The sequence below is a fragment of the Streptomyces sp. NPDC059002 genome, assembly GCF_042740435.1.
GTDB lineage: Bacteria > Actinomycetota > Actinomycetes > Streptomycetales > Streptomycetaceae > Streptomyces.
In genome coordinates, this window is record NZ_JBHYJI010000054.1 from 1 (window position 1) to 57,671 (window position 57,671).

Genomic DNA, 57,671 nt, shown 5'->3' on the forward strand with positions numbered 1-57,671 from the left:
CCTTGTTGTCGAGCTTGACCCAGGCGGAGACGGTGAACGACTTGGTGGTGTCCACGACCGGGTCGGTGGTCGCCGCGTACGCCGTCGTCCCGTTCAGCCGCAGCGCGCCGCCGGACTTGCCGGTGGCACCCAGCTTGGCGCCGCCGCCCAGCTCCGCGGAGGCCTCCTCGGCCGGGTGCCCCGACACCTGTCGTGCACCGGCGGCCTCGTCGAGGGTGAAGCGTTCCTTGCTGGTGGAGGAGCCGACGTCGAGCCAGTTCGTGATGTTGTCGACGCGGGCCGCGCCAGCGCTCTTGCCCTGACCGGAGTTGCCGAGGCAGGTGCCGTGATCGGAGCGGCTCTGCACGGCCGTGATGTTGCCGTCGGCGTCGAGCACCGGGCCACCCGCGTCACCCTTGCAGATCCGACCGCCGGTCAGTTCCGCCATGGTCCCGGTGGACTTGCCCAGGGTCGTCTTGCTGTGGTGCGGGCTGTTGGGCACCCACGCGGTGGCCGTACGGCCGTATCCGGCGGCGACCAGCGAGGCCCCCTCGGCGGGTGCGCCGCCTGCGAGCGTGGCCGGAGTGATCTTGGTGACCGGAGTGGCGAGACGGGCCAGCACCACGTCCCGGTCCTTGCGCGGCACGATGTGATCGATCTTCGTCGGGGCCTGCCCGGCGAAGGTGACCGTGGCGTTGCCTTGCGGCGCACCCTCGGCCGGTGCGGACTTGGCCGGGTCGTCCGTGAAGCAGCTGGCGGCCGTCAGCACCCAGCTCTTGTCGACGAGGGTGCCGGTGCAGGCACGCCCGCCCTTGAGGCCCGGCTGGTTCACGGTGACGCGGGCGAGCCATGGACGGGCGGGATCTCCGGACGGCGCCTTGACCGCCTTGCCCTGACCGACGCTCAGTTCGAGCAGCGTGGAGGAACGCTTCGGATCGGAACCCTCGCCCAGCTCCTGCCACTTGCCCGGTTCGAGGTCGACCTTCTCGACCTTCCCCTTGGTCTGGGGGCTCGCGCTGCGCACCGTCGCCGTGACGTCGTCGCGTCCCTCGGACTTGGCCAGGTAGGTCTGCTCGACCTCCATGGACAGATAGCCCACCGGGCCGGAGATGGCGAAGCACGTGTTCACGTCTTTGGTGACACGGCTGTTGATCCGGATCAGATCACCGCCGGACGTGCAGTCCGCCAAGGTGATGTGGCCGTCCCCCGAGATGAGCTTCAGCCCCTTCTCGGCCAGCACTGTGTCCCGGTCCGGGTACGAGAAGTCCTCGACAACCGAATCCGGTCCGGCACCGGGTGCGTCGGACGCGTTGGCGACACCGGTCAGCGGGCCGGTGCACCAGAGGGAGACACCGAACGCGGCCGTCAGCGTCATGGCCACTGGCCGCCCGAGCGTGCCGTGCCATCTCATACATGAACTCCTGAAAATCTCTGAACCACTGACAGAACGTCACGGCCCGAAGGGCCCCGTGACAGGTCTGGCCCTACCTCTGAGTCCGCTCATGGGCGTCAACTCGACTGCCTGCGGGGGCGGGTGGGCATCTGACGGCGGCTGCCGTCGGCCACAAGAGGCGTTACGTATGCGTACGCAGACGCCCTCTGCATGTCTCCACCCCAACAACTGGCAACTCGGAAAATCCCTCAAAAAGTATGAACCGCCTAAGAAACATATGAGGCGAACCTGGGGATATGCCAGGCGGCAAAAGGCGTTAACTACTCATATGGGACATGGTTGTTGTGGGGAGGCGCACGGTTGTACCGCTGAAGATCTCGATCATGCAACGAACGCAGTCGCAAACAGGCGGCGAGGGAAGGGGGCAAGGTGGACCGGAGCTGACGGTGACTCAGCCGTCCAGCTGTGCCCGCAGCCACTCCTCCACCTCGCCGACGTGCGCGGCCGCCGCCGCCCGTGCGGCCTCCGGGTCGCGGGCGACCAGGGCGCGGTGGATGCGGGCGTGCTCGCGGCGGGTGCGCTCGAAGGCGCCCTCTTCCTGGTAGCCGCGCCACACCCGGGCGCGGAACGTGCGCGAGGAGAGGCCCTCCAGGATCGCCGCCATCGTGTCGTTGCCCGCCGCGAAGGCGATCGTGCGGTGGAACGCCAGGTCGTGGGAGAGGATCTCCTCCGGGTCGTCGGTGGCGTTCATCGCCTCCAAGTGCTTCTCCACGTCGGCCAGTTGGTCGGGTGAGATGCGTGCCGCGGCGTTCGCCGTCGCCGTGGACTCCAGGACGCGCCGCACCTCGAGGAGCTCCACGAGCTGCGGTCCGCGGGAGAGGTCGGCGACCACTCCGAACGTCTCCAGGAGGTCCCCGGCCTCCAGCTGCGTGACGTAGATGCCGGAGCCGTGCCGCGCCTCCAGGACGCCGAGCACCGTCAGTGCGCGGATCGCCTCCCGCATCGAACTGCGCGAGATGCCCAGCTGGACCGCCAAGTCCCGTTCGGTGGGCAGGCGTTGGCCCGGTTCGAGGAGGCCGTCGCCGATCATCGCCTTGATCTGCTCGATGGCCCGCTGCGTCACGGTGCCCTTCTGCGGGGCGGACTGGTCTGGCTGGTCCACGTAACGCTCCTCCACTGGCCGAATGCGCGGAAGTCTAGCCAGAGATGTGGTCCGACCACTACGGCCGGAAAGCGCGAAAAGTTGGCGACGAGGGGTGTTGAGGGGGCCAAGTGGTCTGATAAATATTCGCGTCATCAGGGTCCTTGGATCGGTTCGAGCGCGTCTGATTCCCGCTCGGTCCCGCCCGATCCCCGTTCGATCTCGCCCGATGAGGAGCCGTCAGATGGCCGGCAGAACAGTGCGCAACAGGCCCAGCAGGATGGGGACTTCGCGGGCGGTGCGGATCGCCGCCGCGGCCGCCTGCGCGTCCCTCGCGCTCACCGCGTGCGGCAGCACGAAGGACAGCGCGTCCGGCGGCGGGGGCGGCGGCGAGGGCAAGGTCGGAGTGATCCTGCCCCTGCTGACCTCGCCGTTCTGGCAGTCGTACAACGACTACGTGCCGAAGATGGCGAAGTCCGAGGACGTCGACGCGATGAAGACCGTCAACTCCAACAGCGACCCCTCGCAGCAGATCACGGACATCAACAACCAGCTGAACCAGGGCGTGAAGGGCCTCGTCGTCGCCCCGCTCGACAGCGCAGCGATCTCCGCGGGACTCGACCAGGCCGAGCGCAAGGGCGTGCCCGTGGTCGCCGTCGACGTCGCGCCCGAGCAGGGCAAGGTCGCCATGGTCGTCCGCGCGAACAACGTCGCGTACGGCGAGAAGGCCTGCGACTACCTCGGCAAGCAGGTCAAGTCCGGCAAGGTCGTCCAGATCATGGGCGATCTGGCGTCCGTCAACGGCCGGGAGCGCTCCAAGGCGTTCCGGGACTGCGTGAAGAGGAGGTACCCGAAGGTGAAGGTCCTGGAGATCCCCGCCAAGTGGGAGTCGGACACGGCCGCGTCCAAGCTGGACACGCTGCTCAACTCCAACCCCGACCTCAAGGGCATCTACATGCAGGCGGGCGGCGTCTACCTCGCACCCACCCTGCAGACCCTCAAGTCCAAGGGAATGCTGAAGAAGACGGGCGAGAAGGGCCACATCACCGTCGTCTCGAACGACGGCATCCCGCAGGAGTTCGACGCGATCCGCAAGGGCCAGATCGACGCCACCGTCTCGCAGCCCGCCGACGCCTACGCCAAGTACGGCATGTACTACATCAAGGCCGCGATGAACGGGAAGAAGTTCAAGCCCGGGCCGACCGACCACGACTCCGAGATCGTCAAGCTGCCCAGCGGCATTCTCGAGGACCAGCTGCCCGCGCCGCTGGTCACCAAGGAGAACGTCGACGACTCCAAGCTGTGGGGCAACACGGTCAAATGACTGAGCCGATGACCAAGCCCCCCGCGGACCGGCCCGCCCCGACCCCCCTCGTCGAGGCGTCCGGCATCGTCAAGCGGTACGGACCCACCGTCGCGCTGCAGGACGGCCGTCTGACCGTCCTGCCCGGTGAGTCGCACGCCCTCGTCGGCCGCAACGGCGCGGGCAAGTCCACCCTCGTCACCCTCCTCACCGGACTCCAGGCGCCGGACGCGGGCACCGTCCTCTTCGACGGCGAGCCCGCGCCGCCCCTCACCGACCGCGACGCCTGGCGCCGCAAGGTGGCCTGCGTCTACCAGAAGCCCACCGTCGTCCCCGAACTCACCGTCGCCGAGAACCTGTTCATCAACCGGCAGCCCGAGGGCAGGGGCGGCTTCATCAGCTGGCGCAGACTGCGCACCGGGGCCGCGGAGCTCCTGGACACCTGGGACGTGCACGTCGACCCCGAGGCCCGCACCGCTGACCTCAAGGTCGAGGACCGCCAAATGGTGGAGATAGCCCGGGCGTTGAGCTTCGGCGCCCGCTTCATCGTCCTCGACGAGCCGACCGCGCAGCTCGACAACCGCGAGATCGAACGCCTCTTCACCCGCATGCGCGCCCTCCAGGAGTCCGGCGTCACCTTCCTGTTCATCTCGCACCACCTCCAGGAGGTGTACGAGGTGTGCCAGACCGTCACCGTGCTGCGCGACGCCCGCTGGATCACCAGCGCGCCCGTCGCCGAACTGCCGCGCGGCGCCCTGGTCGCGGCCATGGCGGGCGAGGTCATCGCGGAACAGGCCGAGGCCGAACGGGCCGTGGCCAGGACCGTGGTCCCCGCCGACGCCCCGGTCATGCTCGACGTCAAGGGCCTGACCAGTGCGTCGTACGCTGACATCGACCTGACTGTCCGCAAGGGCGAGGTCGTCGGGCTCGCCGGATCCAGCGGCAGCGGCAAGATCAACCTCGCGGAGAGCTTCGCGGGACTGCACGCGCCGACGTCAGGAATGGCCGAACTCGACGGCAAGCCACTGCCGTTCGGCGATGTGACCGCCGCCCTGCGCGCCGGAGTCGGCTGCGTACCGCGCGACCGGCACGGCCAGGGCCTGGTCTTCGGCATGTCCATCGGCGACAACGCCACGATGAGCGTCCTCGACCGGCTCGGCAGATACGGATTCGTCGCCACCGACGGCAAGCGCCGCTTCGCCGACGAGCTGATCGCACGCCTCGACATCCACGCCGAGGGCCCCGACCAGCCCGTGTCCGACCTCTCCGGCGGCAACGCCCAGAAGGTCGTCATGGCCCGCGCCCTGGCCTCCGACCCCCGCCTGCTGATCCTCATCAACCCCACCGCCGGGGTGGACGTGAAGTCCAAGGAGTCCCTGCTCGCCCGCGTCGACAACGCCCGCGAGGACGGCACCGCCGTGCTCGTCGTCTCCGACGAACTCGACGACCTGCGCCGCTGCGACCGCGTCCTGGTCCTCTTCCACGGCCGGATCGTCGCGGAACACGCGGCGGGTTTCACCGACCACGACCTGATCGCGTCGATTGAGGGGGTGGGCACCACGGGCCCCGAAAGGGGCGCGGGGAACTGCGCGAACAACCCCCACCGGCCCGCGGCCGACACTCAAGGAGACCACCATGGCTGACCTCAAGGCCGCGCCCACAGAAGCCGCCCCCGCGCCGAAGCACACCGCCGAAGCCCGCTCGGCGAAGGGCATGATCCTCCGCCGCGCACGTGAACTCGCCCTCGTACCCGCCTTGTTGCTCCTGATCCTCCTCGGGACACTGCTTAACGACTCCTTCCTGACGGAGCGAAACCTCGTTTCGATCCTCGGCGCCTCCGCCGCCCTCGCCATGGTCGTCCTCGCCGAGTCCCTCGTCCTGATCACCGGCAAGTTCGACCTGTCCCTGGAGTCCGTCGTCGGCATCGCGCCGGCCGTCGGCGCGCTCCTCGTGCTGCCCGCCGCCCAGGCCGGGTTCGGCACGGACCTGCCCGCCGCCGTCGGACTGCTCGCGATCCTGCTCGTGGGCGCGGTCATCGGCGCCTTCAACGGCGTGCTCGTCGTGAAGCTCAAGCTCAACGCGTTCATCGTGACGCTCGCCATGCTGATCGTGCTGCGCGGCCTGCTGGTCGGCGCGACCGAGGGCAAGACGCTCTTCGGGATGCCCGACTCCTTCTACACCCTGGCCACCTCCACCTTCCTGACCATCCCGCTCTCCGTGTGGCTCGCGGCGGTCGCCTTCGGGGTCGCGGGCTTCGTGCTCAAGTACCACCGCGTGGGACGCGCCCTGTACGCGATCGGCGGAAACCCGGAGGCGGCGCGCGCCGCGGGCATCCGCGTCGAGCGCGTGATGCTCGGGGTGTTCGTCGTCGCGGGCGCGCTCGCCGCCGTCGGCGGCCTGATGCAGACCGGCTACGTCGGCGCGATCAACGCCAACCAGGGCCAGAACATGATCTTCACGGTGTTCGCCGCCGCGGTCATCGGAGGCATCAGCCTCGACGGCGGCAAGGGCACCATGTTCGGCGCCCTCACCGGTGTGCTGCTGCTCGGCGTCGTACAGAACCTGCTCACCCTCGCCCAGGTGCCGTCCTTCTGGATCCAGGCCATCTACGGCGGAATCATCCTGGTCGCCCTGATGATCGCGCGCGTCACCACGGGCCGCGCGCAGGACTGACCCGCAGCTGGTTCCCCCGCGCCCCCGCCCCTTTCCGGAAAGGCCTCCTGTGTCCCCGACTCCCGCCCGCATCACCGCGGTTGACACCTACGACATACGGTTCCCGACCTCACGGGAACTGGACGGGTCCGACGCGATGAACCCGGACCCCGACTACTCCGCCGCCTATGTGGTGCTGCGCACCGACGCGGGCGAGGGCCTCGAGGGGCACGGCTTCACCTTCACCATCGGCCGCGGCAACGACGTCCAGGTCGCCGCGATCGAGTCCCTGCGCCATCACGTCGTCGGCCGCCAGGTCGACGAGGTCTGCGCCGACCCCGGCACCGTCAACCGCGACCTGATCGGCGACAGCCAGCTGCGCTGGCTCGGGCCCGAGAAGGGCGTGATGCACATGGCGATCGGCGCGGTCGTCAACGCCGTCTGGGACCTGGCGGCCAAGCGCGCCCGCAAGCCGCTGTGGCAGCTCCTCACGGACGCCACGCCCGAATGGCTCGTCTCCCAGGTCGACTTCCGCTACATCGCCGACGCCCTCACCCCCGACGAGGCCGTCGGACTGCTCAGGGCAGGACGCGAGGGGCGGGCCGACCGGCTTGCCGACCTGCGCGAGCGGGGCTTCCCCGGCTACACCACATCGCCCGGCTGGCTCGGCTACAGCGACGAGAAGCTCACCCGCCTCGCACGGCAGGCCGTCGCCGACGGATTCACCCAGATCAAGCTGAAGGTCGGCGCCGACCTCGACGACGACATCCGCCGCTGCCGCACCGCACGCCGCGCGATCGGCCCCGGCATCCGCATGGCGATCGACGCCAACCAGCGCTGGAACGTCGACGAGGCCGTCGAATGGACGCGCGCCCTCGCCGAGTTCGACCCCTACTGGGTCGAGGAGCCCACCAGCCCCGACGACGTCCTCGGCCACGCCGCGATCCGCACGGCCGTCGCCCCGGTCAAGGTCGCCACCGGCGAACACGTGCAGAACCGCATCGTCTTCAAGCAGCTCCTCCAGGCGAACGCCATCGACGTCCTCCAGATCGACGCGGCACGCGTCGGCGGCGTCAACGAGAACCTCGCCATCCTGCTGCTCGCCGCCAAGTTCGGCGTCCCCGTCTGTCCGCACGCGGGCGGCGTCGGCCTGTGCGAACTCGTCCAGCACCTGTCGATGTTCGACTACGTGGCGCTCTCCGGCACGACCGAGAACCGCGTCATCGAGTACGTCGACCACCTCCACGAGCACTTCATCGACCCCGTCGTGATGCGCGAGGGGCACTACACGGCCCCGACCGCACCGGGCTTCTCGGCGACCATGCGCCCGGAGTCCATCGCCGAATTCACCTATCCGGACGGCTCGTTCTGGGCCGCCGACCTCGCAGCGAACAAGGGAGCAGCCGCATGAGCGACTTCCAGGGGCTCAAGGCCCTGGTCACCGGCGGGGCATCCGGCATCGGCCGGGCCACCGCCGAGCTTCTCGCCGCCCGTGGCGCCGAGGTGGCCGTGCTCGACCTCGACCCGGGCGGTGTGGACAAGCCCCTTCGCGCGTACACCGCCGACGTCTCGGACGACTCCTCCCTGCGCGCGGCGGTCGCGGCGGCCGCAGCCGACCTCGGCGGCCTCGACGTCCTCGTCAACAACGCGGGCATCGGCGCCCAGGGCACCGTCGAGGACAACGACGACGCCCAGTGGCACACGGTCCTCGACGTCAACGTCCTCGGCATCGTCCGCACCACCCGCGCCGCCCTGCCCCACCTGCGCGCATCGTCGAGCGCGGCGATCGTCAACACCTGCTCCATCGCCGCGACCGCGGGCCTGCCGCAGCGCGCCCTGTACTCGGCGTCGAAGGGCGCGGTGCTCTCCCTGACGCTCGCGATGGCCGCCGATCACGTACGCGAAGGGGTGCGCGTCAACTGTGTGAACCCCGGCACCGTGGACACCCCGTGGATCGGCCGCCTCCTGGACGCGGCCCCCGACCCCGCCGCCGAACGGGCCGCGCTGCAGGCCCGCCAGCCCACCGGACGCCTCGTCTCGGCCGCCGAAGTCGCGGGCGCCATCGCCTACTTGGCGAGCCCGCTGTCCGGCGCCACCACCGGCACCGCGCTCGCCGTCGACGGCGGGATGCAGGGCCTGCGCCTGCGGCAGGCGGGCCGGTGAGCGCCCCGGCACGGCGCCCCCTGGGACCCGGCGGCGTCGAGGTGACCGAGCTGTCCTTCGGCGCCGCCGGCATCGGCAACCTCTACTCGCCGATCACCGACGCCCAGGCGGCCACCGCCCTCGACCATGCCTGGCACGCGGGCATCCGCTACTTCGACACGGCCCCGCACTACGGCCTCGGCCTGTCCGAGCGCAGACTGGGCGCCGCGCTGCGTGGCCGGGACCGGTCCTCGTACGTCATATCGACGAAGGTCGGCAGGATCCTCGAACCCCTCGACGAGGTCACGGGCGACGACCTCGCCGACGGCGGCTTCGCGGTGCCGCGCTCGCACCGCAGGATCTGGGACTTCAGCGCGGACGGCATCCGCCGCTCCATCGAGTCCAGCCTCATCCGCCTCGGCACCGACCGCGTCGACGCCGTCTTCCTGCACGACCCCGACCACCACGCCGAAGAGGCCTTCCGGGAGGGCTATCCGGCGCTGGAGAAGCTGCGCTCCGAAGGCGTCGTCGGCGCGATAGGCGCGGGCATGAACCAGGCGGAGATGCTCACCCGCTTCATCCGCGACACGGACGTCGACGCGGTGCTGTGCGCGGGCCGCTACACGCTCCTCGACCAGCAGGCCCTCGCGGAGCTGCTGCCCGCCGCGAGCGAGCGGGGCGCGTCGGTCGTCATCGGCGGCGTCTTCAACTCCGGGCTGCTCGCCGACCCGAAGCCGGGCGCGCGCTTCGACTATGTGACGGCGCCGGCCGAACTCCTCGGGCGGGCCCGCGCGTTGGGGGACCTCGCCGAGCGGCACGGCACCACCCTGCGGGCCGCCGCGCTCGCCTTCCCGTTCGGACATCCGGCCGTCGCCAGCGTCCTCGTCGGCATCCACGCGCCGGAGCAGGTCACCGACGCGGCACGGCAGTTCGCGACGCGGGTGCCGGACGACTTCTGGCGGGAGGCCCGCGCGGCAGGGCTGCTGCCCGCACACGTACCCGTGCCCGTCGCCGCGGAGGAGAGCCCGTGAGGATCGCCCTGCACACCAAGGTCCGCGCGGACCGGACCGAGGAGTACGACGCCGCCCACCGCGAGGTGCCCGCCGAACTCACCGCGGCGATCCGCGCGGCGGGCGCGACCTCCTGGACGATCTGGCGCAGCAGCACCGATCTCTTCCACGTCCTGGAGTGCGAGGACTACGCCCGTATGCTCGCCGAGCTGGAGAAACTGCCGGTCAACATCGCCTGGCAGGCCCGTATGGCCGAACTCCTCGACATCGTCCACGACTACTCCGCCGAGGGTTCGCGGGCCGGTCTTCCCGTCGTCTGGGAGCTGCCGTGACGGGACTGGTGGACGCCCACCACCATGTGTGGGACCTCTCCGTGCGCGACCAGGAGTGGATCACCGGCGAGGCGCTCGCGCCGATCCGCAGGAACTTCTCGCTCGCCGATCTCGCCCCCGAGGCGCGCGCAGCGGGCGTCACCGCCACGGTCCTCGTGCAGACGGTGACCGTGGCCGAGGAGACACCGGAGTTCCTGGCCGCCGCGGCCGACAGCGACCTCGTCGCGGGCGTCGTCGGCTGGACCGACCTCACCCGCCCGGACATGGCCGACACCCTGGCGCGGCTGCGTGAACTCCCGGGCGGGCGGCACCTGGTGGGCATCCGCCACCAGGTGCAGGGCGAGCCGGACCCCGAGTGGCTGCTGCGCCCCGACGTCCGCAGGGGCCTGGCCGCCGTCGCCGACGCGGGCCTCGCGTACGACCTGATCGTCCTGCCCCACCAGCTGCCCGCCTGCGCCAGGGCGGCCGCCGCACTGCCCGGACTCACCTTCGTCCTCGACCACGTGGGCAAGCCGCCCATTGCGACGGGGTCCCTCGAACCCTGGGCCTCGGCGCTCCGGACGCTCGCCGGGCGCCCCAACACCGTGTGCAAACTGTCCGGCATGGTGACCGAGGCCGACCACAGGGCGTGGACGGTGGACGACCTGCGCCCCTACGCGGACACCGTCCTCGAAGCCTTCGGGCCGCAGAGGCTGATGTTCGGCTCCGACTGGCCCGTCAGCACGCTCGCCGCCTCGTACGGCGAAGTCCTCGACGTGGCACGGCTGTTGACGCGCTCCCTGGACGCCGCCGAGCGGGGTGAGGTCTTCGGCGGTACGGCCCGCCGCGTCTACCGCCTCTGAGCCGGTGCGGAGAGCCGTGTCGGCGCCAGATACTCCCTGACGTACGTGCGTTCCCAGTGCGCGCCCGTCTCGCGCAGCTCGCGCCAGGTCGTGTACCGGTAGCGGTACAGCCGTGCCCGGATGTACGAGGGCGGCGCGCCGGGCGGGAACGGGGCGGAGCGCAGGAGTCGCAGCGTGTCCCTGTCGCCGTCCAGGAGCCGCTCCACCAGCGGGCCGAACCACGGCCGTGCGTACGCGGGGGAGAGCGCGGCGAACCACATCATCCAGTCGAGCCGCAGATGGTACGGCGCGAACTGGCGCGGCCACCGGCGTACGTCCCCGGGCTTCCCCTTGAACTCATAGGCGCGCCAGTCCGAGTCCTCGTGCGGCACCGGATCGGCCGTGCCCTCCAGGACGATCTCCTGGCGCACCCGGCTGACGCTGCCGAAGGCGCCGTACGCGTTGACGAGATGCAGCGGGTCGAAGGACGTGTTCATCACCTGCCGCCGGGACAGGAGATTGCGCACCGGACGGTAGCTCAGCGCGAGGAGCGGCACGGTGACGGCGATGACCACCACCTCGTACCACAGGGGAACGGGACCGAACTCGCGCGGCGCGTGCCAGGGGGAGAGGTCGAGGGCGGACACCGCGAGGACGATGGTGAGCCAGTTCAGCCAGGAGAAGTTGCCGGAGAGGACCAGCCACAGCTGGGTCGCGATCATCAGGCAGGCCGCGCCCGTCGCCACCGGCTGCGGGGTGAACAGGAGGACGGGTACGGCGAGTTGGGTGACGTGGTTGGCGGCGGCCTCGATCCGGTGCACGGGCCTGGGCAGCTGGTGGAAGAACCGGCTGAGCGGGCCGGGCATCGGCTGCGTCTCGTGGTGGAAGTACAGACAGGTGAGCCTGCGCCAGCACGCGTCGCCGCGCATCTTGATCAGACCGGCGCCGAACTCCACGCGGAAGAGCACCCAGCGCAGCAGGAAGAGCACGAGCACGGGCGGCGCGACCTCGTCGTTGCCGAGGAAGACCGCGAGGAAGCCCACCTCCAGGAGCAGGGACTCCCAGCCGAAGCCGTACCAGGTCTGCCCCACGTTCACGATGGACAGATAGAGCGCCCAGGGCACCAGCCACAGCACCATTCCGCCCCACAGCGGCAATGGGCCGTCCGCGCCCGCGAGCAGCGCCGCCGCGACCGCGCAGCCCGCCCACGCGCAGAGCGCGAAGAACCGGTCCGAGTAGTGGAGCTGGAACAGGCTGGGCGCCTGCCGGAACGGCACGCGCGCGACGTACCGAGGCACCGGCAGCATCCCGCGTTCCCCGATGAGCGCCCGGAACTGCAGGGCGGCCCCGAGGAACGCGACGAGGTACACCGCGGCGAGGGCCCGCTGGAAGATCAGCCGGCTCAGGTCGTACGCATCGGCCGTGAACCACTCCACCTCTCCATTGTGACGCTGGGTGAGGCCGGTCGGCCCGCGCTCGGGGTGTGCTCGCCCGCGCCGGGCTGCGTCCCGCCCGCGCTCGGCTTGCGAGGTGATCCGCCGCCCCGCAGACAATGAGGGACACATGCCCCGGCAACGGCGGGAGAACCCGGTGCGCGTCCCCACCAGGACCTACGCGATGACCTTCGCGATATCCACGGCCCTCGCGGTCGCGGGCGTCGCGGGCTGCTCCGGAGGCGGCGACGGGAACACCGCCGACAGCGGCCGCGAACTGTTCATGCAGCCCGTCGCCGCGCAGGGCCCCGATCCGTTCACCGACTCCACCGCGAAGTCCACCGCGACGTCCCCGCCCGTCACCCGTTCGCCGCAGCCCTCGCCCACCGGCTCCGCGACCCCGCAGGGAACCCGCTCCATCTCCGGCGGCACCCCCGGTCTCTACGGCGGCACGCACGCCATCGGCAGCTGCGACGTCGACCAGCAGATCCGCTTCCTCACCGCCGACCGGGCCAAGGCCCGCGCCTTCGCAGGGGTGTCCGGCATCGAGGCGGCCGCGATCCCCGGCTTCCTGCGGGGCCTCACGCCCGTCGTGCTGCGGGCCGACACCCGGGTCACCAACCACGGCTTCCGCGGCGGCTCCGCGACCAGCTTCCAGTCCGTCCTCCAGGCGGGCACGGCCGTCCTGGTCGACGAGCGGGGCCTGCCACGGGTCCGGTGCGCCTGCGGGAATCCGCTGAAGCCGCCGGTCGCGTTCCAGGGCGCACCCCGCCACAACGGCCAGGCGTGGCACGGCTATGAGCCCACGCGCGTCGTCGTGGTCACCCCGGCGCCGCAGCCGATCACCAACATCACCATCGTGAACATCGTCAACAACACCTGGATCGAGCGGAAGATCGGCGACGAGGACGCGAACGAGGACCGCAGGGCGAAGCCTCCGGTGAGCCCGACGCCCACTCCCACGCCGACGCCCACGCCCACCGACCCGGACGGCGATCAGGACCAGGACACGCCCGACGGGAGCGTCACACCGAGCGACCCGGACCAGGGCACGCCCGAGGACCGGGGCACGCCCGAAGACCAGGGCACGCCCGACGAGGACGTCGTGCCGAGCGCCCCCGACCCCGGCGACCCCACGGACCCCGACTCCTCGTCGACCGACTGCCCCACGCCCTCCCCGGTGACCGGTACCCCGGCGGAGCCCGCGCCCCCGCTGCCGCCCGGCTGCCCGACGCCCACGCCGCCGACCGACGTGCCGCCGCCTCCGGAGACCGTGCCCGACACCCCGGACCAGTCCGACGAGGGCCTGGTGCCGGACGATCCTTACCTGTCCGAGAACCCCCTGGACGACGACGATCCCGGCGTTTTCGCGAGCTGACCGGGCGCGGGGGCGTCGGCCGGAGCGGTGCGGGAGCGACGCGCGGGAACCAGTCAGACGGTCCGGCGCCGGGGCATGCCGATCGCGCCATTCGTGCACCCGGCGCTGGAGTCACTGATGTCCCTGTCGCCCCTGCCGTGAGTGTTCCGGCTTCTCCGCTGTCTTACGAATGGGCGTTGATTTCACTCATCAGGCAAATGCGCATGCGTTTTCGAGGGATGTGGAGCGGGTGAATCCGATTTCCCGCCGGATGGCGCGTTCCTGACGGTAATGAGATGGCATTGAGTCAAATAACGCTGGTAGTTGATTTTCAGATATGGCAGAGTCTTCGGACGAGCGGTCGGTCAAGTCGATGGAATTGATCCAGCTGTTCGACCGGGCGCTCAATGATCAGCCGTCTCGCGCGGGGGAGAAGTCGGCTCATGGACTTGGTGGAACGTGGTGAAGAATTCTCGATCATGCAAAACATGCTCGGTTCCTGCGAGGCCGGGCATGGCGGAGTCGTTCTGGTAAGCGGCGCGGTGGCCAGTGGCAAAACCGCGCTGCTGCGCGCCTTCGGCGAGCGGGCGACCGCCGCGGGCGCACTATATTTGCAGGCCACAGCCTCGGAGGCGGAGAGCGACCTGCCCCTCGGGGTGATGGGGCAGCTGCTGCTCGGCGCCGATCCGGTCGGTGCCGAGGCCCGGCGTGCGGCCCGGCTCGTGGACCTGATGGCGGAATCCGCGCAGCTTCGGCGCGCGCAGGGAGTGTTCCCCGCCGTGACGATGAGCGAGATTCCCGAACTCTGCGCGATTGTCCTTGAAAAAGCCAGAGAAAGGCCCGTGCTGCTCAGCATCGACGATGTCCATCATGCCGACAGCCACTCCCTCGAATGCCTCCTCTACCTGGCCCGCAGGCTCGACGTGAGTCGTATTCTGGTCGTCCTGAGTGAAAACAGCGGCTTCCTGGCCGGTAATACGCGATTGCGCGTCGATTTGATGCGCCTGCCCGGCTGTCGCAATATCAGGCTCGGCCCGCTCCAGCGGCAAGGAGTGGCAGAAATGATCTCAGGATTCGGTGCGCCGGGGTGGCGGACGCGCAAGCTCGTCTCGGACGTCCACCGCATCGGGGGCGGCAGCCCGCTGCTGACCCGAGCGCTGATCGAGGACCACCGCGCGACGGCCGCCGGAAGCACCTCCTCCGCCGATCTGGTACCCGGCGAGGCCTTCGTGCAGGCCGTCGCCACCGGTCTGTACCGCAGCGATCCCGCCACCCGGCGCACCACCTGGGCCCTGGCCGTCGCGGGACCCGAAGTGACGCTCGCCGAACTGGGGGAAGTCCTCGGCAGCAGCAGGGAGTCCCTCCATCGCAGTCTGCGCGCGTTGAACGAGTCGGGGCTGCTGGATGCCGGATGGTTCCGCCACGAGGCGGGGCGCGTCGCCGTGCTCGGGAGCATGGAACCCGCCGACCGCTCCCGCCTGGAGGCCCGGGTGGCCCGTGTCCTGCACGAGCACGGCGCGGCGGCGACCGTGGTGGTCCAGCATCTGATCGCGGCCGAGACCGTCGACGCCCCCTGGGCGCTGCGCACGCTCATCGAGGCCGCCGAGCGGGCCCTCGCCGACGACGAGGTCGAACTCGCCCTCACCTGTCTGCGCGTGGCCCGCGACACCTGCACCGACCCGCGCCAGTCCCTGGAGATCCGGGCCGCGCTGACCCGGGCGGGCTGGCGCGTCAACCCGTCCACCGTCGCCCAGCATCTGCCCGAACTCGGCGCCGCCGCCCTCGAAGGCCGCCTCGGCACCCGCGACACCGGCGAACTCGTCGGCCACCTCCTCTGGTTCGGCCAGGTGGAGCGCGCCCTCGACGTGCTCGGGGCGGCGGAGCGGAACGGCGCAGTGGCCTGCGGAAAGCTCGGGTCCGGCGGGCCGCAGGGACACGACTGCCCGCGCCGCTGGATGACGTACGCCTATCCGGGATTCCCCGCCTCCGCCCGGGCCTGCCAAGGCGCGACGCCCGAACACGCCCAGGTGCCCGAGCACGCACCGAGCCTGGCCCGCAGTCCCCACCAGCGGGCGGCGAGCCTGATGCGGGCCGTCCTCGACGGCGCGGGCGACGACGTGGTCGTCAGGGCCGAACAGATCCTGCAGAGCACCCGCCTCGACGACCGCACGCTGACCGCGCTCCTGGTCGCCCTGCACTCCCTCGTGCTCGCCGACCGCCTGGACACCGCGGCCTTCTGGTGCGAGACGCTGCTGGCCGAGGCCACCGAGCGGCGCGCGCCCATGTGGCAGGCGCTCCTCGCGTCGGCCAAGGCGCGCATCGAACTGCGGTCCGGGGCGCTCGTCGCCGCGGACGCGTCGGCGCGCTCGGCGCTGGACCTGGTGCCCGCCGAGGGCTGGGGGGTGGCCGTCGTCTCGCCGGTCGCCACGGCCGTGTTCGCGAGGACCGCTCTCGGCGGGCTCGACGAAGCGGCCGCCCAGCTCAGCGTGCCGGTCCCCGACGCGGCCTTCCAGACCCCCGACGGGCTGCTCTACCTGCGGGCCCGCGGCCACTACTACCTCGCGGCCGGCCGGCCCTATGCCGCGCTCGACGACTTCCTCACCTGCGGGGACCTCATGACCCGCTGGGAGTTCGACCTGCCCGCGCTCGTGCCGTGGCGGACGGACGCGGCGCAGGCCCACCTCGGGCTCGGCGACACCAGCCGTGCCCGCGCCCTCGCCGAGGAACAGCTGGCGCTCGTCGGTCCCGGCGCCACCGCGGCCCGGGCCGTCTCCCTGCGGGCACTCGCGAGGACGCTCGGCGCCGGGGGCCGCTGCGCGCTGCTCGGCGAGGCCATCGAGATCCTCAGGGAACGCGGGCACCGGCTCGAACTGGCGTATGCGACCGATGAGTTGGCGCGCGCCCAGCGCGAGCTCGGCAAGGTCGGCCAGGCGCGCACCCTGGCCCGCAAGGCGCAGCAGCTGGCGGCGGAGTGCGGCATCCAGGTGCCCAGGGTGGCGCCCGCGGAGGGAGCGGGCACCCTGGCCGCCGAGCGCCCGTGGCCCCCGGGCACCCGCAGGAACACCGTCGAACTCAGCAATGCCGAGCTGCGCGTGGCCACGCTCGCCGTCCGTGGCCACACCAACCGGCAGATCGCCGACAAGCTGTGCATCACCGTCAGTACCGTCGAACAGCATCTGACCCGCGCCTACCGCAAGTTGGACGTCCAGCGCCGCGCGGACCTCGCGGGGAAGCTCAGCCCGCTCACGGATCCGGGCGGCCGCGAGGGACCCGCGTCGCACGACGACTGCGACCGGCTGCACGTGGTCTAGCCGGTGGGGGAGGTCCGGGCGGTGGGGGAGCACCGCCCCGATGAGACCGGCGAGACCCGCGAGACCGGCAAGACCGGCGAGGGGGAGGAGCAGGAGGACATCGGTCATGTCTCCGCCCCTCCCGTCCGTGTGCCAGTGCCGTCGACGGTTCCGTTTCTACGCGGCGGCCGGTCACACCGCGGTCCGAAGATCTGTGATCATCACAGCCCGCACCGAGGGAGCCCGCAGCGGTCGGCCGCGCCCGGACCTGGCAACTCCGTTCCGCCCTGCCGATATTGCGCAGTTGGACAATGTCGTGGTCCGCCGTTGAGGAAAAGCTCCGGCACTTCTACCGTGGTCGGTCAATGGATTTCGCTCCGCATATGGGATTCCCCCGCCCCGCGAGTTCCGGGAAACCCGGAAATCCCGGAAATCCCGGCGAGCGCTTTCCCTTTCGCGATCACGGGAGGAACCCCTTGGTAGTGGTGATGGCCCCGGGGGCCACACAGAAAGATGTGGAAGCAGTCGTCGAACTGGTGCGCACGGCGGGCGGCGACGCATTCGTCAGCCGCGGTGTGACGCGCACCATCGTCGGCCTCGTGGGAGATGTGGAGGCCTTCGAGGCCCTCAATCTGGCCCAGCTGCGCGGGGTACTCGACGTCGTACGGATCTCGGTGCCGTACAAGCTCGTCAGCCGGGAGCACCACCTCGACCGGTCCGTCGTCACCGTGGCGGGCGTGCCCTTCGGCCCCGACACCCTCACCGTGATCGCGGGCCCCTGCGCGGTGGAGACCCCCTCGCAGACCCTGGAGGCCGCGCGCCTCGCCAAGGCCGCGGGGGCCGCGCTGCTGCGGGGCGGCGCCTTCAAGCCGCGGACCTCGCCGTACGCCTACCAGGGGCTCGGCGAACGCGCCCTGCGCATCCTCGCCGACGTCAGCGCGGAGACGGGGCTTCCGGTGGTCACCGAGGTCATCGACGCGGCCGGTGTCGAACTCGTCGCGCCCTACGCCGACATGCTGCAGATCGGCACCCGCAACATGCACAACTTCGCGCTCCTGCAAGAGGTGGGCGAGGCCGGGAAGCCGGTGCTCCTCAAGCGCGGCTTCGGCGCCACGATCGAGGAGTGGCTGATGGCCGCCGAGTACATCGCGCAGCGCGGCAACCTCGACATCGTGCTGTGCGAGCGCGGCATCCGCACCTTCGAGACCGCCACCCGCAACACCCTGGACATCAGCGCGGTGCCGGTCGTCCAGCGCCTCTCCCACCTGCCCGTGATCGTGGACCCCTCGCACTCGGGCGGCCGCCGTGACCTGGTCCTTCCGCTGACCCGCGCGGCCCTCGCGGTGGGCGCGGACGGCGTCATGATCGACGTACATCCCGATCCGGGCACGGCGCTCTGCGACGGCAATCAGGCCCTCACGCGCGTGGAGACCGCCGAGGTCGCGACCGCCGCGGCGATCCTCTCCCCGCTGATGGGCCGCAGGCTCGCGCAGCCGGCGGCGCGCCACTAGGGGGCCAGGGTTTCCCATAGGCCGCACATGGCGCCGCCATAGGAACCCCAGTAGGGGTGAAGGGTGCCGGTAGGGGTGAATAGGGGTGCCCGGCTGTGCAATTGCCGCGTTAGTGAGGGGTACCAGGTCCGAATGCGCGTTGTTAGGGTGAGCGTGTTCGGTTTGAGGGAAATTCCTTCCTCGATCGTGCTGGCACGGATTCCCGTAGGAGGGACAGGGGTGCCGAGTGCGGGTGGATTTCTGTAATTCGACGAGATGTTCGGTTCGGGTCCGGCACGGTGGTTGACCACGGCGAGGGCGTCCACAATCTGCGCGCGACGCCCCCGCCGCGCATTGTGCCGAGCACACCCATTCGGAGCGCGCAACGCATTCACTTCAGGGCCCTCGACAGAGGGCGAACGCGTACAGCGCACCTCGTCGAAGCACCCCTCCAGGAGCCGCACCGGGCCGGTCCGCCCGGCGACCCCTCGGAGGAGCACGGCGGTGTGACCTGAGCGGTACGGGGTGCCGGGGACGCACAGACGGGGGACATCCAGAGCTCAAGGGGGAGTTGAGTTGGCAACACCTGAGCACGAACAGATGGATCAGATAGACCGGTTGATGGTCGTCGAGGTCGAGATCGGCTCGCTGTCGACGACGGATTCACCGCGCACGTCCGGGGTCGACCCGGAGCACGTGGAGGCGCTCGCCGTCGTCCAGACTCCGCTGCCACCCATCACCGTGCACCGGCAGACGATGCGGGTGATCGACGGCCTGCACCGATTACGGGCCGCCGAACTGCGGGGGCAGCGCAAGATCGCGGTCAGGTTCTTCGACGGGGGCGACGCCGACGCCTTCGTCCTGGCCGTCGAGTCCAACGTCACGCACGGCCTGCCGCTGACCACGGCCGACCGCAAACGGGCCGCGGGGCGCATCATCGCCTCGCACCCGCAGTGGTCCGACCGCATGATCGCCTCGGTCAGCGGCATCGCCCCCGGCACCGTCGCGGACATCCGCAGACGCGCACCGGGCGGCCGTACGGGCGAGGAGAGCCGGATCGGCCACGACGGGCGGGTCCGGCCGATCAACGGAGCGGAGGGCCGACGGCTCGCCGGTGAGCTCATCGCCCAGAACCCGGGACTCTCGCTGCGCCAGGTCGCCCGCGTCGCGGCCATCTCCCCGGAGACGGTGCGTGACGTGCGCAACCGCATGATGCGCGGCGAGGACCCGGTGCCGCAGCGCGGCAGGCAGGCGGCCGGCGGCGAGGTACGGGTGCCGCCCCCGCGGCTCGGCCGTGGTCCTTCGGCGGTGCCCGACAGGGACGCGGCGCAGGACCGGGCCGAGGCGGTGAAGCGGCTCAAGGCCGACCCCGCGCTGCGCTTCAGCGAGATCGGCCGCACCCTGCTGAGGCTCCTCAACATCCACACGATCAGCATGGAGGAGTGGGACCAGATCATCGACACCGTCCCGCCGCACTGCAGGGGCGCCGTGGCCTACCTGGCCAACGAGAGCGCGGAGATGTGGACGGAGGTGGCACTCCGGGTCCAGAGCAAGGTCGCCGAAACGGCATAACGCACGCGGCCGTCGCCGGGCAGGCACAGCAAGGCGGCCAGGACCAGTGCGTCCAAGTGAACGGACCGTCCGGTTGGACGGCGGAGCCCCCACGCGTCGCCTCCCCCCACATGCGCGCGCCAGGGGCTCCGCCTAGCGTGGGCCCATGGACGCGGGAACCGGTGGGCCCGACCCGGCGGGGCACTGCCGCTGCGGGACGCCGGCCCACGGCTGCGCGGCAGGCTGCTTCATGGACCTGTACGGGTCGGCGCTGCGCATGGGCCGCTTCGACTGGGACCTCGACCACGGCCTCATGACGATGGACGCCGCCGCCCACGAGGTCTTCGACGTACGCGCCGACGAGTACGACAACCGGCCCGAGACCCTCGGCATCCGCGTCCCGCCCATCGAGGCCCACCGCCTCGACGAGATCGTCTCGCACGCCCTGAAGGACGGCAGTCAGGCCTACGGCGCGTACTTCCGCGTGCGCCGCCGCGACGGCATCCTGCGCTGGACGCACACGCAGGGTCACATCCTGCGCGACGCCACGGGGCGGCCGCACCGCATCGTCGGCATCGTCAGCGACGCGACGCGCGAGCTCGGCAACAGCCCGGGCGCGCTGCGCGAGCGGGCCGACGAGGAGGCCGAGCGGCGCCGCACGACCAGCATCGTGCAGGGCACCACGGCGGCCCTCGCGCACGCCCGCACGGTGCGGGACGTCATCGACGTGCTCAAGGACGCCCACGGCCTCGCGCACCTCGGCGCGTCGAACCTCGTCATGGGTCTGGTCGAGGCGGGCCGGATCCGGCTGGTCGCGGAGGGGCCCAAGGGCAGCTTCGTGCAGGGCACCCGCTTCACGGGGATCGACGAGGCGTACCCGATGAGCGAGGCCGTCCGCACGCTCGCGCCGCGCTACATCGAGACGGCCGAGGACTTCGCGGAGTCCTATCCGCTGCTGTGGCCGCACATCGACGAGCTCGGCATCACCGCGGCCGCGTATCTGCCGCTGATCGCGCAGGGCCGCGCCATCGGCGTGCTCGGGCTGCTCTACCAGGACAAGACCGGCTTCACGGACGAGGAGCGCAACGTCCTCGTCGCGCTCGGCAGCAGCATCGCGCAGAGCCTGCAGCGCGCCATGTTCTACGAACAGGAGAAGGACCTCGCGCAGGGCCTCCAGCAGGCCATGCTGCCGCGCACCATCCCCGGCGTGCCCGGCGCCGAGGTCGCCGTCCGCTACCGCTCGGCGGCGCTCGGCAGGGACATCGGCGGCGACTGGTACGACGTGATCCCGCTGCCCGGCGGCCGCGTCGGTGCCGTCATCGGCGACGTCCAGGGCCACGACACGCACGCGGCCGCCGTCATGGGCCAGCTCCGCATCGTGCTGCGCGCCTACGCCGCCGAGGGGCACACCCCCGCCACCGTGATGGCGCGCGCCTCCGGTTTCCTGCACGAACTGGACACCGAGCGTTTCGCGACCTGCCTGTACGCGGAGGCCGACCTGTCGACCGGCGTGGTGCAGTTCGTGCGCGCGGGCCACCTCGACCCGCTCGTCCAGCTCACCGACGGCTCCTGCCGCCGCGTGCCCGTCGACGGCGGCCTGCCGCTCGGCCTCTCCGCCGAGTTCGGGCGGCTCGACTACCCCGTCACCACCCTCGAACTCGACCCGGGCCAGACCCTGTTGCTCTGCACCGACGGCCTCGTCGAGGAACCGGGCGCCGACCTCGACGACGGCATGCGCGCGGTCGCGGAGCTGGCCGCCACGGGACCGCGCGACCTGCAGAAGCTCGCCGACCGGCTGTGCGGCGTCATCGACGGCAGGGGCGGCGACGACGACGCGGCGCTGCTGCTCCTGCGCCGCCGCATGATCGACGCGCCGCAGTCGGGCGGCCGGCTCCAGCAGCACGTCGCGCCGAGCGACCCGGAGGCGCTCGCCGAGGCCCGGCACATGATCAGGGCGGCGGTACGCGCCTGGGGTGCGGGCGAGCGCGCCGACGAGATCGAGCTGGTCGCCGACGAGGTGATCACCAATGCGCTGATGCACACCGACGGCTCCGCGATCGTGACCCTGCGCGTCCTGACCGGCACCGACCGGCGGCTGCGCGTCGACGTCGAGGACTCCTCCAGCGCCCTGCCGCGCCGCCGCGACGCGGGCGAGTCGGGGGTCTCGGGCCGCGGCCTGCTCCTGGTGGACCGGCTCGCGGACGTCTGGGGCGTGGACGCGCGGGGCAGCGGCAAGTGCGTGTGGTGCGAGTTCGTCGTGCCCGCGCGGGACGTGCGGGGCTGAGGGAGAACCATGCCGGAACTGCCGGAGGTCGAGGCGCTGCGCGCCTTCCTGACGGACCATCTCGTCGGCCGCGGGATCGTCCGCGTGCTGCCGGTCGCGGTGAGCGCCCTCAAGACGTACGACCCGCCGCTCACCGCCCTGGAGGGCCGCACGGTCACCGCGGTGGCGCGGCACGGCAAGTTCCTCGATGTGGACGCCGAAGGGCTGCACCTCGTCACCCACCTCGCCCGCGCGGGCTGGCTCCAGTGGAAGGACCGCCTCCCGGACGGCGCCCCGCGCCCCGGCAGGAGCCCGCTGGCGCTGCGTGTGGCGCTGGAGACGGGGGAGGGCTTCGATCTCACGGAGGCGGGCACACAGAAGCGTCTCGCCGTGTACGTCACCGAGGACCCGGGGACGGTTCCCGGCATCGCCCGTCTCGGCCCCAACCCCCTGTCCGCCGACTTCGACGAGGAGCGCTTCGCCCGGCTCCTCGCGGGCGAACGGCGGCAGATCAAGGGCGCGTTGCGCGACCAGAGCCTGATCGCGGGCATCGGCAACGCCTACAGCGACGAGATCCTGCACGCGGCGCGCATGTCGCCGTTCAAGATCGCGTCGAACCTCACGAAGGAGGAAGTCCATGGGCTGCATGTGGCGCTGCTGGCTACGTTGACCGAGGCGGTGGAACGCTCGCGCGGTGTCGCGGCGGGCCGCCTCAAGGCGGAGAAGAAGAGCGGCCTGCGCGTGCACGGCCGCACCGGCGAGAAGTGTCCCGTCTGCGGCGACACGATCCGGGAGGTGTCCTTCGCCGATTCCGCACTGCAGTACTGCCCGACGTGCCAGACGGGCGGCAAACCCCTCGCGGACCGGCGGATGTCGCGGCTCCTGAAGTAGTCGCGGCTCCCGAAGCAGCGGTCCTCCGTGGGGAGTTGATCGTACGAGGATGTGTACGGCCCTACAGGCGGCGCAGCGTGAGGAGTCGCCGCCCGTCGGCCGTGCGCACCTCGTACCGGTCGGTCTGTGCCGGGCGCAGGGCCGCGACGCCCCGGGTCCGCACGGTGGGCGTGTTCACCCGCCAGGTCGTGACGGTCTGCTCCGACCCGTCGGTGCCGATCGCCACCAGCTCGCAGACCCGGGCGCCCGGCGCGTGGTCGTGCACCGTGATCCCGATGTCCGTCCCCCAGGCACGGTCGCGTGCCGTGAGCGTGGCCGAGACGTGGCCCGGGCCGTTGCGCGCGCTGAGGGGCGCGGGACCGGCGTCGGACGCGGTGAGGACGGCCGCGGCGGGCGCGGCGACGGCGATGACGACTCCGGCGGCGACCGCGTGGAGCAGGCGCCGGCGCCGCCCGCGCAGCCGTCCCGTCTCGCGGAGCAGCCGGTCGAGGAGCCCGGGGTCAGGGGCGGCGAACGGGTCCACGGAGGACGGTGTCAGGCGGCCGTAGGACTCCAGCTGGCGGGTGGCGGTGCCGAGTTCGTCGATCGCGAGCAGGCAGGCGGGGCAGCCCATGAGGTGATCCTCGAAGCGGAAGGCGTCCGCTTCGTCCAGGACGCCGAGCGCGTAGGCGCCGACGTCGCGATGCCGCTCCAGGGGCCTCATGGCGTTCCTTGTCCGGTGGGGTGCTCCTTGCCCCCTCCGGTACGCGGCGGACCACCGAATCACTCAAGCCGTGGGCCCCGCCGTCAGAACAAGTGGATCGCCAGATGCCCGAGCGGCAGGCCGAGCCGCCAGGCGGGCGTCCACACCTGTGGCCCCTCCTCGTCGCCCGGCACGGGACCGCCGCCGGGCACCGCGTCCAGGTCGGGGGCGAGCAGCTCGGTGTCCTGGAGCCAGCGCCATGCCAGGTCGGCGAGTTCCAGGTCGGGCATGGTCACGCGGTCGGCGACGGCGTCCTCCACGAGCAGCTCCATGCGCTCGCGGACCCAGTCCTGCCACTGCTGGTCGTACGCCGTGAGGGACAGCCAGGTCTCCAGCTGGGTGACCACCCGGATCCCGGACAGTTCGCCCCTGCTGTCCGAGAGGAAGATCGTCAGGGCGAGGGCGTCACGCCCCGCGCGGTATTCGAAGGACGTGGGGGGCATCAGGTCGCCGGTGCGCAGCAGCTCGTCGGCGATGTACTCGGCGTACAACCACGCCATGGGCACGGTCAGTTCGCCGTCCCGGGGGCCCTCCGTGTTTCCTCTGGCCTCGTGCTGCATCCGATCCGCCTTCCTCCGGTCCGTGCGCGTCACCGGCCATTGGCCCCCCAATCCGGAACACGGATGAGGACAGCCGATTACCCAACGGGGGTGCCGGGCAAGGCGCTTTGCCGAGCCTTGACCCGGCCCACGGTTTCATCGCAGGTCGGCAGGGTCGTGTTCTTCGCGTCACAGGGCCCAACGAGGTGACTCCGTTTCAGGGACTGTGGCGGCATTGGTCCTTGATTCACCGTCAGGTCCGTATGTGGATTCGTTTGCCCCATATACCCCGATCCACGGAGCCCGGCGGATGACGCAGCACGCACGCAATGCACACGAAACACGGACCACCCCCACCCCGAGAAGCACACGAGGAACAAGGAGTACGCGGCGGGCGGCGGCCGCCGCGGCGGCACTCCTCATCGGCGCCACCGCGGCCTGCGCGGCCGAGCCCGACGGCGCACCCGACAGGCCCCCCGCCCCGCAGCATGCCGCGTCCGGCCCCGCACCGGCCCCCTCCGCGGCGGGCGGCGGCACCGCGGGACCCCGCGCGTTCACCCTCGTCGCCTCCGGCGACGTCCTGCCGCACTCCTCGATCATCCGCAAGGCGAACAGCGACGCGGGCGGCGACGGCTACGACTTCGCGCCGATGCTCGCGGGCGCCAAGCCGGTCGTCGCCAAGGCCGATCTGGCGATCTGTCACATGGAGACGGTCTACGGCGCGAACGGCGACTACTCCGGCTACCCCAGCTTCAAGTCCCCGCCCCAGGTCGCCCGCGCCCTCAAGGCCACCGGGTACGACGCCTGCTCCACCGCCTCCAACCACACCCTCGACGACGGTTCGGCGGGTGTGCGCCGCACCCTTGACGCCCTGGACAAGGCGGGCGTCAAGCACGCGGGCTCGGCCCGCTCGGCCGCCGAGGACAAGAAGCCGGCGTGGCTGCGCGCGGGCGGCGCGAAAATCGCCCAACTCGCGTACACCTACGGCACGAACGGCATCCCGCTGCCCAAGGGCAAGCCCTGGTCGGTCGACCTCATCGACCGCGACAAGATCGTCGCGGACGCCCGCGCGGCCCGCAGGGCGGGCGCCGACGTCGTGGTCGTCAGCCTGCACTGGGGCAGCGAGTGGCAGGACGAGCCCGACCGGCAGCAGCTGCGGCTCGGCAAGAAGCTCACCGGCTCCCGCACGGGCGGCCGCCCGGACATCGACCTCATCCTCGGCACGCACGCGCACGTCCCGCAGGCGTACGAGAAGGTCAACGGCACCTGGATCATCTACGGCATGGGCGACCAGATCGCCGGCGACATGATCAACCACGAGGGTGCCCACGACCCGCGCGGCAATCAGGGCTCCATCGGCCGCTTCACCTTCGCACCGCCCGCCAGGCCGGGCGCCCGGTGGGAGGTGCGCAAGGCCGAGTTCATCCCCATGTGGTTCGACACGGACCCCGGCCGCGTCGTCAACCTCAACCGGGCGCTCGACCGCGGCGCCGACGTGGGCGGCATCCGCGACCGCATCCGCCGCGTCGTGCTGAGCAGGGGAGCGGGCAAGAGCGGTCTGGTCATGGGGGAGTAGCCGGTCCGACGTGCAGGAGCCAGCCGCGTCCCGGGGCCACCGGGACCGGCTCGCCCGCCGCGAAGCGCCGCTCCGGCTGGAAGCCCTCGATCGCCGGCGCGTACGCGGCGACCGGCCGCCCGCCCGCCGCGGTCAGGACGACGTCGACCGGTTCCTTCGCCCAGGAGGCGAGCGCCGACGCCGTGCCGCCGGGACCCTCCCACGTCGTCGCGAGGACGTCGTCGCGGCCGGTGCGCACCGGCGGCTCGCCCGCCCACCAGCCGGTCATCTCCGCCTCCGGCAGCCGCAGCAGGTCGAACGCCCGCCACAGCGGCCGCACATCGGTCATCGGCGCCCGCGCCGTCATCCCGAAGACGAGCCCCCGCCACGGATTGCCGCCGCCCTCCAGCATCTCGCCCATGAGCCCGAACGGGATGCCCGAGATCTCCACGAGCCAGTACGCCGGGTCCGCGCCGTCCGCCCCGTCGTAGTCGAAGAGCTCGCCGAGCCAGAGCCGGTCGACGTACGGCAGCAGCTCCGCGTACAGATTGGCGCTGGAGGCGAACCCGTCGGGCTCCCGGTACTGGTTGCAGGAGTGCAGGTCGACCACGGGCGCGGACCCGCCGGTCCCGGCGAGCGCCTTGCGGACCCGCTTCATGGTGGTCCTGTCGTACGCGACGTCGTCGAGGTAGAGCCCGTCGACGCCCACGACGCGGCGCAGCCGCTCGATGCCGCACACATAGGAGTTGTGCCAGCGCGAGTCGCCGGACGTGACGACCGCGACGTCGCCGACGTCGGGCGCCACCCAGCCCGGGACGTGGTCGCCGCCCAGATGCTCCTGGAGCCAGGCGTGCCCGCCGCCGGGACCCGACGAGAAGATCTCGTCGCCGAACGAGGCGAGGACGGGCAACTCCGGGGTGTGCCGGGTGAGTTCGCGCACCGTGTCGTACACCTTCACACGGACGCCGAGCCGGTGCGCCTCGCCCGTGTAGGCACGCAGCGCCTCGGCGGCGAGCAGCGGATCGTTGAGGTACGGGTTGGGCGGTGTGGCGTGGTGCAGATTCACGACGTTCGCGCCGTACTCCGCGACCTCCCGCGGCGACGCGTACGCGTGGAAGTAGCGCTCGGCGAGGTGTCCGCCGGGATCGAGCGGCTTGAACGGGGTGAGCAGCAGTCGGAACTCGAAGCGGCGGCTCTCGCCCGCGCCCAGCCGCAGCGGCCCGCTGAACGCGGTGAGCGCACGCACCCCCGCGGCCGTCCGCAGCCGCACGCCGCCCGCCCCGTCGCCCGCCCAGGAGCGCGGCGTGACCAGGGGCTTCTCCCGGTAGTAGTTGGTGTTCAGCGGCCGTGCGTAGTGCTCGTCGCGCAGCGAGAGCTGGAGTCCGGCCGCCGGGTCGCCGAGCCAGAAGGCGTCCTGGTTGCGGGTGGGCGTGGCCCAGTTCCAGTCGTACGCCGCCGGGCACGCGCGGCCCGTGAGGCCGAGCCCCATCGCGTACCGCGCGACCTCCTCGCGCACCGGCACGTCGAGCCGCACGTCGAGTCCGGTGTCGGCGGTCGCCGTCACGGTGGCGCGCACCACGAGGAAGCCGTCGGCCTCCAACTCGCCCTCCGTGTCCAGGAGTACGTCCTGTCCGGTGGCCCGCGTCGACCAGCGCACCCGGGCCTGGCCCGGCTGGTCGACGGTGAGCGGGCCCTGCGCCAGGGGGCGGCCGACGTCGAGCGTCACCGGTGCGGCGAGCAGATCGCGCTCGGCTCCTTCGACGCGGGTGACGGCCGGGGTGAAGGCGGAGGTGATCCGGTGCGGGAGCCCGTCGGGGCCGAGCTCGACGGCGCGGCCGAGCAGGGTGAACCGGTGCCCGTCGGTCTTCACCGGAGTGAACGGCGGGACCACCTCGTCGTCCTGCGCGAGCGTCGAGTCCAGCCAGCGCAGCCGGGCGAGCCGGCCGGGATCGCCCGCGCCGTGATCGGCGACGACGGCCTCGCGGACGGTGAGCCGCAGCGGAAGCACCCGCTCCGATGTCCCCCGCGCACGGACCGCGATCTCCGCCTCGTACGCTCCGGGCTCCGCACCCTCGGGCACGTCGATGCCGAGCCACAGCGCCGTCACCCCGCCCGCGGCCACCGCGACGCCGCGCTCGAAGGCGTCGCCGCGGGCATCGATGCCACCGGTGCTCAGACAGCGCACGGGAAACGGCAGCCCGCGGACCTCGGCGCGGACGCCGGCGAGGTCGGTGAGGGCGTGCACGCCGACCTGCACCGCGTAGAACTCCCCGCGGTCCGCGCCGCCCGCGAAGGGCGCGCCCGGCTTGGCGAGCGCCCAGCGCGCGGGCAGCCGCGCGTAGCGGCCCAGCGGATGCTTCCTGTCCTCGCCGAAGAGCAGGAACGGCTCGTCCGGGTGGGCCTTGTGGAGCGCCGCCCGCTCGGCCGCCGTCGCCGCGAAGCCCAGCGGGGCGAACGAGTCGAGTGCGCTCGCCGCCTCGTAGCGGAAGGCCTCGGCGCGGGGGAGCGCCGCCCAGGTGGCAGGGTCGTCGAGCCCGCAGCGGTGCACCCAGCCGGGGTCGGCCGTCCTGGTGGGCGGGCGGTAGGCGGCCTGCGGGTAGGAGGGCTTGCCGGTGTGCGCGTACGGCAGGTAGTGCACGGCGTACGCACCGGGCCCCGCCGCGGGCTCGAAGGCGATGCGGCCGCGCTCGTCGGTCACCTCCACGGCCACCGTGTTGTGCACGCGGAGCCCCGAAGGGGCGAGGACGATCACGTCCACGTCTGCCGCGGTGGACTCCTGGCGCCGCCACGGCAGTTCGGCCGCGACGGCGGGGGCCGCGGCCGTGACATCCACCAGCAGGCGATGATTTCCGTAGACGTCCTGATCCCAGATGCCGATGCCGCACTCCAGCTCGGGATGGCCGGGCCGCGGTCCTGTCTCACCCATCTGTGCTCCCCAAGGGCGCTGTTTATTAGGTAAGTTTCTCAATCGCTCCGGGTCACCCTGGGGACGAACCGATCATGCTGTCAAGGGGGAGGGACCCATGAGTGGCGACCCGTTGAGTGGCGATCCGTCACTGCTGCGACGGCTGAACACGGCGGCCGCGCTGCGCGTGCTGCGCGAGCGCGCCGAGATCACCGTGCCGGAACTGGCCTCGCTGATCGGCGTCTCGCGGCCCACCGCCCAGGACCTCACCGCCCAACTCCTGCGCGAGGGACGGCTCGTGGAGCTGTCGCCCGGCAGCGGGAGCGTCGGCAGGCCGGCCCGCAGATTCCGCTTCCGCGCCGAGGCGGGCCATGTGCTCGGCGTGGACATCGGCGCGCACAAGGTCCTGGTGCTCGCCGCCGACCTGCTCGGCCGCACCGTCGCGGCCGAGCGCATCGCCGTCACCCCCGAACTCCCCGCCCGCGAGCGGGTCGACGCGGTGCGCACGGCCATCGCGGGCTGCCTCGCCAAGCCCGGGGCTGCGGCGGTCAGACCGCTCGTCACCGGCGTCGGCACCAGCGGCATGGTGGACACCGAGGGGCGCGTCGCGGTCAGCGACTCGCTGCCCCAGTGGACGGGCCTCGACCTCTCGAGCGAACTCGCCGACGCCGCTCCTGGCCCCGTGGTGGTGGGCAACGACATCCAGCTGGCCACCCTCGCCGAGTGCACCGGCGGCGTCAGCGTCGACGTGCGCGACTGCGTGTACCTGTACGTCGGCAACCGGCTCGGCATCGGCCTGTGGCTGCGCGGCGAACTGCACCGCGGCCACCACTCCGCCGCGGGCGAAATGGTCGCGGGCGACGGCTGGGAGATGTCCTACCAGCGGCTTCTCGACTGGTTCGCCGGACACCAGGGCGCCGAGAAGCCCACCCGGGAGAACGCGGCGCGCGCGGTGGTCAGCGCCGCCGCGGCAGGCGACGGCGGCGCCCGCTACACCCTGCGGGCCTTCGCCGAATGCCTCGCCGACAGTCTCACGCGGCATGTCGCGGTGCTCGATCCACGGGCCGTCGTGCTCGGCGGCGGCATCTCCCGCGCGGGCGCCCTGCTCAGCGAACCCTTCGCGCAGCGCCTCGCCGAACGCTGCCCGTACGCGCCCCAGGTGCGCACTTCCGTGCTCGGCGAGGAATCGACCGCAATCGGGGCAGCCCGCCTCGCACTGGACCACCTGGAACAGATGGAACACACCGACCGCGCCGCGCAGAAAAGTCCAACCCCTTAGGCCTCGCGGGTGGTTGACGGGCGCGGGCGGCCCTTCCATGATGTGGCTCTCTTTCGGCAAGTTGGCTTCTTAATTACGTCCTTCCGAGGTGCGAGTGACATCCCCTGCTACGCGCCGCAGGCCACAGGCCGCGTCGCCCCCCGCGTCCCCATCGAAGTCGACGTCGAAGTCCCGTGCGGGACAACCGGGTCCGAGGCTCCACAAGCGAGCGCCGTTGCGGGTCCGGCTGCGCAACAACTGGGTGATGCTCGCCCTCATGGCGCCCGGCGTGCTGTTCTTCATCGGGTTCTTCTACGTCCCGATGCTGGGCAACGTCATCGCCTTCCAGGACTACCAGCCCTTCATCGGCTTCAAGGACAGCCCCCTGGTCGGACTCGCCAACTTCCAGGAGCTGTTCGCCGATCCGGCGTTCTGGGAGTCGGTGCGCAACACCCTGGCGTTCGCCGCACTGCAGCTGATCTTCTTCTTCCCGGCCCCGCTGGCCCTGGCGCTGCTCATCAACAGCCTGGTCAGCCCGCGCATCAAGAAGTTCGTGCAGAGCATCGTGTATCTGCCGCACTTCATCTCGTGGGTCCTCGTCGTCGCGCTCTTCCAGCAAGTCCTCGGCGGCGCGGGCCTGTTCAGCAACTATCTGCGCGACCACGGCATGTCACCGCTCGACGTGATGAGCGACCCCAGCACCTTCCCGCTCCTGATCACCGGCCAGGTGATCTGGAAGGACATCGGCTGGGGCATGATCATCTATCTGGCGGCGCTCGCCCATGTCGACCAGAGCCTGTACGAGTCGGCGGCCGTCGACGGCGCGGGCCGCTGGCGCCGCATGTGGCACGTCACGCTGCCCGCCGTACGCGGCGTCACGATCATGCTGCTCGTGCTCCGCCTCGGCGATGTGCTCTCCGTCGGCTTCGAGCAGTTCCTGCTCCAGCGCGACGCGGTCGGCGCCCGCGCGGCGGAAGTCCTCGACACGTACATCTACTACCACGGCGTCGTCTACGGCGACTGGGGCGTCGGCGCCGCGGCGGGCCTGGTCAAGGGAGTCATCGGCGCCCTGATGATCTGGGGCGCCAACAAGGTCGCCCACGCCTTCGGAGAGCACGGGGTGTACAGCAAATGAGCAGCTTCGGATTCCCCCTGCGCACCAAGGGCGAGCGGCAGCGGATACGCGAGGAGCGGCCCGCCTGGGAGGAGCCGCCGACGAAGATCGGCTCGGCCGCCAAGGCCGTCGTCATCACGGTCATCTGCGCCGTGATGGTCCTGCCCTTCCTCACGGTCCTCTCCACCAGCCTCGCGTCCCGCAAGGAGATCACCGAGTCCGGCGGCTTCGTCCTCATCCCGTCGGAGCCCACCCTGGAGGCCTACCGCACGATCCTCTCCGGCGGCATCGTCTCCCGCGCGGTGATCGTCAGCGTCCTGATCACGGTGGTCGGCACGGCGCTCTCGCTCCTGACGACGATCGCCCTCGCGTACGCCCTGAGCAAGCGCGGCGTCCCCGGCAGCAAGCCGATCCTCCTGATGGTGCTCTTCACGCTGCTCTTCGCCCCGGGCATGGTGCCGATGTACGTGGTGGTCAAGGAGCTCGGACTCCTGGACTCCTACTGGTCGTTGATCCTGCCGGTGCTCATCAACGCGTTCAACCTGGTCGTCCTGCGGGCCTTCTTCATGAACATCCCCGAGGAGCTCTACCAGGCGGCCCGCATCGACGGCGCGGGGGACTGGCGGATCCTCACCCGCATCGTCCTTCCGCTCTCCAAGGGCGTCGTCGCCGTCGTCGGCCTCTTCTACGCGGTGACGTACTGGAACGCCTTCTTCAACGCGATGCTCTACCTCAACGACTCCGGCAAGTGGCCCATCCAGCTGGTCCTGCGCACCTATGTCGTACAGAACAAGTCCATGACGGCGGACCAGCTCGGCATCGCCCACATGCCGCCGCAGCAGTCCCTCTCGATGGCCGTCGTCATGCTCGCGCTCCTGCCGATCCTGGCGCTCTTCCCCTTCCTGCAGAAGTACTTCACCAAGGGCGTGCTCACCGGCGCCATCAAGGGCTGAACTCCCCGTCCCGCACCTCCCGTTGTTGTCCCCTGCTGCCCTCTTGCGGAGATTCCCATGACCGGCATGTCCCGACGCTCCTTCCTCAGCCTCTCCACCGCCGTCGCCGCGGGCGCGGCCGCCACCTCCCTGACGGGCTGCGGCTCGTCCGCCAAGAAGACCGGCGAGGCGGCGTCGGCGAAGGTGAAGCTCCCTTCGTACGTCCCCTTCACCAAGATCAAGCCCGATCTGCCGCCGAACGCGAAGGGCCTCTCCGCGGGCTTCCTCTCCTACCCCGAGGAGCTGGTGCGCAGCGTCGCGAAGACCCCCGGCGACGGCTCGAAGATCACGATGCTCACGGAGATCTGGACCCAGCCGCCGACCCCCAAGGGCTCCAACGCCTACTGGAGCCAGGTCGACAAGAACCTGGGCGTCGACCTGACCGCGATCCTCGGCACCGACCCCGGCTACGAGGAGAAGTTCTCCGCGACGATCGCGGGCGGCGACCTGCCCGACCTGCTCTGGATCCCGCCCAACCAGGGCATCCAGCACGTCGCCGAACTCCTGGAGGCCAAGTGCGCCGACATCACCGAGTACGTCTCGGGCGACGCGGTGAAGACGTATCCGAACCTCGCCGCGATGACGCCCGCCCACTGGAAGACGGCGGTCGTCAACGGCAAGATCTGGGGCGCGCCCGTGCCCTACCCGGCGTTCGGGCAGGTCTACGCGGGCAATCCGAGGGTCTGGGACAAGGCGGACGGCATCCAGTCGTCCAGCACCGATGAGTTCCTCGCCAAGTGCAAGGAGGTCACCGGAGGCAAGGTCTGGGCCCTCGAACCGATCTACGTCAACGCGGTCAGCGTGCTGTGCCAGTCCTTCGGCGCCCCCAACAAGTGGCGGCAGAACAAGGACGGTTCACTCACCTGGTTCCAGGACACCGACGAGTACACCGAGGCCCTCGACTTCGTCGTGAAGCTGAAGAAGGCCGGTGTCTTCTACCCGGGCAACCCCAAGATGGCCGACGCCTACATCAAGATGGCGCAGGGCGCGATCGGTGCCACCGTGCACGCCAACCCCTACAACGCGCGCAATGAGGTCCGCGTCCAGGACCCCGCACTGGCCGCCGAGATCATGATCCCGTTCGCCGCGGGCGGCACCAGGCCCAACCACCACTACCACTTGGGCACCATCGGCTACACCGCCATCAAGAAGGGCGACGAGAAGCGGGTGCGGATGCTCCTGCGCGTCCTCGACTACCTGGCGGCGCCGTTCGGCAGCAAGGAGCGCGAGTTCCTCGAATACGGCACCGAGGGCGAGGACTTCACGTACGACAAGAACGGCTTCCCCACCCGCACCAAGCAGGGCAAGCAGCAGGTCGAGGGCCTCTACAGCGGACTGCAGACGGCGACGACCTCCCCCTTCGCACTGATCGCCTCCAGCTTCCCCGGCACCGAACGCGCCCAGGATGTCAAGGACGTGTACGCCGCCGAGCAGAAGCTCATCGAGACCGCCGTGCGCAATCCCACGGTCGGCCACTACTCGGACGCGTACACCCAGCACTACGGGCGCATGTCCACCGAGGCGACCGACCTGGTCAACGACATCGTCAGCGGCCGCAAGAAGATCGGCGAGTGGAAGCCGTTCTGGGCCGAGTGGAAGAACAAGGGCCTGGAGCAGATGGCCCGCGAGTTCCAGAAGTCGATCGAGAAGAGCGCCTGACCACTACGGGGCCTGGTCGCGCACCTCCGCCTTCGCCAGCTCCGACTTCCGGTAGGAGTACCCGAAGTACACGACGAGGCCGAGCACGAACCACACGGCGAACCGCACCCAGGTCTGCCACTGCAGGAACGTGATCAGCCAGATGGAGAAGACGACCCCGAGCGCCGGGACCACCGGCATGCCGGGGCAGCGGAAGGTGCGCGGCAGATCGGGCTGCTTGTAGCGCAGCACGATCACCGCGACGCACACCACGACGAACGCCAACAGGATCCCGATGTTGGTGAGTTCGGCCGCCTCGCCGATCGGCAGGAACCCGGCGATGGCGGCCGAAGCGACCCCGACGATCCAGGTCACGCGGGTCGGCACGTGCCGCGTCTCGTGCGTCTTCGCGAACCACTTGGGCAGCAGGCCGTCGCGGCTCATCGAGAACCACACCCGCGTGCAGCCCAGCATGAACGTGAACATCACGGTGAGGATGCCGATGATCGCGCCGACCGCGATGACGTCCGCGAGGCCGCCGAGCCCCACGGACTTGAAGGCCGTGGAGAAGCCGCTCTCCGGGTCGACGTCCTTGTAGTTCTGCATGCCGGTCAGGACCAGGCAGGCCAGGACGTACAGCACCATGGAGATCGCGAGGGAGTAGAGGATCGCCTTCGGCATGTGCCGCTGGGCGTCCTTGGACTCCTCCGCGGCGGTACTCATCGCGTCGTACCCGAACACGGCGAAGAACACGGTCGCCGCACCCGTGAACGCGCCGCCGACCCCGTAAGGGAAGAACGGGTTGTAGTTGCCGGTGTCGATGTGGAAGAAGCCGACCGCGATCACGACGAGCACCACGATCACCTTCAGGACCACCACGATCAGCTCGAAGCGCGCGGCGTTCTTGATGCCGAGGGTGAGCAGATACGCGATGAACAGGCACAGGACCGCGGCGAACAGATCGACCTTGTGCCCGTCGCCGGTGCCCGGCGCGCCCATCATCCAGTGCGGCAGCTCGGCCCCCATCTCCTCGACCAGGAAGCCGAAGTAGCCGGAGATGCCGATCGCGACGACCGCGACGATCGCCGTGTACTCCAGGAGCAGGTCCCAGCCGATGAACCAGCCGGTCAGCTCGCCGAGCACCACATAGCCGTAGGTGTACGCGGATCCTGCCTTCGGGATCATGCCCGCGAACTCGGCGTACGAGAAGGCGGCGGCCGCGCTCGCGACGCCCGCGATCAGGAAGGAGATCAGGACCGCGGGCCCCGCCGTGCCGTTGGCCACGGCGCCGGCGAGGCTGAAGATCCCGGCGCCGATGATGCCGCCCACGCCGATCGCGGTGAGCTGCCACAGGCCGAGCGTGCGGGACAGGCCACCGCCCGACTCGGTCTCTTCGATGTGGTCGATGGGCTTGCGGCGCAGTACGCCCTGCCCCATCCGGAGTCCGGCCACGGGCCTCACCTCTTCGCTGACGGCGGTCGGCTGATGGCGGATCATGATGGCCCAGCCGTGCCCGCGACGGAAGACGCCACACCTCGCGTGCCCGGCGGGGGCGCAGCAGCACTCGACTGCCTCGGGCGGGCAGGCCCGTCGGCGTGCGGCTACGGCACCACGGTGACCGGCCAGCGGCCCGCCTTGACCAGCCGTACGGCGACGGAACCGACGATGCGGTGGCCCGCCTGCTCGGAGGCGCCGACGACCACGGCGTCGGCCTTCAGCTCGTCGGCGGCGGTGACCAGGCCGCTGTAGGGGTCGCCGCGGAACGTGTGGAACTCCCAGCGCACATCGAATATGTCCTTCACCCGCTCGGCCGCGTCGCGGATCTCCGCGATGAGTCCCTCGGCGATCTCCTCGGTCGTCTCGGCGACGGGGGCGCCGAGCGCGGCACCGGCGGCCATCACCGGCTGGATGTACACGACGGCGAGCAGGGCCCGCTGGCGCCGGGCAAGGCCACCGGCATATGCCGCCGCCCGCAGCGACGAATCGGAACCATCGACTCCGACGACGATCACCTTGGGGCCGTCGGTGCCACGTTCAAACTGCTGGGACTGGTCTGCGCTCACGCCGAGAGGTTAACGGAGAGCTTCGTTCCTGTTGACGGCGCCCGCGCACCGGACCACGGCCCGGCACCGTCCCTCAGGCCGGGGCGGGACCGGCTCGGCGCGCGCGACGGCGCAGGTCTTCCTAGAGTCGACCCATGACTGCCCGCACGGAGGAACCCCAGGCCGGAGGCCAGATACGCCCGCGCAGCGGATTCCTGGCCCGCGTCCCGGAGGGATTCGCCGCCTTCTTCGGCACCCTCGGCATCTTCTGCGCGATCCTTTCGGTCATCGCCCCGCTGCGCCGCCTCCTGCTCCCCGTCATCCGGGTCCTCGACCTGGTCACGGTCCCGGTCAGCGCCAACCTCGCGTACGCCGTCTTCCTCTTCCTGCTCGCCGCCGCGACCGCCGCCCGCAAGAAGGTCGCGTGGTGGCTCGTCGTCATCTATCTGGGCCTGCTGCTCGCCTTCGACATCCTGGGCGCGGCCCTCGGCTTCTGGGCCGAGTCGCTGCCCTCCTTCGTCATCTGCGGCGCCGCCTTCGTGCTGCTGCTCCTGGCCCGCAAGGAGTTCTCCGCGGACTCCCGGCGCGGCGCCGTCTGGCGGGCCATCGCGGTCCTCGCCGCGGGCCTCGGCATCGCGATCCTGCTCGGCTGGGGGCTCGTCGAACTCTTCCCCGGCACGCTGCCGCGCGGCGAACGCCTGCTCTGGGCGGCCAACCGCGTCTGCGGCGGCCTGATCCACGGCCGCGACTACTTCGACGGCAGCCCGCCGCGCGGCCTCTACTTCTGGCTCGGCCTCTTCGGCGCGCTCGCCCTCCTGAACGCCGCCGCCACGCTCTTCCGCTCCCAGCGCATGGAAGCGGCCCTGCACGGCGACGAGGAACCCCGCATCCGCGCGCTCCTCGGCGCGTACGGCGAACAGGACTCGCTCGGCTACTTCGCCACCCGGCGCGACAAGGCCGTCGTCTTCTCGCCCAGCGGCAAGGCCGCCGTCACCTACCGCGTCGAGGCCGGCGTCTGCCTGGCCAGCGGCGACCCCGTCGGCGACCGCGAGGCCTGGCCGCACGCGATCGGCGCCTGGCTTGACGTGGCCAGACGGTACGCCTGGCAGCCCGCCGTCATGGGCGCCTCCGAGGACGGCGCCACCGCGTACGCCAGGGCGGGCCTCGGCGCGCTGCAACTCGGCGACGAGGCGATCCTGCACGTCGCGGACTTCGACCTGGACGGCCGCGACATGCGGGTGACCCGCCAGGCCGTGAACCGGGTCCGCCGTTCCGGCGCCACCGCCCGGATCCGCCGCCACTCCACCCTCACCGACGAGGAGATGGAGGAGATCATCGACAAGGCGGACGCCTGGCGGGACACCGAGACCGAACGCGGCTTCTCCATGGCGCTCGACCGGCTCGGCGACCCCGAGGACGGCGACTGCCTGCTCGTCGAGGCGCTCGACGCCGACGGCAAGCTCCTCGCGCTGCTCTCCCTCGTGCCGTGGGGCAAGGACGGCATCTCCCTGGACCTGATGCGCCGCGACCGCAGCGCACCCAACGGCGTCATGGAGTTCATGGTCGCCGAACTGTGCGCCGCCGCACCGAAGTCCGGGGTGCGCCGCATCTCCCTGAACTTCGCCGTCTTCCGCTCGGTCTTCGAGGAGGGCGGCAGGATCGGCGCGGGCCCGGTCCTGCGCCTGTGGCGCAAGCTGCTCCTGTTCTTCTCCAAGTGGTGGCAGCTCGAAGCGCTCTACCGGTCCAACGCCAAGTACCACCCCGAGTGGTACCCGCGCTTCATCTGTTACGGCGACAGCGGCGCCCTCGCCCGCATCAGCCTGGCCTCCGGCATCGCCGAGGGCTTCGTCTCCGTGCCCTCCCTGCGCAAGCTCTGGGGCAAGGGCCACCACAAGCCCAGGGGCGTCACCCAGCCCGCCACCACCGAGGGCCTCCCCTCGATCGCCGCGCTCGGCCTCGCGGGCCAGGGCGACGCCACCGACACCGACCCCACGTCGAACCTCCCGGAACAGATCCGCATCCGCCACCGCAAGCTGGACCGCCTGCGCACCGAGGGCATCGACCCCTACCCGGTGGGCCTGGCCCCGCGCACCCACGAACTGGCCCAGATCGACCGCGGGATGACGGGCCATCAGGTCACCGTCGCGGGCCGCGTGATGCTCGTACGCGACTTCGGCGGCGTCGTCTTCGCCGTCCTGCGCGACTGGTCGGGCGACCTGCAGCTCGCCCTCACCCGCGACACCTCGGGCCCGGACGTCCTCGACCGCTTCACCACCGGCACCGACATCGGCGACCACATCACGGCCACCGGCACCGTCGGCACCAGCGACAAGGGCGAGCTCACCGTCTTCGTCACCGACTGGGAGCTCACCGGCAAGTGCCTGCGCCCGCTGCCCGACAAGCGCCGCGGCCTGACCGACCCCGAGGCCAAGGTCCGCCGCCGCTATCTCGACCTGGTCGCGAGCCCCGGCGCCCGCGATGTCGTACGGGCCCGCTCCACCGCCGTGCAGGCCCTGCGCCAGGGCCTGTTGGACCGCGGCTATCTGGAGGTCGAGACCCCGATGCTCCAGCAGATCCACGGCGGCGCCAACGCCCGCCCCTTCACCACCCACATCAACGCCTACGACCTCGACCTGTATCTGCGCATCGCCCCCGAGCTCTACCTCAAGCGGCTCTGCGTCGGCGGCATGGAGAAGGTCTTCGAGATGGGCCGCACCTTCCGCAACGAAGGCGTCTCCTACAAGCACAACCCCGAGTTCACGATGCTGGAGGCCTACCAGGCCTTCGCCGACTACGACGTGATGCTCGACCTCACCCGCGAACTCATCCAGGGCGCCGCGACCGCGGCCTTCGGCAGGGCCGTGGCGTACAAGGACGGCGTCGAGCACGACATCTCGGGCCCCTGGCCGGTCAAGACCGTGTACGGCGCGATCTCCGAGGCACTCGGCGACGAGGTCGACGCGGACACCCCGCTCACCGCGCTGCACCGGCTCTGCGACCGGGCCGCCGTGCCGTACACGACCGACGACGGCCGCGGCGACGTCGTCCTGGAGATGTACGAGCGGCTCGTCGAGGAGAAGACGAAGCTGCCCACCTTCTACAAGGACTTCCCGACCGACGTCTCCCCGCTCACCCGCCAGCACCGCACCGACCCGCGCCTCGCCGAGCGCTGGGACCTGGTCGCCTTCGGCACCGAACTGGGCACCGCCTACTCGGAGTTGACCGACCCCGTGGAACAGCGCCGCCGACTCACCGCCCAGTCGCTGCTCGCCGCCGGGGGAGACCCGGAGGCCATGGAGCTCGACGAGGACTTCCTCGACGCCCTCGAATACGCGATGCCGCCCACCGGCGGCCTCGGCATCGGCGTCGACCGGCTCGTCATGTTCCTCACCGGCCTGACCATCCGCGAGACCCTGCCGTTCCCGCTCGTCCGCCGCGTCTGATCGGGTGCTTTCGGGGGTCGCCCCGGTGTTGGTGTGCCGCCCCGGCCTTCGGCCATGCGACGCATTAGTCATGAAAGACGATCAGCTGACTCCAGGGCGGCGGGCGTTGCTCCGCGCCGCCGCGGTCCTCGGCATCGCCGCGACCGCGGGCTGCGCGGGCACGGAAGGCCCGGCCGCACCGCACCCCACCACAACCGGCGGGGCGGGCGCCGCGGGACCCCAGGCGGCCCGCGCCCTCAAGCCCTCCGCGTACCGCCTCCAACCCATGGCGGGGCACGGCCCCGCCCGCGCCGCCCGCGCCCTGCCCCGGGTGCGCAAGGCGCCCATCCTGCGCATGCCGGGACGCGGCCGCTCGATGGTCCTCACCTTCGACGACGGACCCGACCCCCGGTACACGCCGCACATCCTGCGCACCCTGCGCCGGCACGACGTACGCGCGATGTTCTTCGTCTGCGGCGAGATGGCCGTCGACAACACGGACCTGCTGCGCGAGATGGCCGACGACGGGCATCTGATCGGCAACCACACCTGGAGCCACCCGCTGCTGCCCCGGCTCGGCAGGGCCGCGATGCGCGAGCAGCTGGAGCGCACCTGCGACGTCATCGAGGACGCCACCGGCGAACCTCCCGGGTGGTTCCGCGCCCCCTACGGCGCCTGGAACCGCAACGCCTTCCAGCTCGGCGCCGAACTCGGCATGGAGCCGCTCGCCTGGACCGTCGACACCCTGGACTGGACCGAGCCGGGCGCGCCGACCATCGTGCGCCGCGTCCGCGCGGGCGCGGGGCCCGGCGTCGTGGTGCTCTCGCACGACGCGGGCGGCGACCGCTCGGGGAGCGTCGACGCGCTGCGCACCTATCTGCCGGAACTGCTGGACTCCGGCTACCGCCTCACGGTGCCGAGCCGCTACGCGATGTGAGCCGGGGCGACGCCCGCCCGGTCGACGCGTGTCAGCGCACGGCGACCAGGCGGGCGAACACCACCACGTTCCCGTCGTACCCGGACTGCTTGGAGAATCCGCCGCCGCAGGTGATGACCCGCAACTCGGGAGTTCCGCCGTTCCCGTACACGCGCTTTCCGGGGAAATTCTCCTTCTCGAAGACTTCAATGCCGTAGATCTGGAAAATCGCGGTCTTCTTGTCCTTGCGGCGCACCTCGACGTGATTTCCCTTCTTCAACGAACCGAGTCCGTAGAAGACGGCGGGCCCCTGCTGATTGTCCACGTGCCCGACCACGACGGCCGTGCCCTTCTCGCCCGGCGAGACGGCGCCGGTGAACCAGCCCGCGAGGTTCGGGTCCTCGGGCGGCGGCGCGTCCACCCAGCCGTCCGCGTCCAGGCCGACGGGCATGATCGGGGCGTCCACCTGGATGCCCTTGATCCGCACGCGCTCGGCGGGCGAGAACGTCAGGGGAGCGGGTGCGCCCCGGCCCGCGTCGGGTGCGGCGTCCGCGGCGGCGGCGGACGCGGGCTGCGGCGGGCCCACGTCGAATTCCCCCGAACCATTGCGGATCAGCGCGAGTCCGGTGAGCAGGACAAGCGCCATGACACCCCAAGGGGCGCGCTTCCTCTGCTTTTCGTCCTCCTGGAAATCCTGGAATTCGAAATCGTCGGCCGGATGGGGCGAAGGCATTCTCTATCCCCTCTCAACGCGGCGTGCGAGCCGCGTCCGTTGCGCGTACGAGAACGCTAAGCGCGGTGCGCGAGGTGTGCGAAAGGGCGGGAGCGAACGGGTGGCGGACGGGCCGGGTGCGCCATCCGGGTCGCCGCCGGGCAGGAAATTTCTGACGGTCCGTGACCTGCGGCGATGTCGGCTCGCGAGGACACCGCTCGGCGTGTCGTCTCACCGGTACGGCCGATCCCCGAAATGCGGCCCTGTGCACGGCATCTGAGGGTCTGTCTGGGAGGCGCTCTCGCCGATCGACCGGGGACGGTATCCCCGGGGCGCCCTCCGCGGAGGATTCCCATGCGTACTTCTCGTATGCGCACCACTCGTGCCCTCGCGGTCGCCGTCGCGGCCGGTGCGGCCGTCGGGCTCGCCGCTCCGACCGCGTCCGCCTGGGCCGACCCGACCAACATCGTGGCGATGCCCAGCGTGATCCCCAAGGGCGGACATCTGACGGTCACGGTCGACGGCACGTCCTGCCAGTCCGACGGCAAGATCACCTCGCCCGCCTTCCCCGACACCAACCTGCAGGCGATCCCCGGCGGCAGCACCGCGAGCGCCACCGCGGTCATCAACTCCGACGCCCAGCCCGGGGCCTACGACATCACGGCGCACTGCGGCGGCAAGACCCTGACCCGTCCGTCCGCCTTCACGGTCATCCACGGCGGCGTCCGCGGCGGCGTCGGCGGCAGCACGACCGACGGGGCGACCAGCACCGACATGGCGATCGGCGGCGCCCTGGTGGCCGCGGCCGTGATCGGCGGCGGGGTGTTCTGGATGCGCCGCAGGACCGAGAACCGGGTCTGAGCACGGGGGCCGAGCAGGGGCCCCGAGCACCGGCGCGGGTCCGCGCGACCCCCTTCCGCGTGGCGCCCGCCTCTCGCACCGCACGTGACACCCTTCGCCCCCGGGACCTGGAGACGTCCCGGGGCGAAGGGTGTGGTTCAGGAGTTGTCCTCGCCGGTGCGGCGGCGCGTCTTGTAGTACGCGGTGCCGAGCGCGCCAAGGATCAGCGCGCTGCCGAGGGCGATCTCGTGCAGGTCGAGCCCGCCGAGGCTGCCGCCGATGCCGGCCTTGACGCCCTTGTGGACGGTGCCGTTGTCCGGGCGGCCGGTGGCGATGGTGAGGTCCGTCTTGCCGGTCTCGCCCTTGCAGTCGAAGGTCACCTCGTACATCGCGCCCGGTTTGGCGTCCCAGAACACCGAGGCGGTGGTGGACGACTGCCCCTTGGGGATGTGGGCGTCGTCGAAGACGCCCGAGGTGACCTTGGTGTCGCCGTCGCAGCTGTCCACGCTCAGCGTGACCTGGCCGCCGGCGGCGATCGTCGAGGGGGTCACACGGAAGCCGAACGACGTGATGTTGTTGTTCGTGTCGTCGCCCGCCACGGCCGCGGACGCGGTCGGGGCCGTGAGGGTCAAGGCGGTGGCGGTGAGCAGTGCGGCCGAAGCGACGCGTATCGCGCGCATGATGGATCCTCCGGGTCCCCGAGGAGCAACTGCGGACCTTCTTCCGCTTTCACCTGAAATGCACCTCGATGCCGGAAACGCTAGGCAGGGACCCCTGCCCCCGCGATCGGTGTAGGGCGAACGGGGCATCCCTGTCCGCCGGGCGGGGGAACGGCCCCGTGTCGCACGCCGGATGAGCGGGTGTCGTGTGTCAGGGCGTCAGACCGATGTGCGACGCCAGCCAGGGGAGCTGCTTCTGCAGTCCCGGGCGCCATACCTGCCAGCTGTGGCCGCCGGGCAGTTCGACGAGTTCGGCCCGCATCCCGGCCTTCTTCGCCGCCTCGTACACCTTGTGCGCCTGCGGCCGGTACGTCGAGTCGTCGGTGCCCGCGACGAACATGCCCGCCGTGTCGGGGAACTTCTTGTGCGCCATCACGTCCATCGGGTCGACCTTCTCGAAGGCGGCCTCGTCGCCGCCGAAGGCCGCGTCCACGGTCTGCTTGCGGCTGCCGAGCGTGGGCTCGTCCTGGCCGGAGATGTCGAGGAAGGTGCCGTACACCTGGGGTGCGTTGACGGCGAGCTGCAGGGAGCAGGTGCCGCCGTTGGAGAGCCCGGAGACCGCCCAGTGCTCGCGGCCCGTGGCTGTCTGCAGATGTGCGGCGGCCCAGGCCGGGACGTCGTCGGCGAGATACGTCTGGACGTTGCCGAGCCGGGAGTCCATGCACAGCGGATTGTCGAAGGGGGAGCCCAGCGGGTCGACCACCAGGACGATCGGCGCGAGCCCCGCGTGCCCCGCGGCGAACTCGTCCATCATGTCCGGCAGCTGACCGGAGGTGATCCAGTCCTGGGGCGATCCCGGCTGACCTGCCATCAGGACGAGCACGGGCAGCGGTGGCCGGGGCGACGCGCGGTAGGCGGGCGGCAGGTAGACGTATGCGTCACGGGCCTTGAAGCCCGACTTCGTGCCGGGGATCGCCGCGGTCGACACGGTGCCCTTGGCGGGCAGGTCCCCCGGTGCCTTCCACACCTCGGAGAGCGCCTTGCCCTTCGGGACGTCGAGCAGGGCGCCCTTCTTGCCGGTGGCGTCCTTGAGGCTGACGGTGTCCTGGGGGCCGAGCATGGTGCGCGCGGTCGGGTAGTTGTCGTAGTGGATGTTGACCTCGGAGAGGCCGAGCACCACCACGAGCACCCCGCACAGCAGCGCTCCCGCACGGCCGCGCCAGCGCAGCGTCGGCATCCGGCAGAGCGTCAGGCATACGCCGAGGATCGCGACGCCGATCCACACCACGACGTCCTGGGGGAGCTTGTCGGGGAAGGGTTTCCACCAGTCGTCGACGGTGAGCTGGACGAGGAGCGTCAGGAGCGCCGCCGCGACCAGGGCGGCGGGGAGGAGTCGGGTCCACCAGCGGCGGTCGCGGGAGAAGAGGAGGGCGGCGAGTGCCAGGCAGCCGAGGATCCGGACGACGAGCGGAACCGCCCCGTCGACCAGCGACCAGTCCAGTGGCCCGGTGGCCATCGGCGCCCGTTCCACGCGTGTCCCCGTTCTTCGATCCGGGTTCCTTCGATCCAGGGGAAGTAGGTGAGCGGACCGCTCTGCCTTGAGCTACAGCCCCGCGCAGTGGAGCTGGGTGGACTTGAACACACCATCTGTCCGCTCTCCGAAAACCATAGCAATCGGGGCGAAACTGGCAAATCGGGCGGTATGTGCGACGGAGGCTCAGGCCTCCCGGCCTCGCCACGTGTGCGGGGCCCCGCGCCACTCGACGAGATGCGGGTCGTCGAGCGCGATGTCCGCGTCGCCGAGCCCCGCGCGCCGCAGGAACTCCACCAGATCGCGGTCGCCGCGCGCGACGCCGACGTCCTGCCCGCGCACGGTGACCCGCCGCCCGCCGTCGACGGCGGGCGGGTGGACGACGATGGGTGTCTGCCAGGCCATGGCACAAGAGTGCGCCGGTCGGGGCCCCGGCGCAGCACGGTTCACGGCCATCCGGCGGCGCGGGGAGCCGGTGGACTCTCCCGCGCCGCACGGAACTCCCCTCGGTCCCGAGGGGCGGTGCCTCAGCCGCCGATCCCCGGGAACAGCACGTGGAACGGTTCCGCCGTCGCCGCGATGCCCCGGCTGTAGGGCGCGTCGAAGTCCCAGATGAGGAAGAGCAGGAAGGCGAACAGGGCCGAGAAGAGCCCGGCGAGGAACAGCTCGCGTCGGGTGCGGCGGATCTGCAGGGCGAAGATCATGCCGATGGTGACCAGACCACCGGCGATCAGACCGAACCAGACGACGCCCGGCATGGTGGCCCCCGCGCTGTCCGCGCGGGCGCCGCGCGCGTCGTCGGCGGCCGCGACCTGGTCGACGAGCGGCTGGTACGCCTGGGCCTCGAAGTCCGACCTGGGCTGGTAGTCGGTGACGTCGTGGCGCACCCGGGACAGGAGCCGGGACCCGCGGTCGGTGAGTTCACCCGTGGCCGACATCGTGTCCCACTCGGTGGTCACGACGTGGCTGACATAGGCGTGGACGTCGGCGCGAATACGATCCCGTACGTCCTCGGGATAGACCCGCGCACGCTCGGAGACCTCGTGCAGCGCCTGGGCCTCCACCCGGACGTGTTCCTGGGCCGAGCCGCGCGCCTCCCAGACGCCCGCGATGGCCAGGCCGAGCACGATGGCATAGACCACGCCGATCATCATCGTCATGTACTCGATGACGTCCGGGGTCTCCGACGCGTCGTAGTCCTCGCCGGTTCTGCGGTGCCGCAGCAGTGTCACGAGGAGGACGACACCGCAAGCGGCGGCCATCGCGAGGGTGAGAACAAGCCATTCCGACATGGATACCTCCGGTGGTCAGCGCGGGCGCAGTGCGGCGACGGCCAGGACCGCGGGCGCCGTGATGAGCAGGGTGAGCGAGACGAGGGACGGGCCGCTCCGGGGCGGCTGCTTGCGCACCGGGGCGTGGTACGCGGGATAGGTCACGGGGGGCGGGGACGGGGCGATCCGGTGGTGAACGGGGGGTTTCGGCCTGGGCGTTGGCTTGGGGGTCGGCGCCGGCGCGGGCCTCGGTGCAGGCTTCGGCGCGGGCCGGGCGGGGGTCTGTTTCGGCGGTGGCGGCTGTGGCGCCTGGGTCTTCGGTGGTGGGGGCGGGTGCGAGGGCTGCGGAGGAACGGTCCGTGGCGGCGGCTCGGGCGTGGGTGTCGGCGATGGCGACGGCGACGGGGACGGCTTCGGGGGGTGGGGCGGGTCCGTGGGGCAGGCGACGCCGTCGCCCGCCACGGCCACCGCGCCATCCCCGGCGGAGCCGCCGTCCTGAGTGACCGACGCGTACGCGCAGGCGTCGGCCGGTGCCGCACCCGCGGCCGCCGACGAGCCGAGCACCAGGGCCAGTGCCATGAGCGCCAACACGCGTGTGACTAGGGCCGATAAGGCTCGTGGAGATCCGTGCACGACCGAGAGCATGGGGGGCGCGCGAGCCCGGTGCGCCGCAGTCGCTTCCGATTGACACGAAGGAAGGAGGAGCCGTCGCCACGGGTTTGACGGAGTGCGCCCCCACCTGGGCCGCGCGGGGTCCCCCCACCTGCGCCGCGCGGCGTCCGCGCAAAGAATCTTGCGGGGCGATTGAACGCGACCGCTGTCCCCACCCGTACCTAGGGCCATGTGTGACGCAACAGGGCGCCACAACACCTGAACGGACAGTGGGAGTTGGAGATGCGGCATCTGGTAGGGCGTTCCTCTCGGGCCTGGCGGGGTGCCGCGCTCGCAGCGACAGCCGCGGCTCTGCTCGCGCTGACCACGGCGTGCGGTCAGGACAGCGGCGACGCCTCCCCGAACGGGCAGAACGTGGGCAACGAAGCGCCCGCCAAGGACGACGGGTACGGCTCCGGCTCCGGCTCCGACGACGGCTATGGAGCGGATGCCGACGACGCGGGCAAGGGCGCGGACGCCGAGGCGAAGTCCGCCGGTCAACTCGCCGTGTGGGACAGCAAGAAGCTCGGCAAGGTCGTCACGGACAGCGCGGGCTTCACGCTCTACCGCTTCGACAAGGACACCGCGCAGCCGCCCAAGTCCAACTGCGACGCCGCCTGCCTGAAGGCCTGGCCCGCTGTCGCGGCCGACGGCGCCAAGGCCGCGCCGGGCGTCGACGAGTCCCTGCTCGGCGAGGTCACCGCCGCCGACGGCACCAAGCAGCTCACCATCGACGGCTGGCCCATGTACCGCTACGCACAGGACGGCAAGCCCGGCGACGCCAAGGGCCAGGGCGTCGGCGGCACTTGGTTCGCGGCGGCCCCCGACGGGAAGAAGGCGTCGCCCGCGGCGGCCGGCGCGGCGCCCGCCGATCCGGCGGGTCTTTCCACCCGCAAGGATCCGAAGCTCGGTGAAATCGTCGTCGACAAGAACGGCATGACCGTCTACCGCTTCACGAAGGACTCGGCCTGGCCGATCAAGTCGAACTGCGTGGGCGCCTGCGCCGAGAAGTGGCCCGCGGTCGCCCCCGTCGACAAGGCGGACACCGAAGGGATCAAGAAGAAGGGCTTCATGACCTACAACCGGCCGGACGGCGGCAAACAGCAGACGATCGACTGCTGGCCGCTGTACACCTTCTCCGGTGACAAGAAGCCGGGGGACACGAAGGGGCAGGGTGTGGGCGGAACTTGGTACGCCGCGAGCCCCGAAGGCAAGGCGGTCAAGACATCGCAATAGCGTCAAGGCCTGCGCACGGCGCACGACCGGGCCGGTCCGTTTCCTCCCTTATCACAGGGAAGGGGCGGGCCGGTTATCGGTGTGGGATACGGCACTTGCCAAAGGCAGTGACCGAGAACGGACGGCCAATTTCCGTTTTGACTCGCTCCCTTGGCGGACGATCAGTAGCCTCACCCTCGAACACCGGATCGCCTGTGCCACCCCCCTACGTCTTGGAGTCTTGATGGAGCGTCCTGCCTGGGCCCCGTTGAGCATCGACATCTCGATGCCCAGCGTCTCCCGCATCTACGACTACTACCTGGGCGGCTCGCACAACTTCGAGGTGGACCGCGAGGCGGCCCGCAAGGCGATGGAGTTCATGCCGGGACTCCCCAAGATCGCGCAGGCGAACCGCGCTGTGATGCGCCGCGCGGTGCGGTACGCCGTCGGCGAGGGCGTCACCCAGTTCCTCGACATCGGCTCCGGGATCCCCACGTTCGGCGATGTCCACGAGGTGGCGCGGCAGGCCAGCGACGAGGCCCGCGTCGTCTATGTGGATCACGATCCGGTCGCCGTCGCACACAGCAAATCCGTTCTCGAGGGCGACGAGCAGTCCGCCGTCCTCGCCGGGGATCTGCGCAAGCCCCGGGACATTCTGGGCAGTTCGGAAGTCGGCTCGCTCCTCGACCTCGACCGCCCGGTGGCTCTTCTCCTCGTCGCCGTCCTGCACTTCGTCGAGGACGCGTACGATCCATACGCGGCGGTCGCCGAACTGCGGGACGCCCTCGCGCCCGGCAGCCTGATCGTCGTCACCCACGCCTCGTACGAAGGGATTCCCGTCCCCGCCGAGCAGGCAGGCCACACCGTCGGTGTATACAAGGACATCCGCAATCCACTGATCATGCGCTCGCGCGACGAGATCGCACGGTTCTTCGAGGGATACGACATGGTGGAACCCGGCCTGGTGCCGATGCCGCACTGGCGGCCCGACACCGCGCCCGAGGAGGAGGATCCCTATTCCTTCTCGGGGTACGCGGGCGTGGGACGGAAGCTTTGAGCGGCGAGCCGGACGGACCGGAGGGAAGACTGCGCAGGTTCGCCACCATCTGGAGCCGCGCGATCTTCCCCGTGACGGCCACCTCACTGACCCGTCCCGAGTTCGAGCAGCAACTGGTGCCGCTCGCCCGCCGGTTGCGCGACGCGCTCCAGGAGCGGGTCTTCGACGCGGCGGCGGGCCAGGCGGTCGGCGCCGGACTCATCGGCACCCACTGCACCGACCCCGAGGCGCTCAGCCGCACGCTCGACTGCGTCGACGCGTATCTCGTCCTGTACTGCGGCGGTGACGGACCCCAGGAGGAGCTGCGGGCCCGCTCCGCGCGGATCCAGCACGCCGTGGCCGCGGGCTTCGCCCAGGCGCTGCGCGAGCGCACGCTGGCCGAGCAGGAGGCGATCTCCCGGGCCGCCCTGAGTGCCCGCAGCGCCGTCGCCGAGGCCCTGCACGCGAGCGAGGCACGGTTCCGCGCCGTCTTCCACGGCGCCGCCATCGGCATCGGCATCGCCGACCTCGACGGCACCGTCCTCGAGGTCAACGACGCGCTTGTCCGCATGTTCGGCGGGCTCGAACACCAGCTGCGCGGGCGCAACGTGGGGGAGTGGACGCACCCCGACGACTCGCCCCACGTCTGGCGCCTGTACGAGGAGCTGGTGCGCGGCGAGCGCGAGCACTACCGCGTGGAGAAGGCGTTCTACCGCCCGGACGGAACGGTCCTGTGGACCAATCTGACCGTCTCCCTGCTGCGTGACGCGGACGGCGTCCCGCAGTACCAGCTGGCGCTGATGGAGGACACCACCGAGCGCCGCCTGCTCAACCTCCGGCTGCGCTACGAGGCGACGCACGACGCCCTCACCGGACTCCCCAACCGCACGCTGTTCTTCGAACGCCTGGAGAAGGCGCTCGCGGTGGGCGGCAACAACCGGTTCGGGCTCTGCTACCTCGACCTCGACGGCTTCAAGACCGTCAACGACAGCCTCGGCCACGCGGCGGGCGACCGGCTCCTCGTCGAGGTCGCCGACCGGCTGCAGTCCTGCGCCACCGCGCCCGGCGAGATGGTCGCACGGCTCGGCGGCGACGAGTTCGTGGCGCTCACCACGGGCCCCGACACCGAGACCGAGGTGGACGAGCTCGCCGGGCGCATCATGAACGCCCTCGCCACCCCGATCCGCGTCGAAGGACGCGAACTCACCGTGCGCGGCAGCATCGGCATAGTGGAGGGTCCCGCGGGCGTGCGCGGCGCGGCCGAGGTGCTGCGCAGCGCCGACATCACGATGTACCGCGCGAAGTCCGCGGGCGGCAACCGCTACGAACTCGCCGACCCCGAGGCCGACGCCCGCGCCATCACCCGGCACGGCCTGACCACCGCGCTGCCCGCCGCTCTGGAGCGCGGCGAGTTCTTCATCGAGTACCAGCCGCTCGTGCACCTCGGCGACGGCAGCGTGCGCGGCGCCGAGGCCCTGGTGCGCTGGCTGCACCCGCAGCACGGCGTCATCGGCCCCGACCGGTTCATCCCGCTCGCCGAGCACACCGGTCTGATCGTGCCGCTCGGCCGCTGGGTGCTTGAGGAGTCGGTGCGCCAGGCGCGTCTGTGGGAGGCTCGGCACAGCGATGCGGGGCCCCTGCGCGTCAACGTCAATCTCTCGCCCATGCAGCTCACCCACCCGGGCCTGGTCTCCGACACGGTCGACATCCTGGAACGCGAGGGCCTCGAACCCGGCGCCCTGTGCCTGGAGGTCACCGAGTCCGCGCTGATAGGAGCCGACGACGACCTGCTCAAGCCGTTGCGCAGGCTCGCCGAGATGGGTGTGGACATCGCGCTCGACGACTTCGGCACGGGCTACTCCAACCTCGCCAATCTGCGCCGCCTGCCGGTGAGCGTGCTCAAGCTCGACCGTTCCTTCACCCAGGGCATGCAGCACTTCCCCGCCGACCCCGTCGACCTGAAGATCGTCGAGGGGATCGTCTCGCTCGCCCACAGCCTGGACCTCGCGGTCACGGTCGAGGGCGTGGAGACGGGCGCGCAGGCCGACCAGCTGCGGGAGCTGGGCTGCGACACGGCCCAGGGCTGGTACTACGCGCGCCCCGGCCCGCCGGACCGGCTGCATGAACTCGCCCTCGCGGACGCGACGAGCTGAGCCGTGATCCGCTGGACGTACGCCTTCATCGACCGGTCACATGACCGCTTCCCGCAGGCGTACGCCTTCTGGGCGACGGTCACAGGGGCGACGCCGTCCCAACCCCGGGGCCCGGCAGGGGAGTTCGTGACGCTGCTGCCCGCCGGGCCCGCCGACGCGCACGTGAAGGCGCAGGCCGTGGGCGGGCCCGGTGGCGCGCACCTCGACTTCGCGGTGGACGACGTCGTCGCCACGGCGCGCGAGGCACGCGGGCTCGGCGCCACCGCGGTGTACGCGGAGGACGGTCTGGAGGTGCTGCGCTCGCCGGGTGGGCGGCTGTTCTGCGTCGTGCCCTGGGCGGGGGAGACGTCGCGTCAGGCGCCGGTGGCCTCGCCCGGCGGTGCCTTCGGCCGCCTCGACCAGGTGTGTCTCGACATCGCCCCGGCGGCGTACGACGGGGAAGTCGCCTTCTGGGCGGCGTTCACCGGATGGGAGTCCGTCGGGACGAGGCTCCCCGAGTTCCACCTGGTGAAGCCGCCGAGGGAACTGCCGGTGCGGATCCTGCTGCAGCGCCTCGGCACGGAAGGCCCCGGTGGTGCGCACCTCGATGTCGCCTGCCTGGACATCGACGGGGTCCGTGCCTGGCACGAGAGCCTCGGTGCGCAGTTCGTGTCCCAGGGCGTCGAGTGGACCGTGATGCGGGATCCGGCGGGCGGGACGTACTGCCTGACGAGCCGTGATCCGGAGACCGGCGATGTCGCCTCACGGGGGAGCGCCGGGTGACGGCGAGGACGAGGTCGACGACGGCGAGGGGCTCGGCGGCTCGACAGGAGCCGTGACGTCGTTCGCCCAGGCGGTCGCGAGGACGGTGACCGCCGCGGCGATCGCCGCCACGAGGACGGCGCTGACCGGGGTGGCGAGCGAGGTGAGCCGCCGGAAGTTGCGGATGTGACCCCAGAGCAGATCCGCCCTGCGCACCAGGCGGATCTCCCAGTACAGGCCGAGCCCGAGGGCGAGGACCGTGCTCTGGGCGAGCAGCAGGAACACCGACAGGGTGGTGGACTCGTACGGCGACTGGAGCTTCGGTACGAGCAGCAGGAGCTGCACCGCCGACATCACGGTCCACAGCCAACCCGCCTTCGCCACCGGGCTGTTGCCGCGCAGCCACGGATACAGATAGCCGTACGTGAAACCGTGCGCGAGCCATACGCAGGTCGGTGCGCCCGCGACGGTGACCGCTTCGGGGACGCCGCTGTAGCCGTGCGCCTGCGAGGCGGTCCAGATGGTCCACGGCAGGGTGAGCAGCGCGGTGGCGGCCGTGGCCGTGACGCCGTTGGCCCAGGCGGGGCGGCCCGCCGAACTGCAGAGCGCGGCGGCCCGCAGGCGCGCCGTCTCGCGCGCCGCGTCCTGCGCCGTGGGCTGTTTGAGGCTCCGCCACGTCTCGTCCCAGTCGTCGGCGGGCAGTGAGGTGTCGGCGAGCGTCGCGCGCGAGGAGGTCAGGAAACGGTGGCGGCCCTCGGCGAAGAGCAGCGCGCGGGCGAGTTCGGCCACCAGGCGGGCGTGGGCGGCGCCGGTGCGCGCGTGCAGCCGCGCGGCCTGCCGGGCGCGGCCGTACGGCAGCAGCAGGAGGCCGCCGCCCCAGGCGGTGGTCAGTGCGGCCGCGGTGGTCCAGTAGGGGAGCCAGCTCTCGGGTGCGCCGATCACGGTGGAGCTCGCGGCGAGCACGAGCAGCAGGAGGCAGCTCGCGCGGGCTCCGGGGTGCCAACGGCCGCGTTGCGTACCGGTGTTGCGGAGGTGCAGCAGGAGGAGAGCCGTGGCGGTCAGCCAGATGAGCTGGAGTGCGGGGGCGAGGACGCGGATGCCGATGATGAGCTGGTCCCCGGGGCTCTGCCCCGTCAGCTGCATGAACAGGTCCGATGTGGGCGGCAGTTGGGCGTAGACGTACTGGTGGAGCGGGGTCCACCAGGGCAGGAGCGCGGTGACGAGCAGGAGCCCGGCGGCGGCCCGGTGCCATCCGGACGCGGCCCCGAGCGGTCCCGCGATCAGGAGCAGCGCCGCGACCCAGGGGGCGAGCAGCAGGAAGACGGCCGGCCAGCTCGCCACCAGGGCGGACCGGGTGAACGTCAGCTCGGCGCCGGGGAATTCCTGCCACAGATCGCGGGGCACGGCCTGCAGCGCGATGGCCGACGCCACCCCCGCCCAGGTCGCAGCGGCGAGCGGTACGGCCCACGGGCGCAGGCCCGGCCACCAGGGCTGCAGCCGCAGGAAGCCGAAGGCGGCGGCCGAGGCCGCCGAGGCGGCCGCCAGACAGTCGAGCGCGGGCCCCTGCCAGTCGTGGCCGCCCATGAAGCGGAACAGCAGGACGAGCGCCGGTGCGGCCGAGGCGACGGCGAGCGGGGGCCCGACCGGCGGCGGCAGCGAGGTGCGCAGCCGGTGGCCGACGGCGGTGGCGACGACGGGGAGCGCGAAGAGCAGGGCCCCGAGCAGCACGCCCTGGGTGTGGACCTCCAGGGGCAGCGGCTGGCCGATCAGGTCGCTGCTGGAGAAGAGGGTGGAACTCCACATCCAGCCCAGCACGCTCCAGGTCGGCTGGTAGAGGTCCCACAGCAGCGCGGCGGAGGCCGCACCCACGAGGGCGAGGGTGCTCAGGACGACGGGGCGACGGGGGACCGTGCCCGCCGATGTGCCCTGCGACGCGCGGCGGAGTCCGGCGACGGCGCCCGTCGCGGCGAGGAACAGGGCCAGCAGCGAGACGAGTGCCTGGTGCCGTGACGCGGTGGTGAGGTACTCCTCCGCGGCGGCGTCTGCCACCGGCTCCGTGCCGCGGTACAGGGCGGTGACCTGTTCGTCGCCCCGTACGTCGGTGAGGCGGAAGCGGACCGATCGCGCGGTCTGCCGGTCCGGCCGCCCCGATACCTCAAGGCCCCACTCCGGGGGGACGTGGATGCTCCAGGTCCAGTCGCCCGGCAGGCGGGGCACCACACCGTCGTCGCCGTCCTGCGCCCGTTCGTCGAGCGCGTAGGTGAGTCCCGTGCCCGATGTCGTGACGGTGTCCTCGGCGGTCACCGTGACCCGTCTGCCCCTGGCGGGCTGGCTGACCCCGCACCAGTCGGGGAGCCCCGCCAGGTTGCCCGCCTGCTGCTGCTTGTCGGGCGACGCCAGGTATCCGACCGCGGTGCCGGTGGCGTATCCGCCCGGCAGGACATAGCTGACCGCGGAGATCGTCGAGGGGTCGGTCCTGAGCGTGCCGACGAGGGGGTCGTCGGCACGCAGGCTCAGGCGGTAGCGGGACGTGATGCGCCAGTTGTCGCCCGAGCCGGTGCGGCGGATGTCGACGGAGATGTCTCCGCCGCTGTCAGGCCCTGGCAGTTTCGCGGCCACGTCCTGCGCGCCGAGCGGGAACAGCGGATCGCTGGACGCGGCCGAGGGTTCGATCCGCGACAGGTCGTGCTCCTCCGTCACGGCCTGCCGCCGCGCCGCGTCCCCCCACCGGTCCGCTCCCCACACCGCGCATCCCACGACGACCGCGCACAGCAGCAGCACCGTGACGGCTTTCGCCGTCGCCTTCGCCGCGTCGCGCACCGTCGGCATGGGCGCCCCCTCGCGCTGCCGGGGGAGCCACTGTAGAGCCGCCCCGGCAGCACCGGGAGTGTCAGCGTTCCAGCAGCATCCGCTGGAGTTCGCGGGCGGCCCGCGGCGGCGCCACGTCGCTGCGGTGGGCGAGCGCGATGGTGCGGTGCAGGCTGGGCCTGGCGAGCTGCGTCATCCGCAGTCCCGACCCGGAACGCTCCGCGACCATGCGCGGTACGACGGCGACGCCGAGCCCGGCGCGCACGAAGCCGAGCACCGCGTCCATCTCGCCGCCCTCGACCGCGAACTCCGGCTCGAACCCCTCGGCGCGGCAGGCGGCGACGGTCAGTTCGCGCAGGTCGTAGCCGTGCCGGAACATCACGAGGCGCTCGCCCTGCAGATCGGCGATGCGCACGGTCCTGCCGAGGCGGCGCGCCTGCGGGGCCGACACCACGACGAGGTCCTCGCGCAGGAGTTCCACGGTGGTCAGCGCGGGCGACGGCGAGGGGAGGGGGAGGACGACGAGCGCCAGGTCGAGTGCGCCGCGCGCCAGTTCGCGTACGAGATCGTGGGAGCCGCCCTCCTCGATCAGGAGCTGGATGCCGGGGTGGCGGTCGTGGAAGGCGCGCAGCACGTCGGGCAGCAGGCCCGTGCACACGCTCGGGGTGGCGCCGAGGCGGATGCGGCCGCGGCGCAGCTGCGCGAGTTCCTGGACCTCGATGCGTGCGGTGTCCGCGTCGGCGAGGATCCGGCGGGCCAGCGGCAGCAGGGTCTCGCCGGCGTCGGTCAGCGTGATGTTTCCGCGGGCGCGGCTGAACAGTTCCGCGCCGAGTTCCTTCTCCAGGGAGCGGATCTGCTGCGAGAGCGACGGCTGGGAGACGTGGACCTCCTCCGCGGCGCGCGTGAAGTGCCGTGTCTCGGCGACCGCGACGAAGTAGTGCAGCTGCTGGAATTGCATACACGCACGATACGTCGGTCGATAGGGAGCAGCTATCGAGATGAGCTGATCCATCTCTTGGACTGATCGGGACTTTCGGCCATAGCGTCACCGGCATGGCTCTGGCAACGCGGACGGACAAACGTCCTTCCATGACCCGCACGCTGTGGGACTCCACCATCGGCAAGAAGACCGTGATGGCGGTGAGCGGCTTGATCATGCTGCTCTACCTGGTCGCGCACATGGTCGGCAACCTGAAGATCTTCTTCGGGCCCGATGAGATCAACCATTACGCGCACTGGCTGCGCACGGTCGGCGAGCCCTTCATGCACTACGAGTGGACGCTCTGGCTGATCCGCGTGGTGCTCGTCGTCGCGGTCGTCGCGCACGCCACCTCCGCGTACCAGCTGAGCCGTCGCGACATCAGGGCGCGCCCCACCAAGTACGTGCACAAGAAGCCCGAGGCGAGCTTCGCGACCCGCACCATGCGCTGGGGCGGCATCATCCTCGCCCTGTTCATCGTCTGGCACATCCTCGACCTGACGACCGGCACCGTGCATCCGGGCAACTACCAGCACCTGCACCCGTACCAGAACATCATCGACACCTTCTCGACCTGGTACGGCAACGTCATCTACATCGTCGCCGTCGTCGCCCTCGGCTTCCACGTCCGGCACGGGCTGTGGAGCGCCGCGCAGACCCTGGGCGTGGGCACCGCGACCCGCGACCGCGTCCTCAAGCCCCTGGCCAACGGCCTCGCCCTGGTGCTCGTCGTGGGCTTCGTCTCCGTACCCGTGGCCGTCATGACCGGACTGGTGAGCTGACCCATGAATTCCTACGCCGACTACACGACCGGCGAACCGGTCGTCGACCACAAGGCCCCCACCGGACCGATCGCCGAGCGCTGGGACACCCGCCGCTTCCAGGCGAAGCTGGTCAACCCCGCCAACCGCCGCAAGCACACCGTGATCGTGGTCGGCACCGGCCTGGCCGGCGGTTCCGCGGGCGCCACGCTCGCCGAACAGGGCTACCACGTCGTGCAGTTCTGCTACCAGGACTCGCCGCGCCGCGCCCACTCCATCGCCGCGCAGGGCGGCATCAACGCCGCCAAGAACTACCGCAACGACGGCGACTCGATCCACCGGCTCTTCTACGACACCGTCAAGGGCGGCGACTTCCGCGCCCGCGAGTCCAACGTGCACCGCCTCGCGCAGATCTCCGTCGAGATCATCGACCAGTGCGTCGCACAGGGCGTGCCGTTCGCCCGCGAGTACGGCGGACTCCTCGACACCCGCTCCTTCGGCGGCGTCCAGGTCTCCAGGACCTTCTACGCACGCGGCCAGACCGGACAGCAGCTGCTGCTCGGCGCCTACCAGGCGCTGTCCCGGCAGATCGCGGCGGGCAACGTCGAGATGCATCCGCGCACCGAGATGCTCGACGTGATCGTCGTCGACGGACGCGCCCGCGGCATCGTCGCCCGCGACCTGATCACCGGCAAGATCGACACGTACTTCGCCGACGCGGTGGTCCTCGCCTCCGGCGGCTACGGCAACGTCTTCTACCTGTCGACGAACGCCATGAACTCCAACGCCACCGCCGTCTGGCGGGCCCACCGGCGCGGCGCCCACTTCGCCAACCCCTGCTTCACCCAGATCCACCCCACCTGCATCCCGCGCACCGGCGACCACCAGTCCAAGCTGACGCTGATGAGCGAGTCGCTGCGCAACGACGGCCGCATCTGGGTGCCCAAGGCCAAGGGCGACGACCGCCCGGCGAACCAGATCCCCGAGGACGAGCGCGACTACTACCTGGAGCGCATCTACCCCTCCTTCGGCAACCTCGTGCCCCGCGACATCGCCTCGCGCGCCGCGAAGAACGTGTGCGACGAGGGCAGGGGAGTGGGCCCCGGCGGGCAGGGCGTCTACCTCGACTTCGCCGACGCGATCCGGCGCATGGGCAAGAAGAAGGTCGAGGAGAAGTACGGCAACCTCTTCGACATGTACGAGCGGATCACCGCGGAGAACCCGTACGAGGTGCCGATGCGGATCTACCCCGCCGTGCACTACACGATGGGCGGCCTCTGGGTCGACTACGACCTGCAGACCACCGTCCCCGGCCTGTTCGCGGTCGGCGAGGCCAACTTCTCCGACCACGGCGCCAACCGGCTCGGCGCGAGCGCCCTCATGCAGGGCCTCGCCGACGGCTACTTCGTGCTGCCGTCCACCATCAACGACTACCTCGCGCGCAACCCGCACCAGGACGAGGTGGGCGAGCGGCACCCCGTCGTCCAGGAGGTGCTCGCCGAGACCGAGGACCGGCTCAACCTGCTCCTCGCCGTCGACGGCGACCGCACCCCCGACTCCTTCCACCGCGAACTCGGCGAAGTGATGTGGGAGTTCTGCGGCATGGCCCGCACCGAGACCGGGCTGCGCAAGGCCCTGGAACGCATCCCGCAGATCCGCGAGGAGTTCTGGCGCCGCATCAAGGTGCCCGGCACCGGCGAGGAGTTCAACCAGTCCCTGGAGAAGGCCAACCGCATCGTCGACTACCTGGAGCTCGCCGAGCTCATGTGCCTCGACGCCCTGCACCGCGCCGAGTCCTGCGGCGGCCACTTCCGCGAGGAGTCCCAGACCCCCGACGGCGAGGCCGCCCGCCGCGACGAGGAGTTCTCCTACGCGGCCGCCTGGGAGTTCACCGCCACCGGCGAGGCCCCCGTCCTGCACAAGGAAGACCTCGTCTTCGAGTACGTCCACCCCACTCAGCGGAGCTACGCATGAAGCTCACCCTGCGCGTCTGGCGCCAGCAGAACACCGACGCCTCCGGCGCCATGTCCACCTACGAAGTGGACGAGATCTCCCAGGACATGTCCTTCCTGGAGATGCTGGACACCCTCAACGAGGAGCTCATCCTCAAGGGCGAGGACCCCGTCGCCTTCGACCACGACTG

Annotated in this window: 45 protein-coding genes (1 of these 45 running past the window's edge); 29 read left to right on the forward strand and 16 right to left on the reverse strand. The window is 71.2% G+C overall.

Annotation, left to right across the window (positions count from 1 at the left end):
* A partial coding sequence (locus ACFWZ2_RS33740) for a S1 family peptidase (RefSeq protein WP_384552238.1) occupies positions 1 to 1,390 on the reverse strand: 1,390 nt, incomplete at its 3' end.
* A 433-nt stretch (positions 1,391 to 1,823) separates the two neighbouring features.
* Positions 1,824 to 2,534 carry a FadR/GntR family transcriptional regulator gene (locus ACFWZ2_RS33745; RefSeq protein ID WP_384552240.1) on the reverse strand — a complete coding sequence of 237 codons (711 nt, stop codon included), beginning with the start codon at positions 2,532 to 2,534 and terminating at the stop codon, positions 1,824 to 1,826.
* A 223-nt stretch (positions 2,535 to 2,757) separates the two neighbouring features.
* Between ACFWZ2_RS33745 and ACFWZ2_RS33750 the strand changes: the two genes are divergently transcribed.
* Genes ACFWZ2_RS33750 through ACFWZ2_RS33785 form a run of 8 tightly spaced genes read left to right on the forward strand, consistent with a single transcriptional unit; the run spans position 2,758 to position 10,794 of the window.
* Positions 2,758 to 3,837 carry a sugar ABC transporter substrate-binding protein gene (locus ACFWZ2_RS33750; protein ID WP_384552242.1) on the forward strand — a complete coding sequence of 360 codons (1,080 nt, stop codon included), beginning with the start codon at positions 2,758 to 2,760 and terminating at the stop codon, positions 3,835 to 3,837.
* Positions 3,838 to 3,845: 8 nt separating this feature from the next.
* A complete protein-coding gene (locus ACFWZ2_RS33755; RefSeq protein ID WP_384552244.1) occupies positions 3,846 to 5,459 on the forward strand; it encodes a sugar ABC transporter ATP-binding protein in 1,614 nt (537 codons plus the stop codon).
* Complete coding sequence (locus tag ACFWZ2_RS33760; protein WP_384552246.1) at positions 5,452 to 6,489, forward strand: ABC transporter permease; 1,038 nt, start codon at positions 5,452 to 5,454, stop codon at positions 6,487 to 6,489. Before ACFWZ2_RS33755 ends, ACFWZ2_RS33760 begins: the two co-directional genes overlap by 8 nt.
* Positions 6,490 to 6,538: 49 nt before the next feature.
* Positions 6,539 to 7,879: an L-fuconate dehydratase gene (locus tag ACFWZ2_RS33765; RefSeq protein ID WP_384552248.1), complete on the forward strand. Its 1,341-nt coding sequence runs from the start codon at positions 6,539 to 6,541 to the stop codon at positions 7,877 to 7,879.
* Positions 7,876 to 8,631, forward strand: coding sequence for an SDR family NAD(P)-dependent oxidoreductase (locus tag ACFWZ2_RS33770; RefSeq protein ID WP_384552250.1), 756 nt, complete (start codon positions 7,876 to 7,878; stop codon positions 8,629 to 8,631). The genes ACFWZ2_RS33765 and ACFWZ2_RS33770 overlap by 4 nt, the downstream gene beginning before the upstream one ends.
* Complete coding sequence (locus ACFWZ2_RS33775; protein ID WP_384552252.1) at positions 8,628 to 9,641, forward strand: aldo/keto reductase; 1,014 nt, start codon at positions 8,628 to 8,630, stop codon at positions 9,639 to 9,641. Before ACFWZ2_RS33770 ends, ACFWZ2_RS33775 begins: the two co-directional genes overlap by 4 nt.
* Positions 9,638 to 9,952, forward strand: a complete 315-nt coding sequence (locus tag ACFWZ2_RS33780) for an L-rhamnose mutarotase (RefSeq protein ID WP_384552254.1) — start codon at positions 9,638 to 9,640, stop codon at positions 9,950 to 9,952. Before ACFWZ2_RS33775 ends, ACFWZ2_RS33780 begins: the two co-directional genes overlap by 4 nt.
* On the forward strand, positions 9,949 to 10,794 hold the full coding sequence (locus tag ACFWZ2_RS33785; RefSeq protein WP_384552256.1) for an amidohydrolase family protein: 846 nt from the start codon (positions 9,949 to 9,951) through the stop codon (positions 10,792 to 10,794). The genes ACFWZ2_RS33780 and ACFWZ2_RS33785 overlap by 4 nt, the downstream gene beginning before the upstream one ends.
* Here the strand turns inward: ACFWZ2_RS33785 and ACFWZ2_RS33790 are convergent.
* On the reverse strand, positions 10,782 to 12,209 hold the full coding sequence (locus ACFWZ2_RS33790; protein ID WP_384552258.1) for a lipase maturation factor family protein: 1,428 nt from the start codon (positions 12,207 to 12,209) through the stop codon (positions 10,782 to 10,784). The genes ACFWZ2_RS33785 and ACFWZ2_RS33790 overlap by 13 nt on opposite strands.
* Before the next feature lie 127 nt (positions 12,210 to 12,336).
* On the opposite strand from ACFWZ2_RS33790, the gene ACFWZ2_RS33795 reads away from it, so the two are divergent.
* From ACFWZ2_RS33795 to ACFWZ2_RS33820, 6 genes are all read left to right on the forward strand, one after another.
* A complete protein-coding gene (locus ACFWZ2_RS33795; protein ID WP_384552260.1) occupies positions 12,337 to 13,584 on the forward strand; it encodes a DUF6777 domain-containing protein in 1,248 nt (415 codons plus the stop codon).
* Between the two features lie 422 nt (positions 13,585 to 14,006).
* Positions 14,007 to 16,874 carry an AAA family ATPase gene (locus ACFWZ2_RS33800; protein ID WP_384552262.1) on the forward strand — a complete coding sequence of 956 codons (2,868 nt, stop codon included), beginning with the start codon at positions 14,007 to 14,009 and terminating at the stop codon, positions 16,872 to 16,874.
* A gap of 467 nt (positions 16,875 to 17,341) precedes the next feature.
* A complete protein-coding gene (gene aroF, locus ACFWZ2_RS33805; protein WP_384552330.1) occupies positions 17,342 to 18,364 on the forward strand; it encodes a 3-deoxy-7-phosphoheptulonate synthase in 1,023 nt (340 codons plus the stop codon).
* Positions 18,365 to 18,943: 579 nt separating this feature from the next.
* A complete protein-coding gene (locus tag ACFWZ2_RS33810) occupies positions 18,944 to 19,915 on the forward strand; it encodes a ParB N-terminal domain-containing protein (RefSeq protein WP_384552264.1) in 972 nt (323 codons plus the stop codon).
* A 229-nt stretch (positions 19,916 to 20,144) separates the two neighbouring features.
* Positions 20,145 to 22,178 carry a SpoIIE family protein phosphatase gene (locus ACFWZ2_RS33815; RefSeq protein WP_384552332.1) on the forward strand — a complete coding sequence of 678 codons (2,034 nt, stop codon included), beginning with the start codon at positions 20,145 to 20,147 and terminating at the stop codon, positions 22,176 to 22,178.
* Positions 22,179 to 22,187: 9 nt separating this feature from the next.
* Positions 22,188 to 23,048: an Fpg/Nei family DNA glycosylase gene (locus ACFWZ2_RS33820; RefSeq protein ID WP_384552266.1), complete on the forward strand. Its 861-nt coding sequence runs from the start codon at positions 22,188 to 22,190 to the stop codon at positions 23,046 to 23,048.
* 61 nt (positions 23,049 to 23,109) lie between these two features.
* Here ACFWZ2_RS33820 and ACFWZ2_RS33825 read toward each other — a convergent pair whose 3' ends face one another.
* Both ACFWZ2_RS33825 and ACFWZ2_RS33830 read right to left on the reverse strand, forming a co-directional pair.
* Positions 23,110 to 23,751, reverse strand: coding sequence for a zf-HC2 domain-containing protein (locus ACFWZ2_RS33825; RefSeq protein WP_384552268.1), 642 nt, complete (start codon positions 23,749 to 23,751; stop codon positions 23,110 to 23,112).
* An 83-nt stretch (positions 23,752 to 23,834) separates the two neighbouring features.
* Positions 23,835 to 24,350 (reverse strand): hypothetical protein, encoded by a 516-nt coding sequence (locus tag ACFWZ2_RS33830; protein ID WP_384552270.1) that lies wholly within the window; start codon positions 24,348 to 24,350, stop codon positions 23,835 to 23,837.
* 289 nt (positions 24,351 to 24,639) lie between these two features.
* Here ACFWZ2_RS33830 and ACFWZ2_RS33835 point away from each other — a divergent pair, with 289 nt between their 5' ends.
* Positions 24,640 to 25,905, forward strand: a complete 1,266-nt coding sequence (locus ACFWZ2_RS33835; RefSeq protein WP_384552272.1) for a CapA family protein — start codon at positions 24,640 to 24,642, stop codon at positions 25,903 to 25,905.
* On the opposite strand, the gene ACFWZ2_RS33840 is transcribed toward ACFWZ2_RS33835, so the two are convergent.
* Positions 25,892 to 28,810 (reverse strand): glycoside hydrolase domain-containing protein, encoded by a 2,919-nt coding sequence (locus ACFWZ2_RS33840; RefSeq protein ID WP_384552274.1) that lies wholly within the window; start codon positions 28,808 to 28,810, stop codon positions 25,892 to 25,894. The genes ACFWZ2_RS33835 and ACFWZ2_RS33840 overlap by 14 nt on opposite strands.
* A 97-nt stretch (positions 28,811 to 28,907) precedes the next feature.
* Between ACFWZ2_RS33840 and ACFWZ2_RS33845 the strand changes: the two genes are divergently transcribed.
* The 4 genes from ACFWZ2_RS33845 (at position 28,908) to ACFWZ2_RS33860 (ending at position 33,812) form a co-directional block, all read left to right on the forward strand.
* The gene (locus tag ACFWZ2_RS33845) at positions 28,908 to 30,068 is read left to right on the forward strand and encodes an ROK family protein (protein ID WP_384552276.1); all 1,161 of its coding nucleotides are present in this window, start codon (positions 28,908 to 28,910) and stop codon (positions 30,066 to 30,068) included.
* Between the two features lie 214 nt (positions 30,069 to 30,282).
* A complete protein-coding gene (locus tag ACFWZ2_RS33850) occupies positions 30,283 to 31,182 on the forward strand; it encodes an ABC transporter permease (protein ID WP_384552278.1) in 900 nt (299 codons plus the stop codon).
* Positions 31,179 to 32,114, forward strand: coding sequence for a carbohydrate ABC transporter permease (locus ACFWZ2_RS33855; protein ID WP_384552280.1), 936 nt, complete (start codon positions 31,179 to 31,181; stop codon positions 32,112 to 32,114). The genes ACFWZ2_RS33850 and ACFWZ2_RS33855 overlap by 4 nt, the downstream gene beginning before the upstream one ends.
* A gap of 57 nt (positions 32,115 to 32,171) precedes the next feature.
* On the forward strand, positions 32,172 to 33,812 hold the full coding sequence (locus ACFWZ2_RS33860; RefSeq protein ID WP_384552281.1) for a hypothetical protein: 1,641 nt from the start codon (positions 32,172 to 32,174) through the stop codon (positions 33,810 to 33,812).
* A 3-nt stretch (positions 33,813 to 33,815) separates the two neighbouring features.
* Here ACFWZ2_RS33860 and ACFWZ2_RS33865 read toward each other — a convergent pair whose 3' ends face one another.
* On the reverse strand, positions 33,816 to 35,243 hold the full coding sequence (locus ACFWZ2_RS33865; RefSeq protein ID WP_384552283.1) for an amino acid permease: 1,428 nt from the start codon (positions 35,241 to 35,243) through the stop codon (positions 33,816 to 33,818).
* Positions 35,244 to 35,392: 149 nt separating this feature from the next.
* On the reverse strand, positions 35,393 to 35,854 hold the full coding sequence (locus tag ACFWZ2_RS33870; RefSeq protein ID WP_384552285.1) for a universal stress protein: 462 nt from the start codon (positions 35,852 to 35,854) through the stop codon (positions 35,393 to 35,395).
* 134 nt (positions 35,855 to 35,988) lie between these two features.
* Between ACFWZ2_RS33870 and lysX the strand changes: the two genes are divergently transcribed.
* Both lysX and ACFWZ2_RS33880 read left to right on the forward strand, forming a co-directional pair.
* Positions 35,989 to 39,276, forward strand: coding sequence for a bifunctional lysylphosphatidylglycerol synthetase/lysine--tRNA ligase LysX (gene lysX, locus ACFWZ2_RS33875; protein ID WP_384552287.1), 3,288 nt, complete (start codon positions 35,989 to 35,991; stop codon positions 39,274 to 39,276).
* 70 nt (positions 39,277 to 39,346) lie between these two features.
* On the forward strand, positions 39,347 to 40,192 hold the full coding sequence (locus tag ACFWZ2_RS33880) for a polysaccharide deacetylase family protein (protein WP_384552289.1): 846 nt from the start codon (positions 39,347 to 39,349) through the stop codon (positions 40,190 to 40,192).
* A 31-nt stretch (positions 40,193 to 40,223) separates the two neighbouring features.
* Here ACFWZ2_RS33880 and ACFWZ2_RS33885 read toward each other — a convergent pair whose 3' ends face one another.
* Complete coding sequence (locus ACFWZ2_RS33885; protein WP_384552291.1) at positions 40,224 to 40,817, reverse strand: class F sortase; 594 nt, start codon at positions 40,815 to 40,817, stop codon at positions 40,224 to 40,226.
* A gap of 435 nt (positions 40,818 to 41,252) precedes the next feature.
* On the opposite strand from ACFWZ2_RS33885, the gene ACFWZ2_RS33890 reads away from it, so the two are divergent.
* The gene (locus tag ACFWZ2_RS33890) at positions 41,253 to 41,744 is read left to right on the forward strand and encodes a hypothetical protein (RefSeq protein WP_384552293.1); all 492 of its coding nucleotides are present in this window, start codon (positions 41,253 to 41,255) and stop codon (positions 41,742 to 41,744) included.
* A 137-nt stretch (positions 41,745 to 41,881) separates the two neighbouring features.
* Here the strand turns inward: ACFWZ2_RS33890 and ACFWZ2_RS33895 are convergent, their stop codons facing one another.
* The 5 genes from ACFWZ2_RS33895 to ACFWZ2_RS33915 form a co-directional block, all read right to left on the reverse strand.
* Positions 41,882 to 42,403: a hypothetical protein gene (locus tag ACFWZ2_RS33895; protein WP_384552295.1), complete on the reverse strand. Its 522-nt coding sequence runs from the start codon at positions 42,401 to 42,403 to the stop codon at positions 41,882 to 41,884.
* Positions 42,404 to 42,593: 190 nt separating this feature from the next.
* The gene (locus ACFWZ2_RS33900) at positions 42,594 to 43,898 is read right to left on the reverse strand and encodes an alpha/beta hydrolase (RefSeq protein ID WP_384552297.1); all 1,305 of its coding nucleotides are present in this window, start codon (positions 43,896 to 43,898) and stop codon (positions 42,594 to 42,596) included.
* 201 nt (positions 43,899 to 44,099) lie between these two features.
* Complete coding sequence (locus ACFWZ2_RS33905) at positions 44,100 to 44,318, reverse strand: hypothetical protein (protein ID WP_384552299.1); 219 nt, start codon at positions 44,316 to 44,318, stop codon at positions 44,100 to 44,102.
* 122 nt (positions 44,319 to 44,440) lie between these two features.
* Complete coding sequence (locus ACFWZ2_RS33910; protein ID WP_384552301.1) at positions 44,441 to 45,205, reverse strand: hypothetical protein; 765 nt, start codon at positions 45,203 to 45,205, stop codon at positions 44,441 to 44,443.
* 15 nt (positions 45,206 to 45,220) lie between these two features.
* Positions 45,221 to 45,349, reverse strand: coding sequence for a hypothetical protein (locus ACFWZ2_RS33915; protein ID WP_384552303.1), 129 nt, complete (start codon positions 45,347 to 45,349; stop codon positions 45,221 to 45,223).
* A gap of 729 nt (positions 45,350 to 46,078) precedes the next feature.
* Here ACFWZ2_RS33915 and ACFWZ2_RS33920 point away from each other — a divergent pair.
* From ACFWZ2_RS33920 to ACFWZ2_RS33935, 4 genes are all read left to right on the forward strand, one after another.
* Positions 46,079 to 47,071 (forward strand): SCO0930 family lipoprotein, encoded by a 993-nt coding sequence (locus ACFWZ2_RS33920; RefSeq protein WP_384552305.1) that lies wholly within the window; start codon positions 46,079 to 46,081, stop codon positions 47,069 to 47,071.
* Positions 47,072 to 47,294: 223 nt separating this feature from the next.
* Positions 47,295 to 48,107: an SAM-dependent methyltransferase gene (locus ACFWZ2_RS33925; RefSeq protein ID WP_384552307.1), complete on the forward strand. Its 813-nt coding sequence runs from the start codon at positions 47,295 to 47,297 to the stop codon at positions 48,105 to 48,107.
* Positions 48,104 to 50,239, forward strand: coding sequence for a putative bifunctional diguanylate cyclase/phosphodiesterase (locus tag ACFWZ2_RS33930; protein WP_384552308.1), 2,136 nt, complete (start codon positions 48,104 to 48,106; stop codon positions 50,237 to 50,239). The genes ACFWZ2_RS33925 and ACFWZ2_RS33930 overlap by 4 nt, the downstream gene beginning before the upstream one ends.
* Before the next feature lie 3 nt (positions 50,240 to 50,242).
* The gene (locus tag ACFWZ2_RS33935) at positions 50,243 to 51,001 is read left to right on the forward strand and encodes a VOC family protein (protein WP_384552309.1); all 759 of its coding nucleotides are present in this window, start codon (positions 50,243 to 50,245) and stop codon (positions 50,999 to 51,001) included.
* Here the strand turns inward: ACFWZ2_RS33935 and ACFWZ2_RS33940 are convergent.
* Complete coding sequence (locus tag ACFWZ2_RS33940; protein ID WP_384552310.1) at positions 50,981 to 53,809, reverse strand: hypothetical protein; 2,829 nt, start codon at positions 53,807 to 53,809, stop codon at positions 50,981 to 50,983. The two genes, ACFWZ2_RS33935 and ACFWZ2_RS33940, sit on opposite strands and share 21 nt — an antisense overlap.
* 61 nt (positions 53,810 to 53,870) lie before the next feature.
* On the reverse strand, positions 53,871 to 54,746 hold the full coding sequence (locus ACFWZ2_RS33945) for a LysR family transcriptional regulator (protein ID WP_384552313.1): 876 nt from the start codon (positions 54,744 to 54,746) through the stop codon (positions 53,871 to 53,873).
* 95 nt (positions 54,747 to 54,841) lie between these two features.
* Here ACFWZ2_RS33945 and ACFWZ2_RS33950 point away from each other — a divergent pair, with 95 nt between their 5' ends.
* The 3 genes in view from ACFWZ2_RS33950 to ACFWZ2_RS33960 are tightly spaced (at most 3 nt apart) and all read left to right on the forward strand, a layout consistent with a single transcriptional unit that may run on beyond the window.
* Positions 54,842 to 55,549: a succinate dehydrogenase gene (locus ACFWZ2_RS33950; protein WP_384552314.1), complete on the forward strand. Its 708-nt coding sequence runs from the start codon at positions 54,842 to 54,844 to the stop codon at positions 55,547 to 55,549.
* Between the two features lie 3 nt (positions 55,550 to 55,552).
* On the forward strand, positions 55,553 to 57,502 hold the full coding sequence (locus tag ACFWZ2_RS33955) for a fumarate reductase/succinate dehydrogenase flavoprotein subunit (protein WP_384552316.1): 1,950 nt from the start codon (positions 55,553 to 55,555) through the stop codon (positions 57,500 to 57,502).
* Positions 57,499 to 57,671, forward strand: the beginning of a protein-coding gene (locus ACFWZ2_RS33960) for a succinate dehydrogenase/fumarate reductase iron-sulfur subunit (RefSeq protein WP_384552317.1). The gene runs 574 nt beyond the window's last position; the window shows 173 of its 747 coding nt (coding positions 1-173); its start codon is at positions 57,499 to 57,501; its stop codon lies off the right edge, out of view. Before ACFWZ2_RS33955 ends, ACFWZ2_RS33960 begins: the two co-directional genes overlap by 4 nt.

Bases quoted from the DNA above. Each gene is read 5' to 3' on its own strand.
- ACFWZ2_RS33750 (WP_384552242.1), top strand. From the start codon at position 2,758: ATGGCCGGCAGAACAGTGCGCAACAGGCCCAGCAGGATGGGGACTTCG.
- ACFWZ2_RS33755 (WP_384552244.1), top strand. From the start codon at position 3,846: ATGACCAAGCCCCCCGCGGACCGGCCCGCCCCGACCCCCCTCGTCGAG.
- ACFWZ2_RS33760 (WP_384552246.1), top strand. From the start codon at position 5,452: ATGGCTGACCTCAAGGCCGCGCCCACAGAAGCCGCCCCCGCGCCGAAG.
- ACFWZ2_RS33770 (WP_384552250.1), top strand. From the start codon at position 7,876: ATGAGCGACTTCCAGGGGCTCAAGGCCCTGGTCACCGGCGGGGCATCC.
- ACFWZ2_RS33795 (WP_384552260.1), top strand. From the start codon at position 12,337: ATGCCCCGGCAACGGCGGGAGAACCCGGTGCGCGTCCCCACCAGGACC.
- ACFWZ2_RS33800 (WP_384552262.1), top strand. From the start codon at position 14,007: ATGGACTTGGTGGAACGTGGTGAAGAATTCTCGATCATGCAAAACATG.
- aroF (WP_384552330.1), top strand. From the start codon at position 17,342: ATGGCCCCGGGGGCCACACAGAAAGATGTGGAAGCAGTCGTCGAACTG.
- ACFWZ2_RS33810 (WP_384552264.1), top strand. From the start codon at position 18,944: ATGGATCAGATAGACCGGTTGATGGTCGTCGAGGTCGAGATCGGCTCG.
- ACFWZ2_RS33815 (WP_384552332.1), top strand. From the start codon at position 20,145: ATGGACCTGTACGGGTCGGCGCTGCGCATGGGCCGCTTCGACTGGGAC.
- ACFWZ2_RS33820 (WP_384552266.1), top strand. From the start codon at position 22,188: ATGCCGGAACTGCCGGAGGTCGAGGCGCTGCGCGCCTTCCTGACGGAC.
- ACFWZ2_RS33825 (WP_384552268.1), bottom strand. From the start codon at position 23,751: ATGAGGCCCCTGGAGCGGCATCGCGACGTCGGCGCCTACGCGCTCGGC.
- ACFWZ2_RS33830 (WP_384552270.1), bottom strand. From the start codon at position 24,350: ATGCAGCACGAGGCCAGAGGAAACACGGAGGGCCCCCGGGACGGCGAA.
- ACFWZ2_RS33835 (WP_384552272.1), top strand. From the start codon at position 24,640: ATGACGCAGCACGCACGCAATGCACACGAAACACGGACCACCCCCACC.
- ACFWZ2_RS33840 (WP_384552274.1), bottom strand. From the start codon at position 28,810: ATGGGTGAGACAGGACCGCGGCCCGGCCATCCCGAGCTGGAGTGCGGC.
- ACFWZ2_RS33845 (WP_384552276.1), top strand. From the start codon at position 28,908: ATGAGTGGCGACCCGTTGAGTGGCGATCCGTCACTGCTGCGACGGCTG.
- ACFWZ2_RS33855 (WP_384552280.1), top strand. From the start codon at position 31,179: ATGAGCAGCTTCGGATTCCCCCTGCGCACCAAGGGCGAGCGGCAGCGG.
- ACFWZ2_RS33860 (WP_384552281.1), top strand. From the start codon at position 32,172: ATGACCGGCATGTCCCGACGCTCCTTCCTCAGCCTCTCCACCGCCGTC.
- lysX (WP_384552287.1), top strand. From the start codon at position 35,989: ATGACTGCCCGCACGGAGGAACCCCAGGCCGGAGGCCAGATACGCCCG.
- ACFWZ2_RS33880 (WP_384552289.1), top strand. From the start codon at position 39,347: ATGAAAGACGATCAGCTGACTCCAGGGCGGCGGGCGTTGCTCCGCGCC.
- ACFWZ2_RS33885 (WP_384552291.1), bottom strand. From the start codon at position 40,817: ATGGCGCTTGTCCTGCTCACCGGACTCGCGCTGATCCGCAATGGTTCG.
- ACFWZ2_RS33890 (WP_384552293.1), top strand. From the start codon at position 41,253: ATGCGCACCACTCGTGCCCTCGCGGTCGCCGTCGCGGCCGGTGCGGCC.
- ACFWZ2_RS33895 (WP_384552295.1), bottom strand. From the start codon at position 42,403: ATGCGCGCGATACGCGTCGCTTCGGCCGCACTGCTCACCGCCACCGCC.
- ACFWZ2_RS33900 (WP_384552297.1), bottom strand. From the start codon at position 43,898: ATGGCCACCGGGCCACTGGACTGGTCGCTGGTCGACGGGGCGGTTCCG.
- ACFWZ2_RS33905 (WP_384552299.1), bottom strand. From the start codon at position 44,318: ATGGCCTGGCAGACACCCATCGTCGTCCACCCGCCCGCCGTCGACGGC.
- ACFWZ2_RS33910 (WP_384552301.1), bottom strand. From the start codon at position 45,205: ATGTCGGAATGGCTTGTTCTCACCCTCGCGATGGCCGCCGCTTGCGGT.
- ACFWZ2_RS33920 (WP_384552305.1), top strand. From the start codon at position 46,079: ATGCGGCATCTGGTAGGGCGTTCCTCTCGGGCCTGGCGGGGTGCCGCG.
- ACFWZ2_RS33925 (WP_384552307.1), top strand. From the start codon at position 47,295: ATGGAGCGTCCTGCCTGGGCCCCGTTGAGCATCGACATCTCGATGCCC.
- ACFWZ2_RS33940 (WP_384552310.1), bottom strand. From the start codon at position 53,809: ATGCCGACGGTGCGCGACGCGGCGAAGGCGACGGCGAAAGCCGTCACG.
- ACFWZ2_RS33945 (WP_384552313.1), bottom strand. From the start codon at position 54,746: ATGCAATTCCAGCAGCTGCACTACTTCGTCGCGGTCGCCGAGACACGG.
- ACFWZ2_RS33950 (WP_384552314.1), top strand. From the start codon at position 54,842: ATGGCTCTGGCAACGCGGACGGACAAACGTCCTTCCATGACCCGCACG.
- ACFWZ2_RS33955 (WP_384552316.1), top strand. From the start codon at position 55,553: ATGAATTCCTACGCCGACTACACGACCGGCGAACCGGTCGTCGACCAC.